The following is a 57,671-nucleotide window of genomic DNA, read 5'->3' as shown; positions in this document are numbered from 1 at the left end:
GAGCGTGCGGTGGGGGAGTCCGGCTCTGAGATCGCGATGGGATTTCCCAGGTCGCCACCGATGCGCAGATTTGGATCCAGGGGCACCGAGCCCAGGACGGACACCTCCTCGCCGGTCAGCGCGCTGATTCGCCGGGCGACCTTCTCGCCACCGCCCGATCCGAACACCTCCATCGTGGAACCGTCGGGCATGACCATGGCGCTCATGTTCTCAATGACACCGGCGACCTTCTGATTGGTCTGCAGACTGATGGTGCCGGCGCGCTCGGCGACATCCGCCGCGGCGACCTGGGGAGTGGTGACTATGAGCAGTTCGGCGTTGGGGATCAGCTGGGCGACGGTAATGGCTATATCGCCGGTGCCCGGGGGGAGGTCGAGGAGCAGCACGTCCAGGTCACCCCAGAAGACATCGGTGAGGAACTGCTGGATGGCCCGGTGGAGCATGGGGCCGCGCCAGACGACCGGGGCGTTTCCCTCGACGAAGTGGGCAATCGAGATCATCTTCACGCCGTGCGCCTGCGGTGGCATGATCATATCGTCGACCTGGTGCGGACGGGCGTCGGAACCCAGCATCGCGGGCACGGAATGGCCGTAGATGTCGGCGTCGAGAATACCAACGGAAAGCCCACGCGCAGCCAGCGCGGCCGCCAGGTTGACGGTCATGGAGGACTTGCCCACGCCGCCCTTTCCCGAGGCCACCGCATAGACACGGGTGGTCGAGCCGGGCTGGGCGAAGGGGATCACCGGCTCGGAGGTTTCTCCGCGCAGGCTCACCCGCAGATCGCGGCGCTGCTGATCGCTCATCACGTCGGTGTCCACGCGGACCGCACCCACGCCGGGGACGTCCCTGACCGCGGCCTCGGCGTTGGTGACGATGGTGGTTTTCATCGGGCAAGCCGCGATGGTCAGGTAGATCTCCACCTGAACATCGGAGCCGTCAACGGCCACTGACTTGACCATGCCGAGCTCTGTGATGGGCTTACCGATCTCTGGATCCTCTACGCGGGACAGCGCGCTGCGGACAGCGGATTCGGTTACTTGAGACATCACCTAAAGATAGTAGTCCGGCGCAGCCGGACGCCGTTATGTGGCCACGTCGCCCTGGGTGGGGTCGGTCAGGCGGGCGGCGGAGGCGTCGTCAAGCTTGGCTTCGATGCGCTCGAGCAGGCTGCGCAGATCCTCGAGCTCATGGCGCAGATAGTCGCGGGTGACGGTCTCACCGACGGACAGACGCACACTCGCCAGCTCCCTGGCGAGGAACTCCGTGTCGGCCTTGGTCTGCTCGGAGCGGCGGCGATCCTCGGTGAGGGTGACGCGGTCGCGGTCCTCCTGGCGGTTCTGCGCCAGCAGGATCAGTGGCGCCGCATAGGCGGCCTGGGTGGAAAAGGCCAGGTTGAGCAGGATGAAGGGGTAGGGATCCCAGTTCCAGGCGAAGCCTCCGACATTGAGCAGAATCCAGATGACCACCAGCACGGTCTGCCACATCAGGTACTGACCGGTGCCGAAGAAACGCGCGATGCCCTCCGCGAAGGCTCCCACCGAGTCGGCGTCGTATCTGAACCACTTGGGTGTCCGGCTGACCGGGGTGTCCAGATCGTTGCGGTTGTAATCAGCCATTCTTTACCTCCTTCTTTACGGTGCGTACCCCGGTTTCCCGCCAGTTCTCCGGCAGGAGGTGGTCCAGGAGATCATCCACGGCCACCGCACCGAGGAGATGACCGTTTCCGTCGAGGACCGGACCGCAGACGAGGTTGTAGGTGGCGAAGAACCGTGCGGCCGTCTCCTGATCATCATCGGCGTAGAGCGGCGGTAGATCGGGATCGAGAATACCCCCCACCAGTGAGGACGGCGGCTCGCGCAGAAGCTTCTGCAGGTGCACGCATCCCAGGTACTTACCCGTCGGGGTGGCGGTCGGTGGGCGCACGACGAAGATCAGCGAGGCGAGCGATGTCGGCAGATCGGGATTGCGGGCCATGGCCAGCGCCTCCGCCACGGTGGTCTGCGGATCGATGATCAGCGGCTCCGGGGTCATCAGGGCACCGACGGTGTCGGGGCTGAAACTCATCAGCCGGCGCACCGGGGCGGATTCCTCGGGATCCATCAGCTCCAGCAGGACGTCGGCCTTGGCCTCGGGTAGCTCGCCGAGAAGGTCCGCGGCATCGTCGGGGTCCATCTCCTCCAGCACATCGGCGGCGCGCTCTATGTCGAGGGTTTCGATCAGCTCCGCCTGCCGTTCCTCGGAGAGCTCCTGGAGGATGTCGGCGAGTTTCTCATCGTCGAGCTCGACGGTGACCTCGTTGCGCTGCTGAGTCGGAAGACCGTACAGCATCTTTGCGACGTCCGCGGGCCGCATGTCCTCAAAACCGGCGATGAGCTCGGCCGTGCGGTCGGACTCACCGACACCGGCGGCGGTCACGCCGTGGATATGTGACCAGGGCACCGTGTGCAGCACCGGCCGGCGGCCGAATTTCGGGCGTTGCCCGAACACGGCGACCCTGGACAGCACCCAGTCCCGGGACCGGGTCCGCTCGAGCTCGATGTCGGCGATCTCGACCGGTCGGCCATGGAGGTGATCGAAGTCCGGATCATCGGTCTGGACCTTGGAACCGATGAGGTCGTTCATCACCGTCAGCTCGCCGGCGCGCGTGCGGAAGGCGCGCAGCGACACGGAGCCGGAGATCAGCGTGATCTCGCGGGGCTCAATCGCCGCGATCCTCAGCATGGGTAGAAAGATGCGTCTTTTGTTGTTGACCAGTTCCACGACCAGACCCAGCGCGCGGGAATCATGACCGGCGGGGCGTATCTGCACCACCACATCACGAACCCGGCCGATGACATCGGTGTCGGGGCCGCGCACCACCATTCCGGATAGCCGGCCCGCGTAGACGCGAGAGATTCCACTCATGGCTGCCAATCTTAACGCGTGGGGTGGACACGCGAGGTCGCCGGTGCGGAGGAACCTTCCCACTGATTCAAACGTTGAATTGGTGTACAGGGGATTAAAATCGAGCCAAACCGAAGAAGGGGCACTTTTGACATGACGACGCCATCGCGTGCAGCAGGTCCGGAACGCAATCTCAACCGTAATACCAAGACACGTCCGGAAGGGTGGCCGGTGGGCAGCTTCCAGTCCTACGCAGAGGCGCAGTCGGCGGTGGACATGCTCAGCGACAGGGAGTTTCCTGTCTCCGAACTCACGATCGTGGGGGTTGACCTCATGGAGGTGGAGAAGGTCACCGGCAGGTTGACGTGGGGCCGTGTGATAGCCGGCGGAGCCGCTTCCGGTGCGTGGCTGGGCCTGTTCTTCGGTCTGCTGATGAGTTTCTTCTATGAATCCTGGGGTGCCGCACTCCTCGTGGGTGTGACCATGGGCGTAGTTTTCGGGATCATCACCACGGCGATTCCCTACGCGGCATCCAGGGGACGTCGCGATTTCACCTCGAGCACGCAGATCGTCGCCGGCCGCTATGATGTGCTGTGCACCGCCGACCGCGCACGGGAGGCGCGCGACCTCATCGCCCGCAGTGAGATGGGCCAGCGGACACCGGAGTAGCCGTGCCCGCGCGGGCTTGTCGGCCGCCGCTTCCGCTAAAGTGACCGACATGAAGGTTTCTCGGCGCGGAATAATGCTCACCGCTGCACTGACGACGATTGCCCTCGCGGTATCCGGCTGCAGCGCGCAGTTCGAACCCGAATCGGTGGCACCTGCGGAGAGCGTGGAGAATATCTACGTCTCCGTCCCACGCGGATCCACCGAGAATCTGGTTCTGGGCAAGCTCTACCAGCTGGCTCTGCGTTCCAGTGGGCGCACGACGATCGTGCAGCTCGTGGACGAGGACCCCGAGTCCCGATTCCGTGCACTCGATGAGGGACAGGCCGATCTGACCATCGGATGCGCGGGCGAGCTGCTTGAGCACTTCAACCCCTCGCGAGCAGCTGAACTGGAGCGCGAGTACCTCGCCGAGGGGACAATCGACCCAAACTCGGGGGAATGGCGGGAGGAGGTCTACGATGCGCTCGTGGCGTCACTGCCCGGGCATCTGGCGGCGACCGACCCCTCCAACGCAGTCGCCTGCGAGGGCTCCAACGCACTTCCGCAGAACATTGTCCCGATCTACCGCAAACCCGCACTGAACCGGGAGGAGCGCTCAATTCTCAACGTGGTCGGTGGAACCATCAACACCGCCGATCTGCAAATGCTGATGGGCGAGTACCGGGAGGGGGCCGGTGTGGTCGCCGGATACCTGGCGGGCAAGGGGCTCTAGCTGGAGTTGGCCGACAGGGGTATCCGAAGGATAGTAAAATGTGCTTACTGCTAGTTGATACCTACGCTTTTGCCAGGATGTGCCATGGTATTCGTTATGCGTAAATCACTTGTATCAATCGGAATCGCCCTCGCGCTGACGCTGGGCTCGGTCGCTCCCGCACACGCCTCCACGGAGAGCCTGTCCTCGGGATCCAGCGACGTCTTGTCATCCTCGGGATCCAGCGACGAGCTGTCATCCTCGGGCAGTTCGGAGGATGGGGATGACACCACCGCCATCATCATCGGTGTGGCCGCCGTGATCGCCGTCGGCGGTCTGATCGCGGGCGGGGTCAACTGGGCCGTCCAGCAGCGGATCATCCCGAACCCCCTGCCGGGCATCATTCCGAACCCGCCGGCACCCGCACCTGCTCCGGCACCCGCACCCGCACCTGCTCCGGCACCCGCACCCGCACCGGCACCCGCACCCGCACCTGCGCCGGCACCTGCTCCGGCACCCGCACCCGCACCCGCACCCTCCGCGGCCTCCTACAAGAACTGCACGGCTGTGTGGAACGCGATCGGCCGTCCGATCCGCAGCGGGGAGCCGGGCTATGCACGCCACCTCGACCGCGACGGTGATGGCATCGGTTGTGAGCGTCGCCCCTAGGAACCCGGGCCCCTGAAACCCACTGTCACAAAAACCCACCGGTCTCCCACGTGCACGTGGGAGACCGGTGGGTTAGTCGTTGCCCGCACATCCGCCTGCGGGCGACGCAGTGGCGTTTAGGCCTCGAATGCCTCGTCGATAAGCCTCTTCTCCTCGACGGCGTGAACCTTGGAGACACCGGTGGCGGTGGAGGACTGCGAGCGGCGGGAGATCCGGCGCATGGGCAGCATGTCCGGGATCAGATTGCGCAGGTGCTCGTTGTAGAACGGCCACGCACCCTGGTTCGCAGGCTCATCCTGGACGAAGAGGATCTCCTCGGCGTCCGGGTAGCCGTCGAAGGTGTTCTTCAGTCGGTTGAAGGGGATCGGGTGGAGCATCTCCACACGGACGATGGCGACGTCATCGCGACCATCCTTCTCCTTGCGCTTGGCCAGATCATAGTAGAGCTTGCCGGAGACGAGCATGATCTTCCTGACCTTGTCGGCATCGGTGACCGAGGGGTCGTTGATGACCGACTGGAAGCGCCTGACCTCGGTGAAGTCCTCGGGGGCGGAGGCGGCGGCCTTGTTGCGCAGCATCGACTTCGGGGTGAAGACGATCAGCGGACGCTTCATCTTGCCGAGGCCCTGACGACGCAGCAGATGGAAATAGTTCGCCGGGGTGGACGGCTGAGCGATGGTCATCGAACCCTCGGCGCACATCTGCAGGAAGCGCTCGATGCGTCCCGAGGAGTGGTCCGGGCCCTGGCCCTCGTAGCCGTGGGGGAGCAGCAGGATCACGGAGGAGAGCTGGCCCCACTTGGCCTCGCCGGAGGAGACGTACTCATCGATGATGGTCTGGGCACCATTGGCGAAGTCGCCGAACTGTGCCTCCCAGGCCACGACGGCGTCCGGGTTGCCCACGGAGTAGCCGTACTCGAAGCCCATTCCCGCATACTCGGTGAGCGCGGAGTTATACACCAGGAACTTGCCCTCGCCATGGGACTGCGCAAGATCATTGAGAGGATTGTATTCCTCCGAGGTCCTGGGGTCGATGGCAACGGCGTGCCGCTGGGTGAATGTTCCGCGACGGGTGTCCTCGCCGGCCAGGCGGACGAGCTTGCCCTCGTTGGCCAGTGAGCCGAAGGCGATGAGCTCGCCCCAGCCCCAGTCAATGCCGCCCTCCCTGACGGAGGAGGCGCGCTTCTTGGCCACCGGTGCGACGCGCTGGTGGTACTCGAAGCCCTCGGGCACCTTGGCGAAGGCCTGGCCGAGCTCGAGGAGTTCCTCGCGGGAGATGTTGGTGTCCAGGTCGCGGGTCAGCTCCTGGGAGCCGGTGATTCCCGCCTGAACCTCGGCGTTCTTCTTGCTGGCCTCCTTGACCTCGTTGAACACCGACTCCATCTGATCGTGGAAGTCGCGGACGACGGCCTCGGCGTCATTGCTGGAGAGGTCGCCGCGTCCGAGGAGGTCCTCGGTGTACTGCGCGCGCACGCCCTCCTTCTTGTTGATGATCTCGTACATCTTCGGCTGGGTCATCGAGGGATCATCGGCCTCGTTGTGTCCGCGGCGGCGGAAGCAGACCAGGTCGATGAAGACATCCTTGCCGAAGCGACGACGGTATTCGGTGGCCAGCTGGCCGACCCAGACCACGGCCTCGGGGTCATCACCGTTGACGTGGAAGACCGGGCAACCGAAGGCCTTGGCGTAATCGGTCGCGTAGTGCATGGAACGACTGGAGTCCGGCGTGGTGGTGAAGCCGATCTGGTTGTTGACCACGATGTGGATCGTGCCGCCGACGTCGTATCCGCGCAGCTTGGCCAGGTTGATGGTCTCCGGGACGATGCCCAGGCCCGCGAATGCCGCGTCACCGTGGAGCAGCAGCGGGACGACGGTGAAGCCGTCCTGGCCCTTGTCCAGGAGGTCCTGCTTTGCGCGGACGATGCCCTCCATGACCGGGTTGACGGCCTCGAGGTGGGAGGGGTTCGCGGTCAGGGTGACCTTGATCTCCCCGTCGCCGAACATCTGCAGGTGGGTGCCCGAGGATCCGAGGTGGTACTTGACATCGCCGGAGCCGCCGATCTGGCCCTGCTCCATTTGTCCCTCGAACTCGTTGAAGATCGTCGACAGCGGCTTGCCCACGATGTTGAACAGCACGTTCAGACGACCGCGGTGCGGCATGCCGATGACAACCTCGTCCAGGCCCTGTCCCGCCGCGGTGTCGATCGCGGAATCCATCAGTGGAATCAGCGACTCCGCGCCCTCCAGTGAGAAGCGCTTCTGGCCGACGTACTTGGTCTGCAGGAAGTTCTCGAAGGCCTCGGCGGCATTGAGCTTCTGCAGGATGTACTTCTGCTCGGCGGGGGTGGGCTTGGGCATGCCCGCCTCGAGGCGGTCCTGCAGCCAGGTGCGCTCATCGCGGTCGAGGATGTGGGTGTACTCGGAGCCGACCTTGAGGGTGTAGGCGGCGCGCAGCCGGGACAGCACCTCGCGCAGGGTCATGGTCTCCTTGCCACCGAAACCGCCGACATGGAAGGTGCGGTCCAGGTCCCACAGGGTCAGACCGTTGGTCTCGATGTCGAGATCGCGGTGATCGGGGACGGGCATGCCCGGCTGGACCCACTGCAGCGGGTTGGTGTCCGCGATCAGATGGCCGCGTGAACGGTAGGCCTCGATCAGCTGCATGACGCGGGTGTTCTTGTCCACTCCGGTGTTGGGCAGATCCTGCGCCCAGCGGATCGGGGTGTAGGGCACGTTCATGCACTCGAAGATGTCGTCCCAGAACTTGTCGTCGACAAGCAGTTGGGACATGGTGCGCAGGAACTCACCGGACTCCGCACCCTGGATCACGCGGTGATCATAGGTGGAGGTGATGGTGACCAGCTTGCCCACACCGAGTTCGGCGAGGCGGTCCTCGGAGGCGCCCTGGAATTCGGCGGGGTAGTCCATGGAACCGACACCGATGATGGTGCCCTGACCCTGGGTCAGCCTCGGGACGGAGTGGCGGGTGCCGATACCACCGGGGTTGGTCAGGGAGATGGTCACGCCCTGATAATCGTCCATGGTCAGCTTGCCCTTGCGGGAGCGGGTGACGATATCCTCGTAGGCGTCGATGAACTCCGCGAAGTTCATCCTCTCGGTCTCGTTGATGGCGGCGACCACGAGGGCACGTGAGCCATCCTTCTGCGGCAGGTCGATAGCCAGGCCGAGGTTGATGTGCTCCGGGACGACCAGCGAGGGCTTGCCGTTGGCAACCTCGTAGGAGTTGTTCATGGACGGATGGGCGATCGTGGCCTGGATCGCCGCATAGCCGATGATGTGGGTGAAGGAGATCTTTCCACCGCGGGTCCGCTTGAGCTGGTCGTTGACCATGGCCCGGTTCTCGAACATGAGCCGGGCGGGCATGTCGCGCACCGAGGTGGCGGTGGGGATCTCGAGGGAGAGATCCATGTTCTTCGCGATGGACTTGAAGATGCCCTTGAGCGGGGTTGTTCCCGCCTGCGGCAATTCCTGTTGCTTGGACAGCGCAGACTCCTTGACCTTTTTGCTTTCCACACGAGGGGCGGGCTTCTCCGGCTTGCTTGCCTGCACGGCGGGCTTGCTTGCTTGCACGGGGGGCTTGCTTGCCTGCGCCGCGGGCTTTGCGGCCGGAGCCTTTTTCCCTTCCGGGGTGGCAGCGGGGGTGGCGGAAGGCTCCCCCTGTGACTCGAAGAGATCTCTCCATTCCTTGTCCACGGACGCGGGGTCCTTCTGGAACTGCTGGAACATCTCGTCTACCAGCCACGCGTTCTGGCCGAAAGTACTAGCGCTGCTCACGGCAGGTGCTCGCCTCTTTTCCTTGCTTGTCTTCAACTAATTGCGACGCTTTTTGATCCGCTTATTGATCCACTGTAACGGTGGTTGTCGGCACAATGCCTAGCACCCCAGTTGTAGCACTTTTTGGCTCACAGTTCTCACAAAAATATCGTGTCAGCGAACTAAATGCCACATCCGGGAGTAGGTTCCCTCCCTACCCAGAAGTTCATCGTGGTTTCCGTCCTCAATGATACGTCCCGCCTCCACCACGATGATGCGGTCCGCGCGCTGTGCGGTGGCCAGACGGTGGGCCACGATGATCGAGGTCCGTCCGGCGGTGACCCGTTCGGATGCGTTGAGGATGATGGCCTCGGTGGCCGGGTCGAGGGTGGAGGTGGCTTCGTCCAGGAGCATGATCTCGGGTTCGATGAGCTCCGCCCGGGCCAGGGCGATCAGCTGCCGCTGGCCCGAGGACAGCCCGCGTCCGCGCTCGCCGACACGGTGGTTGAACCCACCGGCGATGGCCGCGATGGCGTCCAGGGCCCCGACGCGTCTCGCCGCGGATTCGATCTCGGCCGCCGTGGCGTCGGGCCGACCGTAGGCGATATTCTCCGCCACGCTTCCGCTGAACAGGTGCGCCTCCTGGGGGACATGGCCGATGCTGCGGCGCCACTGTGCCACCGGGAAATCCCGGATGTCCTTCCCCGAGGCACGGACCGCGCCCCGGGTGGGGTCGTAGAGTCGTTCGAAGAGTTTGACAATGGTGGACTTCCCGGCCCCCGTGGGGCCGACGACCGCCACTGTGGTGGCCGGTTCCACCGACAGCGTGACACCCGTGAGGATCTCGGTGTCCTGGTAGGAGAAGTGGGCGTCGTCAAGCATGAGGGTGCCCCGTGCTGCCTCGCGGGCCCCGGGGTCGGTGCCGGAGTCGGTGACACTGGGCCGGGTCGAGAGCAGTTCGGTGATGCGGCGCAGACCCACCGCCGCCTGCTGGTAGCTGTCGAAGATCTGGCTGAGCTGCTGGATGGGACCGAAGAGCAGGCCCAGGTACATCACGAAGGCAACGAGCACGCCCGGGGAGATGTCACCGCGGGTGACCTGCCAGGCGCCGACACCGAGGATGGCCGCCTGCGTGATCTCCGAGATCGCGCCGATGCCGGGGAAGTAGATGGACACGGCGGTCTGGGAGTTCACACGCAACCGGCGGTAGGTTTCGGCCTCGGCGGCGAAGGTCCGGTTCACCCGCTCCTCCATGCGGAACATCTGGGCCGTGCGCAGGCCGGCGACCGATTCCTGGAAGGTCGCGTTGACCTGGCTGATCTGTTCGCGGCTGTGGGTGTAGAGCCGTGAAGAGACGCGTCGGAACACGATGGTCAGCACGATGATCAGCGGAACCACGCCCATCGCGATGGCCGCCAGGCTCAGGTCCGTGACGGCGAGCATGGTGATGATACCGGTCAGGGTGCCCACGCTGACCACAGTCTGGGCGAGACCCGTCTGTAGGAAGGAACTGAGGTTGTCAATGTCGGTGGTCATGCGAGTCATGATCCGCCCGGACATCGTGCGCTCGAAATAGTCCATGCTCAGACGCAGGAGATGGACGAAGGAACGCAGTCGCAGGCCGAACAGCAGACGCTCTCCCGTGCGCGCGGTGATCACGGTGTTGATGATCGCCGCCAACCAGGACACGAGAACCACCACAGCCCCGACCGCGGCGATGATCCACAGTGTGGCGGTGTCGCGTTCGCGGACACCGTTGTCAATGGCCATGCGCATGAGGGTGGGGAAGATGAGATCGGCCACCACACCGACGACCAGAAGTGCGACCACCGCTGTGATCAGCCACCGCACCTGCCTGAAGAGGCCGCCTAGGCGGAACTCCTCGCTGGTGGTCTTCAGCCGGGCGGTATCCACACGCGGATCCTCGGTGGCGGGCGGAAGTGCCGCGACCTGCTCGAGTAGCTCGGGTGTGGCCGCCATGGACCTGCGCCCGGTGGTGATGTGATAGTGCGTCTCGGCCTCAACGGCCGGCCACAGCTGATCGGGCGTGGGGTCGGGCACGGTTGCCAGCGATTCGCCGGTCCGGAAGTTCAGTGCCATCAGCTCGGTGAAGCGCCGGTTCTCCCGCAGCGCGGTGAAGGTGTCGTAGGCGGTGACGGTGCCGTGCTCTACCAGGGCGATGCGGTCAGCGAGCTCGAGGGTGGAATGGCGGTGGGCGATGATCAGGATGGTGACATCGGCCAGCTCCTCGCGCAGGGCCCGGAAGATGGCGTCCTCGGTGGCGGCGTCGATGGCGGAGGTCGCGTCATCGAGGACGAGCACCCGCGGCCTGGCCAGGAATGCGCGGGCGAGCGCGATACGTTGGCGCTGTCCCCCGGAGAGGGTCAGTCCGCGTTCACCGACCACCTCGTCGTAGCCGTGCTCCAGCTTCCCGATGAACTCATCGGCCTGCGCCATCTCGGCCGCGTGCCTGATCTGCTCATCGCTGGCATCGGCGCCCATGGCGATGTTGTCGCGTATGGAGGCGGAGTAGAGGAAGGCATCATCAAAGACACAGACGATGTTCTCGCGCACCCGCTCGAGACTGGTATCGGGGTAGGGCACGCCACCGATGCTGATCTGTCCCGCATCCGGCTGATAGAAACCCCCGGCCAGCTGGACCGCCATCGTTTTTCCCGAGCCGGTGGGCCCGACGACAACGGTGGTCTCACCCGCCCCGACCTCCAGGTCGAAGCCGTTGAGGATGCCCCCGAACCGGACGTCGCTGAAGTTCAGTGACAGGGGCCGGTCGGGGATCACCGCGGGATCAGCGGGATCGTGGTGCTCGGGTTCGAGGTCGATCACCTCGAAGACGCGGTCGACCGAACTCAGCGCCAGCTGAATGCGCATGAGCATGCCAGACAGGGAACGGGCGACCGCGGAGAGGCTGGTCAGGTAGGTGGAGAAGGCGACAAAGGTACCCACGGTGATCTGCCCGGTCATGGCGAGATAGCCACCGCCGACGATGTTGATCACCAGTGCGATCTGCGGCAGCTGCTCCACCATGGGCAGGAAACGGGCGCTGAGCCGGGCGGTGCGCATGCGCTGCGCGAACAGCTCGCGGGCGGTTCCCTCCAGTCGATCTGCCTCCCGCTCCTCCTGGGCGAAGGCCTTGACAACGCGGATCCCGGTTACGGTCTCCTCGACGTGGCTTGCCAGATCCGCGCCCTTTTGCTGGGCGGCCCAGGTGGAGGCGAAGAGTGCGCGCCTGGAATAGGCCACGGTGGCGAGCAGCAGCGGAACCAGAATGATGGCGATGACGGTCAGCGGCGGGGAGATCATCAGCATGATCACCAGGGTGAGCACCAGCTTGATGATGTTGCCGATGATCATGGGCACCATCGCCAGCATGCTCTGCACCTGGTTGATGTCGCTGATCGACCGGCTGACCACCTGCCCGGTGCGGATCTCGTCCTGACCGGGGCCGTCGAGACGCTGCAGGGAGGCAAGGGTCTTGAGCCGGATGGTGTGCTGCACGCCGATGCTGAGTCTGCCTGCGGTGTACCTGCGCCCGAACTGGGCGAGGTAGCGGGCCAGCGCCACCAGGATCATCAGCGCGATCACGGCCCCGAGCACACTCATGGCGCCGGGGCGGAATCTTTCGATGAAGGAGGTGGTCAGGGTCTGCCCGCCCTGCCCGAGAGCGAGGTCGATGGCACCGCCGGTCAGGAGCGGGAGGGCGAGTTCAAAAAGCGTGGCGGCGATGGCGGCGAGCACGGTGACGGTGGTGAGGCCGGGGTGCTCCCAGGCGACGCCGATCAGTTGCCTAAGGCGGTTGGGTGAGTGTCGGGGCAAGGGTGGGCCTTTCCTGTTCGGTGGGGTGGGTGAGTCCTTTCTTCGACTTCGAGTGGACGTCAGTGTCTCAGAGGGGGCCGAGGGATTCGTAGGTGTTGCGCAGTGCGCGCCGGGCCAGCCTGCGGTTGGCCATCAGACCCAGCACCGCGCCAATACCCAGTGGCATGATTTTGCCCAACCAGGTGAAACGGAAACGCCGCAGGGCCATGCGCAGCAGGCGGCCGTTGACCTCAACGAGGCGTTTGGTGCTGAACCTGCTTATCGACGCCACCGCCGGCACCCCCCGCCGCCGCGCCCCCGGATCCACCAGGGCGGTGCCTGCGGCACCCAGGAGAACCACCAGGATCAGGGCCCTCCGGCGCTCGGGATCGCCGATGTCAACACCGCGCAGATGCGCCGAAGCGGCGGTGTACAGTGCCACGGCATCGAGAAAGACCGCTGATTCCGCACCGATCGCCAGTGCGCCTGTGAAGAATCCGATCCCCGGAACCGCCGCGGCCATGCCGACCCCGGCTCCCGTACCGGACACGGCCCTCATGAAATGCTTGTCAATCAGATTCTGGAGCTCGGCGGGGCTGGCCTCCGGATGCTTGCGACGCAGCCGCCGCACATAACCCTCGATCACGCCCGACTGGATCTGCACGGCCCTGTCCAGGGCGGCAACCAGCTGCCTGTTCGCTTCTCTGCTGCTCATGGGCGTGCCTCCTATGGTTTGGCGTATACCTCCGCGGCTGCAATCTGCTCGTCGGAGGGGCGGACGCCGGTGTAGAGCTCGAACTGCTCGGCGGCCTGGAGTGCGGCTACCTCGCCGCCGTCGATGATCTCCTTCCCCAGGGACCTGGCCGCCCTGATCAGCGGCGTCTCGACCGGGAAGGCAACACAATCGAAGATGACATCGGCGCGGGCGATTTCATCCTCGCCGAAAGATACAACATCGCTGTCGGGTCCATTCATTCCCAGGGGCGTGACATTGACCAGCAATCGGGCACTCTCCGGCACCTCCGCCGAGTACTCCCAACCGAAGCGGTTCGCCAGCGCGGCGCCCGTGGTGTGATTGCGTGCCACCACCGTTCCCTGCAGGCCGTAATCGGCGAGGGCCGCGACGACGGCGTTGGCCATCCCGCCGGACCCGCGCACCGCAACCGGCGTGGCGGCGTCAATCCGGTGAGCCTCAAGCAGGTGTTTCACGGCGGTGTAGTCGGTGTTGTAGCCCTTGAGTGTGCCATCGTCATTGACGATGGTGTTGACCGAACGGATGCGCCGTGCGCTGGGGTCCAGTTCGTCGATAAGCGGGATGACATCCTCCTTGTACGGCATGGACACCCCCGCGCCCCTGATGTTCAGGCCGCGGATGCCGGCGACGGCGGCCGTGATGTCGGCCGGTGCGACCGCTTTGTACAGGTAGTTCAACCCCAGTTCCTGATACAGCCAATTGTGGAAACGCACACCGTGATTCGATGGGCGGGCAGCAAGAGAAATGCACAGGATTGTGTCCCTGTCGACCTGGTTAACCATAGAAGCAAATTTACACACATGTTCCGGTTAAGTGTTGCGGACGTGACGCGATCATGATGTCATCTTGTGCATGACGCAGGTTGGGGGACCCGTCATCTACTCGCGGGGGATGAGCAGGTCCGATCATCAGAGACTGTCCAGCGCGGTGCGCCGGGGGACAATTGCCCGCATCGGTGCCGGGGTATACGTCGATGCCGGGGTGTACCGCGGCATGAACAAGAAGGAGCAGAACCGCCTTCGCATCATCGCGGTGGCCCGGGCACGAGGGATGCCCGTTGTCGGGAGGGCGGCGGCGTTCCTCCACGGATTTCCCTTCGAGTTCCGGATGGAGGCAATCCCGGTCGAGCTGGGGCGAAGGAAAGGGGCGGATAAAACCGGTGCGGTGCTCACCCGTGGCACGGCTCCCGAACTTCCCGGCCACTTCATCGATCGGGCATCCCCCTGGGGAGGGTTCCGGGTCTCCTCAGCGCTGCGGACCACCCTGGACATCGCCCGCTGGCATCCGCTGCCCGAGGCGGTGGGGATGATGGAGGACGGTATAAACCGCAGGCTGTTCACCCCGGCCGACCTGCGACGAGAGGCGGGACACATGAAGGGTGTGCACGCGATCGCCGCGATCGGTCAGGCGGTGGCGCTGAGCAACACCTGCTCCGAAAGCCCGCGGGAATCCCATCTCAAGGCGTGCCTGTTCCGGGCGGGACTGCCGGCGCCGCTGCAACAGGTGGAAATCCGCAATGAAATGCGCGACGCCATCGCCCGTGTCGACTTCCTCTTCGAGCACATCAGCATGGTCATCGAATATGACGGCCAGGGAAAACGCCATGGCCAGGATGGATGGAGCCCGGAGCTTGCCCTGCGCCACGAAATCCAGCGCCACGAGAGGCTGTCGCGGGAGGGCCTTCTCGTTTTCCGCGTTGATTCCACGAACTATCTCGACGGTTCTGCTGTGCGCAAGATCAAGGAAATTCACGAAAGTGCCTCACGCCTGTATCGTCCCTTCCCCGCAACGCGCTATTCAGCCAAGGGGCGGGCGTGGTGACGGGTGGGCGTCGAGAAGCACGGTGTCCGGGCGGCTGAGTGTGGATGGGTGGGGTGAACTCTGGAACCGGGCCCGGATTGGTGCTGGTGGCTGAAACTTTGACCCGGTTGTCCACATCCTGTCAGTGGTCGGTGTGCCTTCTGTGTGCGGGCAGGGGGTTGGGCGTCGAGAAGCACGGTGTCCGGGCGGTGTGGGGGCCTGAGTGTGGATGGGTGGGGTGAACTCTGGAACCGGGCCCGGATTGGTGCTGGTGGCTGAAACTCTGACCCGGTTGTCCACATCCTGTCAGTGGTCGGTGTGCCTTCTGTGTGCGGGCAGGGGGTTGAGTGACCCTTCCCGCAATCGTTGCCCGGCCCGGCGATCCGGCCTAGCCTGGAATCCATGAATGGTTCGGCGTGGACTCCGGGGGACTCGAGGGGACCCGCTAACAGTGCGTCGGGCTCGGTGCTTGCGGATGAGATGGTGGTGCCGACGTCGATAGGCTTTGTTCGCGGCGTGCGCGGCCCGGGCCTGCGCACCTGGCGGGGAATCCCCTTCGGCCGTCGCACCGGCGGCAAGTATCGCTTCCGCGCGCCGCGACCGGTGAAGAAGTGGCAGGGCATCCGGGAGTGCTCGGTGTTCGGCGACCCCGCGGTCCAACCGACCTACTCCTGGACGGACAAGGTGCGGGGTTCGGAGGACTGCCTGAACCTGGACATCGTGCGCCCCGACTCAGATGAACAGTTGCCTGTCGTGGTGTACCTGCACGGCGGTTCCTACATCATGGGTTCCTCCCATGAGAAGGCGCTGCGGGGGTACAACCTGGTCAGGACCATGGACGTGGTGTACGTCTCGGTCAATTTCCGGCTGGGTGCGCTGGGTTACCTCGATCTGCGTTCACTTGGCGGGGACTGTGTTGCCAATCCCGCCCTTCATGATCAGCTGCTGGCGCTGCGCTGGGTCCACGACAATATCGAGAACTTCGGTGGCGATCCCTCCAACGTGACCCTGATGGGGGAGTCGGCGGGGGCCGCGGCGGTGATTTCCCTGATGTGCGTACCCGCCGCACAGGGGCTTTTTCATCGCGCGGTGGCGCAGTCCACCCCGGTCGCCTCGGTGCATTCCCACACGCAGTCCAAGCTGTGGGCTCGGGAGCTGGTGTATCGCATGGCACTGCCCAGGGAGACGACGCTGGACGAGCTCCGCCAGGAATCCGCAGATGATCTGGTGCGCGCGGGTCAGTCCATGATGTGGCGCACGGGGGAGCTTCTGCAGCTGAACTCCTGCTACGGCCCGACGGTCGACGGGACGCTGCTGCCCGATCATCCGCTGACGATGTTTGAGCAGGGGAAGCAGGCGCGGGTGCCACTGATCATCGGTACCAATTCTGATGAGACATCCTTTTCCAAGGCCTTCTACCTGCGCAACTCCGCCAGGAAGCGGGCCGCGCTGCGCATGCTCCAGGTCTTTGATCCGGAGAACGCCGAAGGTGTCCTCGCCGCTTACGATGATGCCGAGAACCGTTCGGATTTCGCCGAGCTGCTGGCCGATGCGTTGTTCTGGGCGCCCTCGGTCCGGCTCGCCCAGGCCCATTCCCTCCACGAGCCGACCTGGATGTACCGCTTCGACTACGCCCCGGATTCGATGAGGCGGATCGGTCTCGGTGCGATCCATTCCTTCGAGCTCAATGCGGTCTTCGGCGACCATGATTCCTCGCGGAGCATGAACCTGAGCAAGATAGGGGGCGGTGCGGACAACCTGTCCGAGATCACGGATCTGGTCCAGCATCATTGGCGCGAGTTCATTCATGGGGGTCGCCCGGGTGCAGAATGGCGTGCGTACCGGTCGCGCACCGATGATGAGCCGGGCTTCGGGACGTTTGTCATCGACAACCACAGCCGCATGGTCTGGGATCCGAAGCAGGCGAAGCGACGCGCCTGGGAGAACTACGACATGCTCGAGTGGGGGACCGGTCGCCCCGACCTCGCCAGTGAACTCGACTTCCTGGAGAAGGAAGATGACACGGTCCCGGAGATGCGCTTGATGAGCCGGATGCAGACGTTCGGCAGTCGGGGATGAGTGTCTTCGCGCAGCTTCTCGCGCAGTATCCGCGGTTCGCCGACACCCTGGTTCCGCGAGCCGATTCGCAGCCGATCGACCTGGAGACCCTCAGCGAACCCTCCACGGTGATTGCCGCAATCGGCGCGGGGCAGCGGATCTTTCAGCTGCGCCAGCCCAAGCATGCGGGCCAGTTGTGGTTCTACAGTCTGTGCAATGCGCTCGTTGCCCCCTCGGTGACCGTGATGGTCGAGTTCGATGAAGTCCCCAGCCTTGATATCGGGGAGGGTATGCTGCACCGGGTAGATGACTTCTGGTTCGGCTTCTCCACCACCGCCCGCCGTTCTCCCGGCGACTACCGGGGCAGCGGGATGGCGTTCGGGGCGTCGATGAGCGGGGTGGTGGACACGTTGTGCGCGCTCACCGATCTGCGCCCGGCCCCGCTGTGGGCGGTGGCCGCCGACTGCCTGGCGATGGCCGCGGTGCAGGCAGGGGAGGAGGCCTTCGAGGAGGATCTCGCGGCCACCGTGGCAACCGAGCTTGTCGACGGCCTGAACACCCGCCACACGGCGCCGGCCGTGCGCTTCGACGCCTCCGGGCACCTGCGGCGCGCCAGCTGTTGCATGATTTTCCACTCGCCCAGTGCGGGGATGTGTCTGTCCTGTCCGGCGAAGGTGTGAATCGCCCGGCACCGCGCGGGATGCGGCGCTAGGCTGGTCGACAGTGTCCGCGGGGCAGTCCCCGGCACAACCCCAGAGGAAGGTCTTCACCGAACATGAGCTTTTTCGAGGACATCGCAGCCGCTCTCGACAATGACGGTATCGAGTCGCGCGTCAATGGCGACACAATGTTCGTTCCGATCACTTCTGACCTGGAGATCCAGTTCGTCGAGATCGATTCCCTCCTACCCGCGGCAAATGTCTACATCGCCGCCGCGAACGTTGATGAAGATGATGAGGACTTCGAGGCCGTTCTGGTCTCGGTGGTGTTCTCCGTCGAAGATGCGGTGGCAGCCGTGGCGAAGCACGTGGCCACCGACCAGGTGGTCACGGTGCTGCGCGACCTGCTCGAGGGCACCGATGAGCGCATCGAGGACCTTGAGTTCTACCAGGATGGCATCAACGCCAACCTCGTTCGCGCAGCGGTCGCCCAGAATTCCGAGCTGCAGGTCCTGGTCGAGGTAGAGAACGGTGTACCCACGGCCGCCGTCAGTTTCGTTGCCGTCGGCGAATCCTTCGAGGATCTGGTGGATCAGGCCATCGAGGAACTCTGGGAGTCCGACGGGGATGCGGTGCTGTCCGAGGAGGATCGCCAGCGCATGTTCGCGAACCTGACCTCGGAACTCGAGTTCGCCACCGAGGAGGTGCTCGATCTGGGAACCTTCACCGATTTTGATCTGCTGTTCGATGTCCTTTCACTTGCCGACGACCAGGCCGAGGACTGGGAGGAGCAGCTCGTCCCCTTCGATGATGAGGAGTTTGACGAGCCGGATGTCTACGACCTATACGTCGATGATTCCGACGATGATGACGATGACGATGATTCCGACGATGAGGGCGACTACATAGACGGCGACGAGGACGGCGAGGGCGCGGAGTAGACCGCCGAGGGATCAGGCCGCCCTGGCCCGCCCCTGAAACAGCGACGCGGGCGAGGGGACGGGGAGAAAGTGGGAATCGACGAGCCAGCAGAATGTCGGTGTCGCTTCATCCCTGAGCTCGTGGACGGAGGTGATGTTCTGTCCCGTGAGAAGTGCGCGCACCCATCCCTCGGCGAGGGGCGCGGAGACGCGGTAGCCATCGGCATTGCTCAGTCTGACGGTGATCAGGTACGCGGGCTCGCCTTCGCCGCCGGAGGCCGTGAGCAGATCCCGGGTCTCCCTGCCCACGCAGTGGCGTGACAGGGTGAGGGAGAGCGGATCCGTTCCCGGAAGTGGTGGAAGCTGGATCCTCGGTGGACGCCAGGTGGGTATGGGTCGGGCGAGGGAACGCGGGTGGCGCATCATGGATCCCACGTCCGAGAGCACAGTGGGGAAGACCTCATGGAGATGCTCGGCGTAGTCGGTGCTGCTGGGTTGGGGCCTGAAGGGGTTTCGGTGGGTGATCATGGTGCACACGGTAGAACGCGGGGTGGACACACAGGTGTGCAGTATGGAAAATTTGTTCGAATAATGCGGTGAGGTGCTGGTCAGGTGGATTTAAACCCCGCGTGCGTCTAGCCTTGAATGCGAAATGGTGAATAGACAACAAAATGCCAGCGGTGCAGCCGCTGCGGTGGGTGGGACGGTCGCCGGGGGCGTCGTCAGGCAGAGGGTGCCCGAACAGATCTGGGTTCTTGTCGCCGCGGCCTTCATCATCGCGCTGGGATACGGACTGATCGCGCCGATCCTCCCGCAGTTCGTGGTGACCTTCGACGTCAGTCTGGCCGCGGCGAGCGCCGTCGTCTCGGTGTTCGCCGGGACGAGACTGCTGTTCGCGCCGGTGTCCGGGCGGCTGATCGATCGGATCGGGTCGCGGAAGGTATATCTGACCGGCCTGGCCACCGTGGCGGTGACCACGGGCCTGGTCGCCCTCGCCCAGGACTACTGGCAGGTGCTGCTGCTGCGGGCGCTCGCGGGGGTGGGATCGACGATGTTCACTGTCTCCGCAATGGGGCTGATCGTGAGGATGGCCCCCGCCGAGATCCGTGGCCGCTGCTCCTCGGTCTATGCCTCCGCCTTCCTTTTCGGCAGCATCATCGGACCCGTCCTCGGTGCGGCGATGTCCGCCCTCGGGATGCGCCCTCCCTTCGCCATCTACGGTGCCTCGGTCGCGCTGGCCGCGCTCGTGGTGTGGTGGCGGATGCCCAGAACCGACGCCCCGCTGAGCACCGGGACGACGCGGCAGGTCGAACCCCTGCACTTCCGTGAGACCATCCGCGATTCCGCCTACCGCAGTGCTCTGGTGGGGGCCTTTGCCAACGGATGGTCGAACTTCGGGGTCAGGGTGGCCACGCTGCCCCTGTTCGTCGCCGCGGTCTTTGATAACGGTGGCGCGGCCGCGGGCTTCGCCATGGCGGCCTTCGCCGCTGGCAATGCCATCTGCCTGCAACTCTCGGGCACGCTCTCGGACACCCACGGGCGCAAACCGCTGATTATCAGCGGTCTGGTGATCAATTCGGTGTTCACCGCGTCCCTGGGATTTGCTGATCAGTTCTGGCTGCTCATCGCACTCTCGGCCATGGCCGGCGTGGGCGCCGGCCTGATGAATCCCAGCCAGCAGGCCGTGCTCGGCGACGTCATCGGAAGCGGTCGGCCCGGCGGCCGCATCCTGGCCAATTTTCAGATGGCGCAGGACTTCGGGGCGATCACCGGACCCATCCTGGTCGGAATGATCGCACAGTCGCTGGGATTCCACTACGGCTTCCTCCTATGCGGCGCCATCGGCCTGTGCGCCGCCGCCTACTGGTTCCTCGGGCGGGAGACCCTGCCCTCGGCGCAGCAGCAGGGCACCGCATGAGTACACCCGCGCCGATCCCGGAACCCAGGGCGTGGAGGGCACTCGGTGCCCTGAGCGTGGGTCTGTTTCTCACGCTGCTGGATCAGTCGCTGGTGGCGGTCGCGCTCCCCAGCATCCGGGAGGATCTCGGCGCCAGCCTCAACCAGGCGGTGTGGGTCTCCGCGATCTATCTCCTGACCTTCGCGGTCCCGCTGCTGATCACCGGCCGCCTGGGCGACAGGTACGGCCAGCGCAGCATCTACCTGCTCGGCATGTCCATCTTCACCGCTGCCGCCCTGGCGTGTGTGCTCGCCCCGTCGATCGAGTGGCTGATCGTTGCCCGCGCGGTGCAGGGATTGGGCGGTTCCCTGTTGAACCCCCAGCCGCTGAGTATCATCCACCGCATCTTCGCGCACAGCAGACGGGGAGCGGCAACCGGTGTGTGGAGCGCGGTCGCCTCCTCCGCAGGTCTCTTCGGCCCCGTCATCGGGGGATTTCTGGTGGGGGGACTGGGATGGCGGGCGGTGTTCTTTGTCTACGTTCCCCTCGGGGTGCTGTCGCTGGTCATGGTCGCCCGCTACATCCCGCACCTTCCCCCTGGGACCGGGCGCATCGACTATCTCTCCGGACTGGTCAGCCTGATCGCGGTCCTCGGTATCGTCTCGGCTCTTCAGCAGGGCCCTGAACTGGGGTGGAATGCGGTGGTGTGGCTGAGTCTCGGGATCGGCATCGCCGCCTTCACCCTGTTCATCCGGATGCAGCGGACGTCGGGTGCCCCGCTGGTTCCCTTGAGACTTTTCAACACCCGCAACTTCTCCCTCGGCATCATCGCGGTGTTCGGGCTCGGCTTCACTGTCTATTCCATCAACCTCCCGATCATGCTCTATCTCCAGGTGGGACAGGGAGTCCCCGTGGAACAGGCGGGACTGATGCTGGTTCCGATGGGGGTGCTCTCGGTGATCATCTCGCCGCTCATCGGCCGACTCACCGACCGTGTCGCCCCAGGGCTGATCTCCAGGATCGGCTTCGCCTCGATGCTCGCGGCGGTGACGGTATTCGGCGTCCTGATGCACCTGGGGGCCGAACCCGGCTGGCTGATGATCGCCATTCTTCTGCTGGGCGTGGCCAACGCGGCATGCTGGGCCCCGAATTCCACGATCTCGCTGCGAGACGTGCCCGCCGATCTCGTCGGGTCCGCATCCGGTGTCTACAACACCTCCCGCCAGGTCGGCGCGGTGCTGGGTGCGGCCTCACTGGGGGCCGTGATGCAGATGGGACCGGCCGGCCACTCCTATGGCGCGAGCATGGGCAATGCCATCCTTCTCACCCTGGTTCCCCTGGTTGCGGGATGGGTCGCGGTCTCCCGCTTCCGTGCGCAGTGACCGGCCCCCGCAACCTACCGCAGCCAACCGCAACCTACCGTGCCGACAGCGCCGCCCGCGCCTGGACGGCAGCCCGGACCAGGATCCCAAGCGCCGCGTTCGTCTCCTCCCAGCCACGCGTTTTCAATCCGCAGTCCGGATTGACCCACAACTGCCGCGGGTCGACGGATTCCAGGGCGGCGTCGAGCAGTCCGCGCACCTCCTCGAGGGAGGGCACACGCGGGGAATGGATGTCCCACACGCCCGGGCCGACGCCGAGTTGGAAGCCGGAGGATCTCAGGGCGCTCAGAACTGTCATATCCGAGCGTGCGGCCTCGATGGTGGTGACATCGGCATCGAGGTCGATGATTGATTCAATGAGTTCATTGAACTGCGAGTAGCACATGTGGGTGTGTATCTGGACCCCGCTGGGGGCGCCGGCGGTGGCCAGACGGAAGGCCCCGACCGCCCACTCGGTGTAGGCCGGACGATCGGCCAGACGGAGGGGAAGCAGCTCGCGGATGGCGGGTTCATCGACCTGGATGATCTTCGCCCCGGCGGCGATGAGATCCGCGATCTCATCGCGCAGTGCCAGGGCGATCTGGTCGGCGGTGACCGACAGCGGCTGGTCATCGCGGACAAAGGACCACGCGAGCATGGTCACGGGACCGGTGAGCATGCCCTTGACGGGCCGGTCGCTCAGCGACTGGGCATAGGTGAACCAGCGCACCGTCATCGGCTCGGGTCTGGTGACATCGCCGTAGAGGATGGGCGGACGCACGCAGCGCGAGCCGTAGCTCTGCACCCAGCCGTACTCGGTGGTGTGGTAGCCGTCGAGAAGCTCCGCGAAGTACTGCACCATGTCATTGCGCTCCGGCTCCCCGTGGACGAGCACATCCAGGCCCAGCGCCTCCTGGCGCGCGATGACCTCCGCGATCTCCGCCTCCATCGCCGCTTCATAGGTGGCGGCCGAGATCTCACCGCGTCGCAGCCGGGTGCGCGCCGCCCGAATCTCCCTGGTCTGCGGGAAGGAGCCGATGGTGGTGGTCGGCAACGGAGGCAGGCCGAGGGCCTGTTCCTGAGCGTGACGACGCGCGACGAAGTCCTCGCGTACGCGATCCTTCGCGGTAACGGCTCGGGTGTCCCCGTGGGTGCGGGAGGAGGTCGACCGTGCGGCGAGTGCGGAGGAGGCGGCGTCGAAAAGCTCCTGGTCCGTATCGCCCGCGAGGGCGCGGGCGAGCGCCGCGACCTCGGTGATCTTCTCCTGGCCGAATGCGAGCCAGCTCCGCAGCTCATCGTCGAGCGTGGTTTCAGGGTCCAGGCTGTAGGGGACGTGGAGCAGGGAACAGGAGGTGCTGACCGCGACCGGGCCGCGTGCGGCGAGACCGCGCAGGGTGGCAAGGGCGACGCAGAGGTCGGTGCGCCAGACGTTGCGGCCATCGACGATCCCCGCGACCAGCAGTTCCTCACCTGTCCACGCCTCCAGGGCGGTCCTGCCCGCGGTGACCAGATCCACTCCGATTGCGTCGAGGCCGATTCCGCAGAGGGTGCGCAGCGCCTGGTCGCCGGCACCGAAATAGGTGCTCACCATCAGCCGTACCGGCGCCTGCGCCAGCTTGAGGTAGCCCGAGCGCACGCGGTCGAGGACAGCCTCGGGAACGTCCGTGACCAGGGAGGGCTCGTCGAACTGCACCCATCCGGTCGGCAGTTTCGGCAGGAGTTCGGCGTAGGTGTCGAAGAGCGCCTCCAGATGGTCGAGGGGATCCGAGCCGTCGGTGGTGCGCGCCAGGGAAAGATAGGTCAGCGGTCCGACCAGCACGGCACGCACCGGGACCCCGCGGCGAAGCTGTTCCTGCAGATCCCCGAGCAGTGCGGCATCGTCCAGGGTGAACCGCGTATCCGCGTCCAGTTCCGGGACCAGGTAGTGGTAGTTGGTGTCGAACCATTTGGTCATGGCGCTCGCCGGCAGCTCATCGGTGCCGCGGGCCGTGGCGAAGTAGCGGTCGATGTGGGCGGGAAGACCGTCACCCCCATGGTCGGGAATGGTCCGGACGCGCCGGGGCAGGACCCCGAGAAGCGCGGAGGCATCGAGCATGGAGTCGTAGTAGCTGCGGCCACCGCTCGGAACCGAATCGATGCCGGAGGCAAGCAGCGTGTCCGCGTACTCATCTCCGAGGCGCGTCGCGGTCTCGCTGAGTTCATCGCCGGTGCGTTCACCGGACCAGTAACCCTCGAGGGCGAATTTCAGTTCACGGTGCGGGCCGATTCGCGGCACGCCCGTAATGGTGGAGGAAAACTGAGAAGTCACTTGGTTGAAGTCCTTCTGATTGTGAGCCGAACGTGCGATCCCGGCTAGGAGGCACGACAACCGGCACCACCCCGGCGTCCGGGTATGCGGGAACACCGGGTGTGCATTGAAGGACTGCCCCGGTTTTCCTCGTTACCGCCCAGTGGTGATTCCACTGCCGTCGAGGTGGTCATGCCTACCGCGTGTACCGCGTTCCTCTTCATCCGGGGCTCCAGGGAGAGGGTGAAAGGCAGACCGATTGCGTACTCAAGGCAACACTGGACAAAGCGGTCTGTCAAGGAAACGGGGGGAGTTAGATTCACGGTGGGGGTATCGGGGCCACCGGGGATTCACCGGGGAGCCATGGCTATCGGGGCCACCGGGGATTCACCGGGGAGCCATGGCTGGTGGACTCCGTATCGGGATCCGGGGGTGCGGGAAAGGATCCACCTTTCCGGTGCCGTCGCGGGTCTGGAAGCGCGGCGGAGTCACACTGCGGCCCCTATTGTTTTGATTAGAGAACAAACGGGAGGGATAAGCGTGCGCACCCTGCCCCGAAACTCAGCCCACTGTCCGGAGGTCGACCGCGGGTCTCCGGTGATAATGATCACGCTCGAGAGGATCACTTCCGGTCGCCTCATTGTGATCGACCCCTTCATGATGGCCGGCCCCGGCTGCGTTCCTCAGATGCCCTCCGGCGCCTGAACGGTGTCGGCCACCGTGGCCGACATCGGGCACCTCAGGTTCGGGTACCTCAGTGTGCTGGCCCGGTTCATCTCGCTTCACGACGCCACCGCCACCCGCGACCTCGACACCGACGTGGACGTCGACGTGGACGTCGACGGGGGAGCGGTGATGGTGTGCGGTGCCGGAGCTGTCGACCGCCTCCTCCCCGCACGCCCGGACTGGCGCTACCTGTCCCGCGATCAGGGCCACGCCTGGCTCGATGACACCCATCACCCCGTGAGACCGTGTCGCGGACTTTGAGGGTCACCCTCCCTGCTTGCCCGTTCGAACGATGCCTTCTTCTGCCTGAGCGGCTGGGGTGACGGAGGGTACTCCGGGTGGTGGGGTTTCGGTGCGGACGGAGGGGTGAGTCGGGTGCACTTTGATTTCGAGGTCTTCGGCGGGGCGCGCTGAATGCCGGGTGTGCTCCAAATTGGGGTGACCCGGGCTCCCCGGCGGAGTAGTCTTGTTTTTTGATCGGGCAGGTTCGGACATTTTGGAGGGTTCTCGTGGAGGATACCGCTGCTGGAAAAGAGCCTGAGGCCAAGAAGCTCCTGGAAATGGTGGAGGACCAGCGGCGGATGGGCGTCGAGGCAGATGCCGTCCTCCGGCTGGGCATGATGCTCATGGGCGCGGGCACCGGGGGATACCGGGTGATGCGCGCGATGAAGCGCGCCGCCAGGTCCCTGGGGTTCGATGACCTCGACGTCATCGTCTCGGTCAACACCATCACCTGCACCTTCCACCGCGGCGAGCGTTTCCGCACCGTGGTGGCCAATCAGCACAACCCCGCCGTCGACGCCTCCCGGATCGAGGCGATCGAGCACTTCACCCACAGCATCGATCGGCCGATGACCGCCGAGGAGCTCAATGCCTACCTCGACCGCATCGAGGAGAACGTGCGCAAGCGGTGGTCCTGGTGGATTCTCGCGCTGGCCGCCGGTCTCGCCTGTGCCGGATTCGCGCTGCTCAACCACTATTCCGCGACGGAGGCCGCCGTGGTCGCGGTTTCCGCGGCGTCGGGCCAGACGCTCCGCTTCATCCTCGGTCACCGCCACCTCAACCAACTGGGCACCGTCGCCATGGCCGGTCTCGCCGCATGCCTGTCCTACTACGGGATCTCGGTGGCGCTGTCGGCGATGGGCGTGGTGGATCCCGGATCCCTGTCCGCCGGCTACGTCGCGGCCGCTTTGTTCCTCATCCCGGGATTCCCGCTGTTCTCCGCGATTCTGGATCTGAGTCGTTTTGACATCACCGCGGGCCTGTCGAGGCTGACCTACGCCTGCCTGGTGATCGCCACGGCGACGATGTCGGTGGGCACCGTGTCGTGGATCACCGGCCTGAATCCGCTGCCACCGGGCCCGGGGGAGGCAGACGTCGCGTGGTTCATCACCGCTGCGCTGGGAACCGCGATGGGCATCGGCGGATTCGCCTTCCTCTTCAATTCCTCCAGGCGGATGGTCACCATCGCGGTGCTCATCGGCACCGTGGCCAATGTCCTGCGCCTGGGGCTGCTGGCACTGGGGTTGCCGCAGCAGTTCTCGGTGTTTGTCGGGGCCCTGGCGGTGGGTCTGCTCGGCGCGGCGATGGCCAAACCCGCCCGTCTGCCGCGGATCACCATGACGGTTCCGGCCGCCGTGATCATGATCCCGGGGACCGCGATGTACCGCACCGTGTACTACCTCAACACCGGTGACATGGATGTGGCCATATCCAACGCGGTGACCGCGGTGCTCAGTGTTATCGCCATCGGCGCCGGCCTGGTGGTCGCGCGCATGCTCACCGACCGCGACTGGGCCTTCGGCCGGTTGATCGATTTCGATCACAGACCCGGTGCGGCGGGCGTGGCGGCCGCCGGTCGGGGTGGCCTTCACCTTCCGTTTCCGGGGAGGCGGGCACCACCGGGCATGGGTAGGCTGGTCGTTCACAGGGCATTACCGAGACCACCGACCGCATCCGGGCTCCGGCCGGGAATCAATCCTTTCGAGGAGAACACCATGAGTAGCTATCTTCTTGGTCCACCGACCGTCGGGTCCGAGATCCTCGAGGCCGAACCCGTACCACTCGTCGTCGCCAGGTTCCCCGACCATCCCTTCGCCGAAATGTCCGCGGCCTTCGACTCCACCTTCGCGGCGCTCTTCCCGGCGCTCGCGGCCCGGCAGATCACCCCCGTGGGCCCTGCCGTTGCCGTGTATCACTCCATTCCCGGTGACACCCTGACATTCGAGGTCGGCATTCCGGTGGACGGACCCTTGACCGGGGAGGTGCACACCGAGGGTGGGGTGATTCTGTGCAACTCCACGTTGCCGGCCGGTCCCGTTGCCCGGACTAGCTATTTCGGCGGCTACGGGGGACTGGGGGAGGCGTGGTCACGATTCATCACATCCCTCGACGACGTCAGGCAGGCGATGCCCTACTGGGAGGTCTATGTCACCGAGCCCACCCCCGACGCGGACCCCGCAACCCTGCGCACCGACCTCTACACGGCGGTCACGCCGGAGCGGTAGCCCTGATCACCCGGCCGCTGCCTGACGACGCCCACCACCCCGACCACCCACCCTGGATGGTCGGGTTTCTACCATATGTGGCCCGAATTACCAAACAGTGTGGTTGAAACCCCTTTACAGCTCCATGTCACCTTCCTACAATTGGTTCTTGGGTCCCGGGAGTGGGGCACGGGTTCCACGGATCAAGTCCATTCACATACAGCCCCACATTGTGAATCCACAGGAGGCCAATCATGGCAACACCCGTTCGTTTCGATCCTTTCGCTGAGCTCCGCGCCATCCAGCAGCGTTTCCTCGGAGACGATTTCTTTACCGACAGCGCCCGCGCCGCATCACTTCCGACCACGGATGTGTACACGGAGGACGATAAGCGCCTTGTCGTCGAGGCGCACCTACCGAATTTCTCCGATGATGACATCGAAATCCAGGTGGATGACGGCGCCCTGGTGATCAGGGCCCAGCGGAAGAACACCGAACCAGACGATGACCGCAAGTACCTGGTGCGGGAATCCTCATCGAGTTTCTACCGTCGGATCCAGCTGCCCGAGCGCAGCGATGAAGCCGGTATCACCGCCGACTTCGACAAGGGCGTGCTGAAGGTGACGGTACCCTTCCAGGAGATCGCCGCCCCGAAGAAGATCGAGATCAACGGCGGACACTCCGCATCGACACCGGCAGTCGAGGAGAACAAGGCCAGCCAGTAGCCGCCGGACCAAGCCCCCGCCAGTTTCCCCACGTCGGCGGGGGCTCCGTGTATTCCTATTTCCTCGGCTTTCGGGAGCGGTCGCGGTAATCCGTTGATCAGTGGATTGCAACAGCGGGAGATTTCGCCCCTGAGATGCGGGCCGTTTCCGTCGTCCATCACGGCACGATCCGAGAGGTCCTGCTCCGGCCGCAATCAGAAACCTGACCCCGGTTTCTCAAACACCCAACATCCCAACTCTCCGGTACTGAAAAGGCAACTCCTGCCCTTGCAAAGCATGTACTACGAGCTCGGAGAGGCAAGGGCGCTGGCAATCGCGTCGGAGGAAGGCTCCGATCGTGGCTCAATCCGGAGGATCGCCACATCTCCCGGAAGCAATCGAGCCACCTTTGAGAAAAAATACCACCAGATTCTGCGCCCACACCTCCACAGATGAATAGGACCACCGTTTCGAACACGCGACCAGAAGCGGCACTCACCCGCGCCGCCGACCAGACCGTTGAGCCGGGGCTCGGTGGCAAGCGTGTCCGTCACCTCTCCGGGTCTACTCGGAGGCCACCAGGAGGCCATCAGTGCCGATCCGAGACATCCGCAGGCGGTGTGGGAACTGAAAAGTGCGGGCGCGGTATCGGGGCTGATCGGTGTGGTTCAGCATGCCGGGATCTCACCGACGCGGGCTGATAGCGGGGCGACACGGGCTTTCCTGCCCCGGTGGAGGGCGGCAGGAAGCCCGTGACGATTCAACTCGTGCGCCCCAGGTGGGATGCTACTCTCCGCTCCCCATGGGAGTGCGTTCATAGGCGGCAAGAAGCAGACGTTCTGCGCGGACCAGGTAAGTGTCCAATACGCTGGCGGCTTCTTCAGTCTCACCTGATTCGACAAGCTCCAGTACTTCGCGGTTGAGGTCGAGGAATGGAGCGTGCAGGTACTCGGGGTCGTCGACAAGCCCGAATACGAGTCGCATTTCTGCGGAAAGAAAGGTAAAGATCCTGGTCAATCGCGGACTATCTGCCAGCGCGATGATGGCGTCGTGAAAGGCGATGTTGGTGGTACCCACCATTTTCCAATCATCCTCTGACCTGGCTTTTTCCGCCCTCTCCACTGCCGAACGCATGTCGGCGACCGCAGGGTGTTTGGGAAAGGCCTGCCTTATCGCCTGGCACTCGATCATGCGTCGGACACGGTACAGGTCGATGATTGAGGTCAGGGTCGGGGTGGTCACATAGGCACCGCTGTAGGGGACCTGGGTGATGAGGCCCTCGTGGCTGAGCATGCGAAATGCTTCGCGCAGAGTGTTACGTGAAACTCCGAGCTGGTCGGCCAGTTCCGCCTCGCGAAGCCGCGCCCCAGGGGTCAGAGTGCCGTCGATGATCCTATTTCGCAGATGCGTCATCGTTTCATCGGCGAGCGGCACTGGAATCGGCCCTTTGGCCTGCGGTCTGTCACTGGGAAGAGCCCGGGAATCCATCTGATCAGCATAGCGCTGACCCCACGAATCGGTGCCAAATGCCTCGGTGATTTCGCCAGGTCTGTTCAGTCAAAAGTTCTATTTGTTCAACAAAAATCCGGGATTGTTCAAGTAGAGTCTTTTTTTGCTGAGGATATCCGACTATGCTCCAAATCACCCCGCAGTGCGGGACCCCGCAAAGTAACGCTGAAAGGAACTGACATGAGCAAACAGCTACACGGCGAACTGGACGGGGCGCAGGCTATGACCTCGGCACCCAAGCAGGATGCGAAAAGTTTCACCAAGGCCCGCAGGGCTTCATTGATCGGTGCGATCTTCATGATGGCGACTTCGGCCATCGGTCCCGGATTTATCACGCAAACGGCAACCTTCACTCAAACCATGGGTGCTGCGTTCGCCTTCGGCATTCTGGCGTCGATCGTGATCGATTTCGTGGTCCAGGCCAATGTCTGGCAGATCATCACGGTTTCAGGCAAGCGAGCAGCGGAACTGGCCAACGCAGCAGTACCGTTCAGCGGTTACGTTCTTTCGGTGCTCGTGATCATCGGTGGGTTGGTGTTCAATATCGGCAATATCGCAGGCGCCGGACTTGGATTGAATGCCATGCTGGGCCTCAACCCGAAGATCGGCGGACTTATCAGCGCAGTTCTCGCCATCGCGATCTTCCTATCTCACCGTGCCGGTCTTCTAATGGACAGAGTGATGATCATCCTTGGTCTGCTCATGATCGGCCTCACCATAATCGTTGCGATCATCGCCAACCCGCCCGTGGGTACCGCACTGCACCAGACGTTCCTGCCTGACACCATCGACTTCGCGATGATCACCACCATCGTCGGTGGCACCGTCGGTGGATACATCACCTACGCGGGTGCCCACAAACTACTTGATTCCAATACCGCGGGACCCGAGCATGTCAAGCAGGTTACCAAGTCAGCGTTCATGGGAATCGGTGTTACCGGGATCATGCGCTATATCCTCTTCCTGGCCTTCCTCGGTGTGACCACAAGCGGTGTCACCCTCGACGTCGCGGGCAACCCCGCCGGTGATGCCTTTCACGCAGCTGCAGGCGAGTGGGGAATGCGTGCTTTCGGTCTGGTCCTGTGGGCAGCAGGTATCTCCAGTGTGATCGGAGCGGCTTTCACCTCGGTGTCATTCATGACGGTCTTCAGCTCCAAACTCGACCAGCGTCGCCGGGGCCTGGTGACGGTGGTGTTCATCATCGTCGGTCTCTCCGCCTACCTGGTGGTCGGCACGGCGCCGGCGGCACTGCTCGTATTCGCAGGTGGATTCAACGGACTGATCCTGCCCATCGGCTTTACAGTGTTTATGTACATCGCCTGGTTCCGCAAGGACCTCCTGCACGGTCATCAGGTTCCTTATTGGCTGCTCGGCCTCGGTTCACTGGTAACGGTTCTCACCTGGTACATGGGTGTTGTCTCCTTCGTGAAGATCTTCGCCTTCCTCGGTGTGTGATCGACGAACAGGACTGACAAGATGGCGACAAACCGACAAACGGAGGAAAAGAGAATGTACATTGACCTCAACAGTGATCTCGGCGAAAACTACGGCGCCTGGCGCATGGGCGATGACAAAGCCATGCTCGGCATTGTTACCAGCGCAAATGTCGCTTGTGGTTTTCATGCGGGTGATCCCCGTTCGGTGTTGGAAACCCTGAAAGAGGCGGCAGAATGTGGAGTGACTGTCGGCGCCCACGTCGCCTATCCTGACCTCTCCGGTTTCGGGCGTCGTGAGATGAATCTCTCCGCTTCCGAGCTCGAAGCAGATGTCATCTATCAGATCGGCGCATTGGCGGCGTTAGCGAAGGCCGCGGGTACGACGGTCAGCTACGTCAAACCTCATGGCGCCCTGTACAACACCATTGCCCGTGATGAACGTCAGGCGGCTGCGGTGATACGCGCATTGCAAGTGGTAAATCCCGAGCTCCCACTAGTTTGTCTCGCGGCTTCGCAACTTATAGAACAAGCACGAGACGCGGGACTGCGCCCGGTTGCCGAGGCATTCGCCGATCGCGCCTATGAGCCCAGTGGTCTGCTGGTGTCGCGCCGTGAAGCCGGTGCGGTACTCCACGATCCCGCCGAGGTGGCGGCGCGGATGCTGACACTGGTGAAGGAGGGCACAGTCACCGCGCGCGACGGCAGTGAGGTTCGACTCGATGCGGAATCCATATGCGTGCACGGGGACAGTGATGGCGCTGTACAGATGGCGATCGCGGTTCGCGAGCATCTGGTCGGTGCCGGAGTGTCCCTTCGATCCTTTGTGGGGCAGCGATGAGCCCGCAGGTGCAGTTGCGCGCCGTCGGAAGTGACGCAGTCCTGCTCGATTGTGGTGATTTGGACAGCGCGCTGGAGGTACTCGCTGCGCTGACCGTGGCCAGGCAGGACGGCCGACTTGAGGTGGCAGAATTGGTTCCTGCCGCAGAAACGGTCATGATTCGTGGCGGTGAGGCCCGTGATCCGCGCGCTTTGTCCGACAAGCTGCCGGAGGTCCTTGCCAAAGGGGAGCGCGTGAGCTCAGGCGCAGCTGACACAGCTGCGACGGTGGTCCCCGTTCTCTATGACGGCGGCGACCTGGCAGAAGTCGCAGGTCTGCTGAACATGAGTATTGATCAGGTCATTGCCCGTCACACCGGCACCGACTATACGGTTGCCTTCACTGGTTTTGCCCCGGGTTTCGCCTACCTGTCCGGCGGCGACCCGGCACTCAACGTGCCACGGCGCTCAACCCCGCGTCCGCGTATCGACGCCGGATCAGTCGGCCTGGCGGGTTCCTTCTCCGGCGTCTATCCGCGCCGGAGCCCGGGCGGATGGCAGCTCATTGGCCGCACGACCAGCGCCATGTGGGATCTGAGCCGGGAGCAACCGGCACTTCTCACCCCTGGATCGAAGGTGCGCTTTGTCGTGGAGAGGGAAAGGGTGGATCTGGGTGCGGAAGCGAGACCACGGTCCCAGGAAGCAGCAGTCCTGCCAGAAGTTGCGGGGCGGCCAGTTCTCAAGGTCACCGAACCTGGCCTGCAGACTCTGATCCAGGATCATGGCCGACCGGGATTCGCAGAAATGGGTGTCAGCGCCGCTGGCGGTGCGGATCCCCGCGCACTCGACGGTGCCAACGCACTGGTAGGAAATTCGAGCGGCGCTGCAGTCCTTGAGCTGGGCATGGGCGCGTTCACTGCCGAGGCGATTGCCACGACCACCCTCGCCATCACAGGCGCACCGCGAGCAGGTCTGATTAGGGGCGGAGCAGACACCCGTGAGGTCCCCTACGCTACCGCCTTTGAGCTGGAAGCAGGAGAATCGATAACACTTGAGGAGCCGAGCCGGGGGCGCCGCAGCGTCCTGGCGATCAAGGGCGGAGTGGCAACAGAGCTTGTTCTCGGCAGTGCCTCACGCGATACCCTGGCCGGACTCGGCCCCGCCCCACTGGAACCCGGTGATAACGTCCTTGCCGGTGAGATGGGCGTCGAAAAGCCCGCTTCTTATGTGCCCACACGCGGAAAGCTTCCGGTGCCCGGTCAAACCACCGTGCTCCGTGTCATTGCCGGACCGCGTGATGATTGGTTCGCACGCCCCGATGCCACCGGTTCGGAACGACTCTGGCGCCAGGACTGGACCGTCTCGCCCAGCAGTGATCGCGTGGGGGTGCGCCTGGCCGGTGTGCCGTTGGTGCGGGCGGAGGAGTACTCGTCGCGTGAACTGCCCAGCGAGGCCATGGCCACCGGCTCCCTCCAGGTCCCACCTGATGGCCAGCCGGTGATCTTCCTCGCCGACCACCCGCTAACCGGCGGATACCCGGTCATCGGTGTCGTGTGTGAGGAGGACATCGAGCTCGCGGCACAGCTGCCCAGCGATGCAAAGGTCCGTTTCATTCCCCATACGCCGGTGTCCGGTGGTACCGGACACATCGGATGCGAAGAAAGCCCAAGAGTGCACACTGCCGAAAGCGAGAAGCTGATGAATCCACCGAAAACCATCACCACCGTTCTGATCGCCAACCGCGGTGAGATCGGTGTGCGCGTTGCACGTGCCGCACGTGAGGCGGGGCTGCGTTCCGTGGCTGTGTACGCCGACGCGGATATCGATGCCCTGCATGTGCGGGCCGCTGATGACGCCTACGCGCTGCACGGGGAGACCCCCGGTGATACCTACCTCAACATTGACAAGCTCCTCGAAGTTGCGCGTGTGTCCGGCGCCGATGCCGTTCACCCAGGTTACGGTTTCCTTTCAGAAAGCTCCGAGTTCGCCCGCGCCGTGATTGCGGCGGGGCTGATCTGGATCGGCCCGAACCCTGACACCATTGATCTTCTCGGCGACAAGGCACGTGCCCGCGCCCTGGCTGCAGATGTTGGAGCGCCTCTCGTCCCGGGTACCAACGAGCCCGTACGTGATGCAGAGGAGATCGAGAACTTCGCAGATACCCACGGTTTGCCCATCGCGATCAAGGCGGTGCACGGTGGTGGTGGTCGCGGTATCCGCATGGTTCATCGCCGTGAGGACATCGCTGACGCCTTTGAGTCTGCGGTCCGCGAAGCTGTCACCGCCTTCGGGCAGGGGGACTGCCTGGTCGAACGCTTCCTCGAGCACCCCCGCCATATTGAGGCACAGGTACTGGGAGACAGCCAGGGACGTATCGCTGTGCTCGGCACACGCGACTGTTCGCTGCAGCGACGCAATCAGAAGCTCGTGGAGGAGGCACCCGCACCCTACATCTCCGATGAAATTCGTGAGCGCATTCACCAGGCTGCGGCGGACATTTGTGGCGCAGCCGGCTATGTCGGGGCTGCGACCGTGGAGTTTCTGCTCGGTTCGGACAACACCCTGTCATTCCTCGAGGTGAATACCCGACTCCAGGTTGAGCACCCGGTCACTGAGGAAGTCACCGGCATTGATCTGGTTCAGGAGCAGTTCACGATAGCCGCCGGCCTGCCCATGACCGTACCCGAGGAGGTGCCGCAGTATGGCCACGCCATCGAGTTCCGCATCAACGCGGAGGATCCGGCACTTGGTTACCTCCCGACGCCCGGACTACTTGAGCGTTTCGACGCCCCGAGTGGCCAGGGCGTGCGCCTCGATGCCGGCTACGAGGCAGGACAAACCATTCCGGGGACCTTTGATTCGCTTATCGCCAAACTGGTGATCTGGGGTAGAGACCGCGAGCAGGCGCTGGCGCGGGCCAGACGAGCGCTTGGGGAGTTCCACATTGAGGGCGTCGCCACGGTTCTTCCCTTCGATCGTTTCGTCGTCGGGGACCCGGCCTTCACCGCAACAGGGGGAGCGGGCTTTGCGGTGCACACCCGCTGGATCGAGGAGGAGTGCTCTGCTGATTTCCCGGTGCCGGCGGAGATCTCCGTCGGCCAGTCCGCGATCACGCGCCTGCCGATCGAAATTGACGGACGTCGCGCCACCATCGGACTACCGCTGGCGTTACTCTCACAGCTCACTCCGGTAGGCAATGTCGGTACCGCGTCTGAACTGGCTTCCTCGTCTGACCCTGTGTCCACTGGACCAGGCGCAGTGCTTGCACCCTTCGCGGGAACACTACGTACCTGGAAGGTGGAGGACGGGACAGTAGTGGAGGAGGGAGACACCGTTGCGGTTCTCGAGGCCATGAAGATGGAGGTGCCGGTAAAGGCGCCACGCGGTGGAACACTGCGTCACGGGCTTGCCAGCGGGGAGAATGCGACAGCAGGTCAGAGCATCGGTGAGGTGGAGAAATGATGATCAAGGCAACGACGAACCAGTTGGAACAGGCGCGCTCGGCACGGGCCTCCTACCGCGCGGGTGTGATGGAACCGACTAGTGGTATTGCGCATGGGCTGGTCCAGGCCAACCTCATTGCTGTGCCACGGGATTGGGCTTATGACGTGCTGCTCTACTCGCAGCGTAACGACAAACCCTGCCCGGTCCTGGAAGTGCTCGATGCCGGGGCGGTCGAGCCGAAGATGGCCCCCGGAGCGGACCTGCGCACCGATATTCCCGCTTACCGCATCTGGCGCGATGGTGAACTGGTGGAGGAGACGACGGATGCTTCACAGGCATGGGTCGAACATCCTGATCTTGTATCCTTCCTCATCGGGTGCAGCTTCACCTTCGAGGCAGGGCTGGTCGATGCGGGAATTGAGATCCGGCACCAGGTACTCGGCCGCAATGTGCCGATGTACCGCACCAACAGGGCTTGCGAACCTGCGGGACGTCTGACCGGCGAGCTGGTGGTATCCATGCGACCGATTCCAGCTGACCGGGTTGCCGACGCCGTGCGCATCTCCGCACGCTACCCGGCCGTCCACGGAGCTCCGGTTCACATAGGCGATCCTGTAGGTCTGGGGATTGGGGACATTTTCGCACCCGATTTCGGAGACCCACCGGAGCTACGCGACGGCGACGTACCCGTCTTCTGGGCCTGCGGCGTCACCCCGCAGGCGGCGATCATGGCCTCGCGACCACCGTTCGCGCTCACACACGCGCCGGGGCACATGTTTATCACCGACGTTCCCGATGCGCAGTACATTGCGTAAGGCGCCCGTGTAGCGTGGTTCCTGTTAATGGAGTCCGGAAAGCTGCATCTCTGACACACCCTGTGCGTGCAGGTAGGTCAGTGTTTTTGCGATCCTCCTTCGGAGAGAATGGAAAGAACTTTTCTGAGTGCTGGAAGCTGTGGTTGTTTGCTCAGCCCCGGCCAGGATCACTGGAGCCTTGAGTAAACATTGTCTGCAACTGCGGAAATTTTGGCCGCATAGCTGTCGCGCTGACCGTGTTGGGAGCCCTTGATCCCATCCGAGGATTGAAGTTTGGCGATAGGTGCATGGACATCTTGCGAGGTGGCTGGCATCGAGTACATGTGGGGCACGATTCCGAGGAGAAACTCTTCCTCTGGCTGTCCTAAGCTCGTGGCGATTCTCCGAGCTTCGTCGGCGAATCGCCCGCGGAAACGCTCAAAGGCACCGATGAGCTGCTCTTGCCCGCTGCTCTTCTTCTTCACATACTCCAGGGTCGTGTACCCCAAATACTTCAACTGTTTGCCATTGTGTCCTTGAAGTCGTAGGGATCGAGATTTCTCATCGACATTCGAAGAGTATGTACGCCAGGCATTCAGATTGCCTTCTGACATCTCGCTGTAATCAACGGTCCAGCTCTCAAACCATCGCGCCAGGTTTCCAAAGGCGTGGTAGCTAAATAGATCAGTGGAAGTCGGTGTGACAAAAGCGTCGCAGCCAAGCAAAACGGTGCGATTGAATGGGCCAAGGCTGGGACCCACGTCAAAGAAAATGTAGTCATATCGGCCTTCGTCTTCCATCGCTGTCGCGAGCTGGCCAGCCCAATGCACTCGGCGGAATGCCGCCGTCTGCTTACTCAACGCCGTTTGCCATGCCTCACTCATTACGTCCTCGATCTGAGACAGACTCGGATGACCGGGAAGAACGTCGACGCCAAAGCGATCCGAATGAACCGGAGTGATTTCGGTATCAATTGTCGGCTCACCTTCACGAAGAGGAATAAACAGCTTGTAGATAGAGTGCGATAACGACTCCTTCGTAGAATCAGCTGGATCCACTCGGGAGTCATAGATTGCTGCGGTCTGTTCCTCGGTGAGCATCAACTGAGTGGCGTTGCACTGTGGATCGCAGTCGACATAGAGCACGCGGTGGCCACGATCCGCGAAATCGCTCGCGATATTGGTTGACAGAGTCGTCTTACCAACGCCGCCCTTATTGTTGAAGAAGCTTAGTGTCTTAATCTGATTCATCGTGTTCCTGGAAGATTGACTCGTGGGCGGTGTGACCGCAAATAGCTACTTTGGCCAGGGAACTTGTACCTGGTCGTGGGAAAAGAGACTGTATGAATTATGCCCTATCACGACAACAGTTGCTCGTGAGCGCAACCTCGGGCAGAAACAACTTCCTAGCTGTGCTTGGTCTGAGTCAGATACTCGAACAGCGATTGCTCAACAGGGCTTTCAAGATCCAGGTCCATCGTCACGACGGACAGTCCTTTTCCGGCAACATTTTTCATGGTCTCTTCCCGCTGGTTTTCTGAGAGGGCCTTACCAAGATAGTAAAACTCCCTTCCCTCTGAGTCGTCCTTTTTGACCAAAAGGTGTAGGGCTGCTTCGTTGTTGATAATGGGCTGCAGTTCTTTGCTGTCAAACCGTCGACCGCTTTTTGAGAACCATCGCATGGTCTTAGGGGTAATGAGCTCATCCTCGTACTTCGTGCTTTCCGAAACACTCTCGTCTTTGTGATATGTCACAAAGATCGGCAGCGTGGCGGTGGATCTGTCGAGCTTGTAGCCATACATGGTGCTCTCATGGTTACTAGGCCAGTTGAGGAGTCGACAGACTTCCCTGCGTGAGTACATTGCTCCTGATTTCATCTCGCCGGACCAAAACCCCCGCTCTCGGGATAGGAAAAGTCCCGTTTCGATGATGTCATCAACGTGGTTGCTGAACACTTCTGCTTGGGTGCGATCTGGTTGAGGCTCAGCAAAATACAGATCGTGGAACTGGGGGCTTAGTTTGATTACCTCTCCGTCGCTGATCGCAATGGGTCTGCCACCGAACTTCTTCCTCTGCGCATCCATATAAAACTCCAATGAAAGAATGCGTTCGACTGATCTGATCGTGAGTTCATCGGCATTGGTGTTTTTAGAGCTGAGTAGCTGAGCGAACTCTGCTCGCGCGATCGTGCCGCGTTGAATGAGGGCTTGGAGCAGAAGTAGTTCGTGTGGACGTTTCCCGGGGAGCAGCTCTGTGGAAAGAAAACCCAATACCTCCAACTCCGCTGGACGTGGGGCGTGATCGACGAACTTGAGCCCGTGGAGCAAATGCCAATAGCTACGAGGCTGACTCCCTCTCGAGTATTGGGTACTAATGAGGACCGGGTCAACCGTGTCGAAACGGGCGAAATCGAAGAGTTGCGGCAGGCGCCCGAGGCGATTGATTAGGGCCTGGATATCTTTCTTGAATATTTGCTTGCCAACGAGCTTCGCCTCCTTGAGTGACTGAAGAACTAACTCCTGGGCGATCGGATCAAAGTTGACGCTAGAGACTTCGGCTATTGTTCGTGTCGAGTTGTGGTCGAGGAGGTTTTTGCGGATCGATTCCTTATTTCGCGAGTTGTCTCCGAAGAGAGCAACTGGGATGAGGTAGCTATTTTTGTAGTTGCCGATGAAATCGATGACTCGGAGATGATCTTTGCCAGGAGCTTTACGTAGGCCACGACCAAGCTGCTGAGTGAAAATAATGCTTGATTGAGTGCTTCTCAGCATGACGACCTGGTTGACGGGCGGGATATCGATGCCTTCGTTGAAAATGTCCACGGTCAAGATGTAGTCAATGGCGCCTTCTTCAAGTTCCTGAATTACGGCTTCTCGAAGTGCCGCTGAATCCTCTCCAGTAAGAACTTTTGTTCGGAGTCTCCGGCCATTGAGGTACTGCTCGTTGAAAATAGTGGATAGCTCGTGCGCCTCGTCCTTCCTGCTGCAGAACATCAGCCCCTTAACTCCGGTTGGATGCCCATATCGGCGCAGCATCTCGAGGACGTATTTCGCTCTCTCGTGAGACACAAGTTTTGCAAGCTCTGAGACGTCATCAATGACCTCATTCTCTGCATTGACGAAATCGGTGACACCATAGTAGTGAAATGGAACGAGCATCTTCTCTTCCAAAGCTCGTTGGAGGCGGATCTCGTATGGCACGTTGTAATCGAAAAGCTCAAAGATATTGAATCCGTCAGTTCGCTCAGGCGTAGCGGTGAGACCGAGTAGAAAAGAGGGGGCGAAGTAATCAATTATTTTTTTGTAGCTTTCCGCCCCAGCACGATGAACTTCATCGATGATGATGTAATCGAAGCGTTCTCGGCTAATGCTATGAAGGGTTTCATCTCTCGACAGCGATTGAACAGTGGAGAAAACGTAGTTCCGATCTAGCTCTCGGAGAGGTCCTACCAACTTGCCAAAGGAGTCAGAAGGCTCTTCCAGCACACGTTGAAACTCCGAAATAGCTTTGTTGAGGATCTGTTCGCGGTGAACAACGAACAGTAGTCGCTGCGGCTGCGCGGCCCGCACCGCAAGCGCTGCGAGAATAGTTTTGCCCGTACCTGTAGCTGAAATAACTACAGCCTTGCTCTCACCGAGATCCTGCAGATCCTGAAGAGCTTCAAGGGCTTCAGCTTGCATCGAATTGGGTGTGATGGTGCGCGAAGTTCCCTTCACGTCGAGTTGATCACCACCCGCGACAAGTCGCGGGTGCGACTTCCGGTTGGCCTCATAATCGGCGATCCATCCCTCAGTGAGGAGGTGGGAACGGCTCTTTTGGCGCCTAACCGCATCGTCTAATTGGAATGCGATGTCGCCTTCAGGAAATGCAGAAAAGCGAAGATTCCATTCCTGATTCACCAGAAGGGCATTGTCGGTGAGATTCGAGCTGCCGACAATTGCAGTGACCCCCTCAACTCGGTGAAAAATATAGCCCTTGGCGTGAAACCCGCGGTCGCCATCATCGTGGACATAGGTGGTGACGTTGTCTAATAAAAGCAACTCACGAAAAGCTCGGGGATCGTTGAAGTCAAGGTAGTTCGAGGTGATGATTTCACCGGTTCCCTCGAACTCAACGAGAGCCTCCTTGATTAATGCGATCCCTCGGCTGCTGATAAATGCGACTGAGAAGACAAAACTCTCAGCTTTGGCCAATTCCTCCCGAATGGCTCTGAGCATCTTGTGATCTTCGGAGTTCGAGATGAGAAGTGGATTCAGAATCTGATCTGACGCGACCGTATTATCTAGGAATCCGAACTCGATGTCGCGCCTGATTGAGGAATCAGCTTGCCTCATTGTCCCAACTTTTTCACGATGAGTTCGACGGCAGGTATATCGGCAGGAGCCCAGTTCAAAGAGGCCATCTCGCTCGGAGTCACCCAGCGGATCTCTTCATGTTCGGTCAGCATTGGTTCTCCACTCACAAGGGTGCAAAAATAGGTCGACAGAACCACAGTGCCGAAGTCATAATCGTGTTCCGTCGTCGTGACAAACTCACCGACTTCGGCTTCACAAAGGAGCTCTTCTCGGAGTTCCCTAGCGAGTGATTCCTCGGGGGTCTCACCAGATTCGATCTTGCCGCCAGGAAACTCCCAAAAACCAGCGAGGGCTTTTCCAGAACCGCGGCGAGCTGCGAGAATCTTGCTTCCCTTGGTGATCACAGCCCCGGTTACGTTAATCCGCTTTTTCAACTCGTGCTCCCTCGACTTCTGGACACTAGACCTGGCTAGTTTACCCTGTCGGCCCTTGTCAGAATTCCCACCCCTAACTCCCTACATCCCAACAGAATCACCAGTGTTGGACCCGATTTTGGTTCTTTGGGTAGCCGCATGGGCGTTTTCAACCTAAGCGCCACGCCCTCCCTTTCAGTGCCATTCTCCGCTGGAGGCAGCCCTGGATTCTCCCGCCAAGGATCCTTGTGTCAAAGCGGTCTCATGGACTACTCTTCCTCACCGGCGGCACAATGGCAGGGCTGGTGCGGTGCGGCGGCGGTGCGGATCATCGTAGGGGAGTGTTTCAATCACATCATCGATTCCGGAACCCATGCGCAGCTGACCTCCCGCGCCTCGCACCTGGCCGCGTTGTGTGGGGCGTGGTGGCCCAGTGACGGCGCAGCTGCGGCCTCGGGATTATTCTTTAGAACATGGCCACCCCAGACCCCCTGACCTTTCCCGATGTCGCCCTCGTCATTGAGGGCGGAGGGATGCGAAACGCCTATACGGCCGCGGTGATCGACAAGCTGATTGAGAACAGGATCCACTTCGGGTGGGTCGGCGGGGTCTCAGCCGGTTCCTCACACACCGTCAACTACCTGTCCGCCGATCGGCACCGCACGGTGGCCAGCTTCGTCGACTTCGCCTCGGATCGGCGTTATGTGGGGGTTCGCCCGCTGCTGCGCGGCCAGGGGTACTTCAACGCCAGGTACATCTACGAGATCGCGCCGGGGCCCGACCAGCCCTACCCCTTCGACTTTGAGACCTTCCGCCGTGATCCCACGCCCTTCGAGATCTCGGCGATGCGTGCCGATACCGGTGAGACCGTGTACTGGGGCAGGGACGACGCCCCCGATCTTCTCTCCCTGATGCAGCGGGTGCGGGCCTCATCCACGATGCCCGGTTTCATGCCGATCCCGGTGATCGACGGCGTCCCCTACGTCGACGGCGCGGTGGGGGAGACCGGTGGGTTGATGCTAAAGCCGGCCATTGACGCCGGATTCTCCCGTTTCCTCGTCCTGGCCTCCCGGCCGCGCGACTACTGGCGGGCCCCGATCTCACGGCCACGGGTGCTCAGTGCAGTGCTCAAGCGCTACCCGGAGGTCGCGCGCGCCACGATCGCGCGACCCGCGCTCTACAACGAGACAAAGCAGCGCATCCTCGATCTTGAAACCTCCGGTCGGGCCTACATCTTCTTCTCCGAGGACATGGCCATCGCCAACACGGAGAGCAACCTTGCCAGGCTGCAGGCCACCTTCAAGGACGGTCAACGCCAGACCGAGAGGGACTGGCCCGCGATCATGGAGTTCCTCCACCAGGCCAGGATCTGACCCCGCCCGCACCCCCAGGGTGACGCTCACCTGGGATGCCGCACCACCACGACCGTCCTGCGCGCCCGCCGCCCGGGCAGCTCATCGCGGGCCAGCAGCGCCAGCACCTCGGCCGAACCGGTGGCGTCGAGGTGTTCGGTCGGTTCGTCGAGAAGCAGGATGGGAGAGTCGGTCAGCAGCGCCCGGGCAAGCAGCAGTCGGCGTCGCTGTCCCCCGGAGAGACTGCCTGATCCGGAGGCCAGCACGGTGCTTAGACCCTCGGGCAGACCCCGGACCCACTCGGCGAGTCCGACGGCCCCGAGCACACCGGTCATCTCCGCATCGCTGGCTCCGGGTGCGCCGATGGCCAGGTTGTCGCGCACGGTGGTGGCGAAGATGTGGGCGTCCTCGGGGCTGAAGGTGATGCCGTTGCCGAGGACGGCGGGGTCGATGCCGCCGATCCGCACCGAGCCCGCACGCGCCGGCAGCAGCCCGGCGAGGGTGAGCAGCAGGGTCGTCTTGCCGCTGCCGGAGGGCGCGACGATCTCGTGCCTGGCGCCGAAGGGCAGGAAGAGATCGCAGACACCGAGCTCGCGGTCCCGGCCGTAGACCAGTCCACGTGCATCGATGTCGGGGGAATCCGGGCAGTCCAGCAGCCGCGGGCCGGGTTCGTCGGCATCGCCACTGAGTGAACCCAGGCGTCCGGCGGCGCCGGAGGCCCTGGTCACCGCGATGGCGGCGTCGGGAAGCAGCGAGATGGACTCGAACGCGGCCAGGGAGAGCAGCACCAGCACCGCCAGCCACTGCGGGGAATGGGCGGGGGAGCCATCGGCAACGAACAGCGAGGCGGCCACGGCCAGCACCCCGATGACGGTGAAGCCGTGGATCCACAGGGAACCCGCTGCACCGATCGCGCCGGCACCGGAGCCGGACTCCTCCGCAGCGGCGTAGTCCCGGGCACGGCCATCGGCTGTGGAAAGAGCCGTATCCATGTCCCCGCGAACCCGCAGTGCGGCGCTGTCGGAGAGTACCCGGTCCACTGCTGCGGTGTAGGCCTCGACGGCCGTGGCGCGCCGGGCCTCGGCGGTCCGGACGCCCCTGGCCGCGAGCGCGGGGGGAACCGTGGCCGCCAGGATCAGGCCGGTGAGCAGGATCCCGGCCACCGGCAGGCTGAGCGAGGCGGTGAATCCCACGGCGATGATAGCGGTCAGGCCGGCCACACCGGCGGGGACCACCGCACGCACGATCACATCGGAGACGGAGTCGATGTCGGTGCCCAGACGGGTGAGCAGGGCACCTCGTCCCATCCCGAGGGCCCTGGCGGGGGATGAGGCAAGGGCCGCATAGGCGTTGCTGCGTGCCCGCCCCGCGGTTTTCAGGGCGAGGTCGTGGGAGACCAGCCGCTCAATGTAGCGGAAGGCCGCCCGCGAGATCCCGAGGGCCCGTACGGCGGTGACGGCGACGGTCAGATCCATCACCGGCGGCATCTCCCAGGCGCGGGTGATCAGCCATGCGGAGACCACGGTCAGGGTGATCGAGGCGAGCATGGTCAGGCTTCCCGCGAGGACCGGGACCACGAGCTCGCGGGCCCGTAGCCCGCTCAACGGACGTGCGGTGCGCAGGAGCCGGAGTTCGGAGAACAGGCTCATGCGACCTCCACCACCGCGTCGGCGAACTCGCGCACCAGCGGATCGTGGGAGACCAGCAGGACCGTTGCCCCGCGGTCGGCCTCAGCGCGCAGCCGTGAGAGCATGGTGCGGGCGCTGTCGGCGTCGAGGTGTGCGGTGGGTTCGTCGAGAAGCAGCAGGTCGGCGCTGCGCTGCAACTCGGAGGCGAGGGCCACCCCTTGCCGCTGCCCGAGGGAGAGGGCAGCGGTGTCGCCGACGGTGGCTGCGTCGAGCACCGGTCGCTGTGGCAGGAAGGCACAGCGCTCCCACAGGCTGCTGCCGCGCAGGACCCCGTCTTCCCCGTGCACCTCCACCCGGCCGTGAACACCGTCTGTGGCGATCCCGAGAACGGTGAGCAGGGCGGTGGATTTGCCGCTGCCGTTGGGACCCCAGAGGACGGTGACCCGGCCGGGGCGGGCGGTGAAACTGAGATCGCGGGGGTGCGGGCCGTCGCGGCCATCGACGCTGACATGCTCGGCGACCACGGTCAGTGCTCCGCCCACCGGCGCAGAGCCGGGGGAGTCGGCGGGCGGTGAGGGGGCGGCGAGCAGGCTCAGGATCTCATCGGTGGCCGCCAGCCCGTCCTGGGCATCGTGGAAGCGGGCGCCGACCGCGCGGATCGGGTTGTAGACCTCCGGGATGATGATCAGTACCGTCAACCCGACCGCGAGGGTGAGATCGCCGGCGAGAAGTCGGAAGCCGATGCCCACCGCGACGAGGGCGACCGAGAGGGTGGCCAAGAACTCCAGGACGAAACTGGAGAGGAAGGCGATCCTGAGCACCCCGAGGGTCGAGGAGGCGTAGCGCCCGGACAGCCGCTGCACCTCGGCGACCATGTCCCGCTGGCGGTGGAAGATGCGCAGCGTGGGCAGGCCGGCTATGAGATCGAGGAGCTGATCCGACATTGCGGAGAGATCCCTCAGGCGCTGCTCGGTGCGACCGGCCGTCAGTGTGCCCACCAACCACATGAACACCGGAATCAGCGGCAGGGTCACCACGGCGATGAGCATGGACCCGGGATCGAGGAACCAGACCACGCCGAGCATGAACGGTGTGGCGATCACCGTCGCGGCCAGGGCCGGGAGGTAGCCGGTGAGGTAGGGTCCTAGTCCGTCCAGGCCCTCGCTCAGACGGGTCCGCCAGGCTGCCTGATCCACGGTGCGCGGATCGCTGTGGGCCAGGGTCCGCAGTGTTCTCCGGCGCAGATCGATGATCACCCGCGCTGCGGCGCGATCGGCGTAGCGGGTCTCCGCCCAGGCCAGTGCGCCGCGCAGTGCGGTGGCCAGAAGCAGAGCGAGAAGGTGCCGCGGTGGATCCTGCGGGTTCTCGATCACCCCCGCGGTCATCGTTCCGATGAGCACACCGATGACCACGGTGGTCACGGTCTTGGCGGCGGTGAGCAGCGCAATGAGCAGGATCCACCGGCGCACCGGCGCGGACAGCGCGAGCAGACGCGGATCGACCGGTCCCCTCCGGCTCACGCGGGTGCCCCGGCCGGCCCGGTGTCCCCCGTCGGCACCGTCGGCTCGGCGGTGATCCTCCTGCGGAACACCCAGTAGGTCCAGCCCTGGTACGCGATGACCGCCGGCGTCATGAATGCCGCCACCCAGGTCAGAATTCGCAGCGTGTAGGGGCTGGATGAGGCATTCCAGATGTCCAGGGAGGTCCCGTCGACCAGCGTGGTCGGCATGACCTCGGGGAAGAGCGCGGTGAAGATCAGGGCGACCGTGGCAAGCACGGCGACCGAGGTCGCGGCGAAGCTCAGGCCGTCGTGGTCAAAGCGCAGGAGTGCGCCTCCGGCGATGACGCCGATGATCACCACTCCCACCAGCACCCAGGACCACGATTCGCCGAAGGAGACCGCGGTCCAGATCACGTAGGGAACACCGCTGAGGACACTGAGCGTGACGACGGGCAGCAGTGCGCGCCCGGCGTGCGCACGCACCTCACCGGCCGTCTTCAGGCGGATGAAGACCAATCCGTGCAGGGCGAAGAGCGCGGTGAACGCGACGGCGCCGAGCAGGGCGTAGGGGTTGAACAGCCCGCCCAGGGCCGCGGCGGCGTCGATGCTGTGGTCCGCGCGGACGGGCATGCCGCGCAGAACGTTGGAGAAGATCAACCCCCACAGCAGTGCAGGTGTCCAGGAACCGACGATGATCGCGCGGTCGGACCAGGCCAGCCACCGCGGATCATCGACCTTCTTGCGCCATTCCAGCCCGACCACCCGCACGATCAGGGCGACGAGCAGCAGGAAGAGGGGAAGATACATCCCGGAGAACAGCGTTGCGTACCACTCCGGAAAGGCCGCGAACATCGCCCCGGCGGCGGTGATCAGCCAGACCTCGTTTCCGTCCCAGACAGGCCCGATCGTCTTGATGATCGCGTTCTTCTCGGCTCTGTTCCTGCCGATGAGCGGTGCGAGGATGCCCACGCCGAAATCAAAACCCTCGAGCAGGAAGTATCCGGCGAACAGGATCGCAACGAGAATGAACCAGATGGTGTTCAGATCCAACATGCCTACAGTGTCCTCTCCGTGAACCTGATGGGTTCCACGGCCGCCGGCAGATCCGAGCCGACGGGAGTGGCCGGACCCGTGCCGGTGAGTTCACTGGGCCCGGACTCCTCGGGTGGGCCCAGCAGCACGGCACGCCTGATCAACCAGAACCACACCACGAAGAGCGCGAGATAGAGCAGCGTGAATCCGATCAGGGTCACCCACACCTGCCAGGGCGCGTGATCGGAGACCCCCATGTCCACGGTCAACCGGATCAGATCGGTGCGGGAATCGCCCACCGAATCCGGGTTCGGGTGCACCACCCAGGGCTGACGGCCCATCTCGGTGAAGATCCATCCTGCGGAGTTGGCCAGGAAGGGGAAGGGAATCGCCGCGAGGCTGCCGTAGGCGAACCATGTCGCGATCCTGCCCCCTGGCGTCCTCTTGCCCCGCAGCAGCAGCCAGGCGATGGCCGCTATGGCCAGTGAACCCAGCATCAGACCGATCATCGCGCGGAAGGACCAGTAGGTGACAAAGAGGTTGGGGGCGTAGTTGCCTGGCCCGTAGAGTGCCTCGGCCTTCTCCTGCAGATCGAGCACACCCTCCAGGGTGACGCCGGTGAACTTTCCCTGCGCGAGGAAGGGCAGGACCCAGGGAACCTCGAGGAGGTGGATCACCGACTCGCAGTTGTTGTGGGTGCCGATTGTCAGGATGGAGAAGGCGGGGTCGGTCTGGGTGTGGCACAGTGACTCCGCCGAGGCCATCTTCATCGGCTGCTGGACGAACATCAGTTTCGCCTGGATATCGCCGGTGATAAAAAGCGCGACCGAGGAGATCACGGTGGTCCACCAGCCGACCCACAGTGCCGGCCGATGCATGGAGTGCCGTGGTTGATCACCGGATCTGGCCGCGCGGATCAGCCACCAACCGGAGATGCCGAGGACGAAGGTGCCCGCGGTGAGGAAGGATCCGGCCACGGCGTGCGGGAAGGCCGCCAGCGCGGTGGGGTTGCCCAGCAGAGCCATGACATCGGTGAGTTCGGCGCGACCGGTGTCCGGGTTGAACTCCGCGCCCACCGGGTGCTGCATGAAGGAGTTGGCCACGATGATGAAGTAGGCTGAGATGTTCGTTGCGATGGCCACGATCCAGATCGACGCGGTGTGCAGCCATCCGGGAATCCTGCCCCAGCCGAAGATCCACAGCCCGAGGAACACCGATTCCATGAAGAAGGCGATCAGCCCCTCCAGTGCCAGCGGGCCCCCGAACACATCTCCGACCATGCGGGAGTACTCCGACCAGTTCATCCCGAACTGAAATTCCTGGACGATACCGGTGGCCACGCCCATGGCGAAGTTGATCAGAAAGACGGTGCCGAAGAACCGGGTGGCGCGGTACCAGTGCTCCTTACCCGTGACCTGCCAGAAGGTCTGCATCAGGGCCACCAGTGGAGCGAGCCCGATGGTCAACGGAACGAAAATGAAGTGGTAGACGGTGGTGATACCGAACTGCCATCTCGCTATGTCCACTACATCCATGAAAAAGCACGTCCCCTCATCGATTGAGCAGTGCGACGCATACCTTCACGCGGTAGTCGTCGTCTCCGAGGAGGTCGCGCGCACCGCGACTATGGTTCCCTGTCTACTCCTCTTCAGCCCCGAAATGGGTTGCGCCAGGCGACACCGGGGATGGTGCACGGGCCGGGATGGGGACCCGTTCGATGAAGGAGTTGTTTTCCACTGTGTACTAAAACCGTACCCCGGCCGTCCGGAATTGGGCAGGGGGCGGCGCCGCCCCTCCCCGGGGGTCAACGGGACCGGAGGCCGCGGTTCAGTCGGTTTTCGGATCCAGCTCCTGATAGTTCAGGGGGGCGATCGCCTGGGGTCGACCGGTGGCGAAGTACAGCACGCTCATCAGCACCAGGAATCCAACACCGACGATCAGCGCCAGGTGGAAATCCTCGTACCAGACCATGATTCCGAAGGTGAAGATGATGAAGGCGATGGCGAAGTACTGGCCATAGGGGAAGAAGGGGACGGGGAACTTCAGGGAGGCGACCTCGGCTGCGTCCATGTTGCGGCGGGATGCCACCTGTGCGAGCAGGATCATCAACCACACGTAGACGGTGGCGAAGGTGGCAAGTGATGCGACGATCTCGAAGATCCTGTCTGGAAGAACGGCGTTGAGCACCACGCCGGCGATGAGAACGATGATCATGATCACCGTGGTCATGATCGGCACACCATTGCGTGAAACCGCGCCCATGACCTTGGGTGCGAGATTCTCCCTGGCCAGGCCGGTGAGAACACGCCCTGCCCCGAAGAGGTCGGCGTTGATCGCGGACAGGGCCGCGGTGATCACCACGACGTTGAGCAGGGCTGCGGCCCAGTTCACGCCGAGGGTGTCGAAGATCTGCACGAAGGGTGATTCCTCGCCGGTGATCTCCCGCCAGGGGTTGAGCATGAGGATCACCAGGATCGCGCCCACGTAGAACAGCAGGATGCGCAGCGGGACGGTGTTGACCGCCCTGGGCACGGAGGTGTCGGGATCCTCCGCCTCGGAACCCGCGACGCCGATGATCTCGGTGCCACCGAAGGCGAAGAGGACGAGGATGAAGGCGGCGATCATGCCGCCGACACCGTTGGGGAAGAAGCCACCGTCATTCCAGAGGTTGGACACACCGGCGACCTCGGGGGCGCTGCCGAGTCCGAAGGCGAGGATGGCGGCTCCGCCGATGATCATCGCGACCACCGCGGTGACCTTGATGATGGTGAACACGAACTCCAGCTCACCGAACCAGCGCACGCTGGCGATGTTCGCCCCGCCCACGACCAGCAGGGTGGCCGCGACCCAGATCCACTGCGCGGTGTCCGGGAACCAGAACTTCATGTAGATGCCGATGGCGGTGAGATCGGCCAGACACACGATCAGCATCTCGAAGGCGAACATCCAACCGGTGATGTATCCCGACCAGCCGCCCAGATGGGCGCGGGTGTAGATGCCGAAGGAGCCGCGCACCGGGTGGTGCACGGACATCTCGCCGAGAGCGCGGAGCATGAAGTAGACCACGGCGCCTCCGAGGAGGTACACCAGCAGCACCGAGGGGCCGGCGGCCTGAATGGCACCCGCCGACCCGTAGAACAGGCCGGTGCCGATCGCCGAACCCAGCGCGATGAAATGGATGTGGCGGGCGTTGAGTCCCTTCGCGCGTGCGGGGCGGGTGGCAACTTCAGGGGAGGCATTCATCGGGACGCGACTCTCCATTCCTCGTTCGGCACCCCGTTGGGCGCCGATGGTGAATAATCCGCAGATGACATTACTCCCGACAACGACCGGCCCGTGCACCAGGCGGGAGGGTACGCAATCTCCCATTGCGGCCCTGAGGTGGCCGTGGTCACCTCAGGGGCCATGGTCGGGGCGTCGACAGGCGGTATTTCGGACCCGGTGGGTATTTTTGCCGCCGGTGGCGTCCCCGGACGCAGATGTGCAAGTGGATTCAGGCCAGCGCTTGGCGTATCTTGGAGAAACAATGAGAAATACCGATAACGTCACCGGCGGCGTAGAACAGCCGGACAACGTCATTTCGTCGGAATCTCAGGAAACACCGCAGGGTGACTCAGCATCAGCTGACTTCGTCTCTCAGGAGAACAACGAAGAGATCACCAGGGTTGCGGAAGCTTCTGAGGACGCCGACTCCGTCACCGAGACGGACAACGCGAGCAATGTAATCAATGAGAATGTGAATGAGGACTCCTCGGAGGACGCAGCCCAGTCTGCTTCCGAGTCATCCTCTACGGAAGCCCCCACCGGCTTCGATGCACTCGGACTGCCGCAGCAGGTCATCAACGCTGTGCGCAAGGTTGGTTTCGAAACTCCCTCCCCCATCCAGGAACAGACCATCCCCGTCCTCATGGAGGGACAGGATGTGGTCGGTCTGGCACAGACCGGTACCGGCAAGACCGCCGCCTTCGCGCTGCCGATCCTTGCGCGTATCGACGCCTCCGTGCGCAGCCCGCAGGCCCTGGTACTGGCGCCCACCCGTGAGCTTGCGCTCCAGGTCGCCGATTCCTTCCAGTCCTTCGCCGACCACCTCGGCGGACTCAACGTCCTGCCGATCTACGGTGGACAGGCCTACGGCATCCAGCTCTCCGGCCTGCGTCGCGGTGCCCACATCGTCGTGGGAACCCCGGGCCGAATCATCGATCACCTGGAGAAGGGCTCGCTGGACATCTCCGGCCTGCGTTTCCTCGTGCTCGATGAGGCCGACGAGATGCTCAACATGGGCTTCCAGGAGGATGTCGAGCGCATCCTCGCCGACACCCCCGAGGACAAGCAGGTCGCACTGTTCTCCGCGACCATGCCCAACGGCATCCGCCGTCTGAGCAAGCAGTACCTGAACAACCCGCAGGAGATCTCGGTCAAGTCCGAGACCCGCACCGCAACCAACATCACCCAGCGCTTCCTCTCGGTGGCGCACCGCAACAAGATGGATGCCCTGACCCGCATCCTCGAGGTCACTGAATTCGAGGCGATGATCCTCTTCGTGCGTACCAAGCACGAGACCGAGGAGGTGGCGGAGAAGCTGCGCGCCCGCGGATTCTCTGCGGCGGCCATCAACGGAGACATCGCCCAGGCACAGCGTGAGCGCACCGTCGATCAGCTCAAGGACGGCCGCCTGGACATCCTCGTCGCCACCGACGTCGCAGCCCGTGGCCTCGATGTCGAGCGCATCAGCCATGTGCTCAACTTCGACATTCCCAACGACACCGAATCCTACGTCCACCGCATCGGCCGCACCGGCCGTGCCGGCCGTACCGGCGAGGCGATCCTGTTCGTCACCCCGCGTGAGCGTCGGATGCTGCGTTCCATCGAGCGTGCCACCAACGCCCCGCTTGTTGAGATGGACCTGCCCTCTGTCGACGAGGTCAATGAGTTCCGCAAGGTCAAGTTCGCCGATGCGATCACCGAGTCCCTTGAGAACTCCCAGATCGACCTCTTCCGCAGCATGGTCAAGGAATACTCCGAGAAGAACGACGTTCCGCTGGAGGACATCGCGGCCGCCCTGGCCACCCAGGCGCAGTCCGGCGACGAGTTCCTGCTCAAGGAGCTTCCCCCGGAGCGCCGTGACCGCGGGGACCGCCGTGACCGACGCGACCGTGACTTCGACGACCGTGGACGCGGTCGGGATCGTGGTGATCGTGGTGGACGCTTCGAGCGTAACGATGAGAACCTGGCCACCTACCGCATCGCGGTGGGCAAGCGGCAGCATGTGCGCCCCGGTGCCATCGTCGGCGCCCTGGCCAACGAGGGCGGCCTGAACTCCAAGGATTTCGGACGCATCACCATCGCGGCCGATCACACTCTGGTGGAGCTGCCCAAGGATCTCCCCCAGAGCGTTCTGGACAACCTCTCCGGGACCCGTATCTCCGGTCAGCTCATCAACATCGAGCGCGATTCCGGTGGACGGCCCCCGCGCCGATTCGAGCGCGACGACCGCGGCGGATACCGTGGCGGACGTGATGATCGCGGTGGACGTGGCGGGGACCGCGGCGGATACCGTGGCGGACGTGATGATCGCGGTGGACGTGGCGGGGACCGCGGCGGATACCGCGGTGGCCGTGATGATCGCGGTGGACGCGGTGGATACCGCGGCGGACGCGACTAGCGACTAGGGTTTAGGGACCTCACCTCCGGGTGGGGTCCCTCTTTCTTTTCCAGGCAGTTTCTCCCGATATTGAAAGGTGATCCTCATGGCCAAGGAACCGGCGATGCGCCCCTCGGACACCCCCGTCTCCGAGGTTCTCGATAGGGTCACCGGGCCCAGACGGGGCGAGGCCGATGAGCTCGTGGAACTGCATGCACGGATCAGTGGCGAGCGCCCGGTGGTGTGGGCGAACCGAATCATCGGTTTCGGCAGCGCCGGGTACCGCTACGAAAGTGGGCACGGCGGTATCGCCCCTTTGCTCGCATTCGCGACATCGAAGACCCGGCACACCATCTATCTCACCGAGGGGTTCGAACAGCGATGGCCGGAACTCCTTGAGCGACTTGGGCCGCATTCGAGTGGGAAGTCCTGCCTGTACGTGGGAAGGCTGGCGAAGGTGGACACCGGGGTTCTCGCCGAGCTGCTGAGCCTGTCGCTGGCGTTGTCCGCAGGGGATTAGGGGATCCGGCCGCTGGGGAGGTGGTTCGGGTTAGCGGCCACCGCACTTCGCAGAGCCCCGAGCCCCGCTCCACATTCGGGAAACCTCCACCCACAAGAAACCGCCCCGCGGGAGGTATGCGCGGGGCGGTGGGGGCGACGGGTGAAACCTATAAGAGCATGAGCACGGCGATGATCACCCAGAGCAACGCCCAGATTCCGCCGAACATGGACAGCTGGGCCTTTGCCTTCGCCCAGTCCGCGACCTCGAAGGTCTTTCCCTCAAGCTCGTCGGCCTCGAGCAGTCCGAGGGCGCCCATGAGCTTCTTCTGCCGCGGAATGATCACAAAGAACAGTAGTGCCCAGGCGATGACGGCCAGTGCGATCGAGGCGTGGAAGACCCCCTGGCGGAAGTAGCTGGTATCGAGGAACATGATGGCCAGGCCGAGGAGCGGGACCAAAAGGGAGAGAACACCGTATGTCTGGGTGATCTTGAAGAGGGTCTTGGCCGCGCCCGCCGCCTGCGTGTCGCCGTTGTGGGCCTCCACGGCGCGGACATGGAAGGAGGAGGTGGCCACGGTTACCGGGCCAAGGAAGAGAATAGCTGCGATGACATGCAGCATGATCATGATGGTGGTCACTGCTCGTGTGGACCTTTCAATTATGGGTGGGCAAGACGAGATGCTTATATTCCACCCTAACCAGGTCAGAATACTTTCGCGAACCCGCACTGTCGTCTACCGCTTTTGATGTCTTCGGATGGCAACGGAAGTTGGTAGCCATGTGCAACCTTGGTCATACGCGCCACGTACCAGCAGCGTGCGCCTCTGTCCGGGGGCAGCCACCGGCCGGGGAGCTGATCGGATTTCTGTTGATTCTGCTCCCTGGAGACCAGGACGAGATTCTCCGGATCGTTGGCAAAGCGAATCCGCTCCGCGGTGGTCCACGAGTGCGCACCCAGGTCCCATGCCGCGCTGAGGGGTAGAATGTGATCGACCTCGCCGGCCCCGTGGTCAAATGGCTTTCCGGTGTAGGGATCGAGTTCCCCGGCCCGGGCGACAACCTGCTCCCGCACACCCGGCTGCCAACCGCCGAACTGCCCCTGTCTGTCGTAGCCGAGCACCCGGACACGTTGGGAGACCTCGTCGACGGGGTGGAGCGGGTGATGGTTGCCCGGATCCAGGTACGGGGCCACGGTGACGGCGAACAACAGGATGGTGGCGGCGCCCAGCAGCCGCAGGAAGATCCTCACATTCTGGTTAGACTCGGCAACCCCACCCGTGGTTCCCGCAGAGGTTTCCGGCGCGGAGGCCTCCTACGCCTGTCCGCTGATGGTCAGATAGACCAGGGCGATGTTCAGCGAGATGATGATCGCACAGAAGAACCAGGCCGTCGCGGTGAGAATCCGGTTGTTCACCCACTTGCCCATGATCGAAGTCATTGACGTCAGGCGGACGAGGGGGATCAGGGCGAAGGGGATACCGATGCTCAGAACCACCTGACTGAGCACCAGTGCCCAGGTGGGCTCGGTGCCGCTGGCCAGAATCGCCAGCGCGGGCAGAATGGTGATGAAACGGCGCAGCAGTATCGGGATGCGAACCTTGAGCAGGTCCCGCATGACCATGTCACCCGCATAGCAACCCACCGATGTCGATGCCAGACCGGAGGCGAGAAGACCGACCGCGAACATACCGCCGATCACAGGGCCGAGTGCGGCTTCAACTGCGGCGTGGGCGCCCTCGATGGAATCGGTGCCGGCGACACCGCGCAGAGCCTCGGCGGCCAGACACAGCATGCCGATGTTGACGGTGCCCGCCAGGACGAGCGCTCCACCGACATCCCAGCGAGTGGCCCTGAGGTGCAGGCGCATGCCCGCGTCGTCGCGGGTGTTGAACCTGCGGTCACGGACCAGCCCGGAGTGCAGGTAGACGGCGTGGGGCATCACCGTGGCACCGAGCATCGATGCGGCGAGAATGACCGTGTGGGTGCCCTGGAAGCGGGGAACGATCCCCTCGACCATCTCACCGATGCTGAGCCCGGTGACGAAGACCCCGGCGAGGAAGCCGACGGTGATCACCACCAGGAAGGCCACGATGACGGCCTCGAAGGTCCGTTGGGTGCGCTGGCCCTGCAGCGCCAGCATCACCAGTGACACGAAGCCGACGATGACACCGCCGAGCACCAGGGGAGTGCCGAACAGCAGATTCAATGCGATCGCACCGCCGATCACCTCCGCGATATCGGTTGCGGCGGTGATGATCTCAGCCTGGCCCCAGAAGGCCAGACGTGCGGGGCGGCCACCGCGACGAAAGCGGTCGAAGCGATCGGAGATGCACGCGGTGAGGCTCTTCTGGGTGACCATTCCGAGTTTGGCGGAGAGGTACTGGACGACCATGGCCATGACGTTGGCCAGGACGAGCACCCAGAGCAGGAGATAGCCGTACTCCGCGCCCGCGGAAAGGTTCGCCGCGACGTTGCCTGGATCGACGTAGGCGATCGCCGCGACGAACGCGGGTCCCAGGAGTTTGAACAGACGCGGGCGCCCGGTGCTCCGCGGGGATGGACCGTCAGGTGCACCTTCATTAGTACCGCTCTGCGGTGCTCCCGTTGCATCAGGTGACAGCGATGACATCAAGACTTCCCATTCCCAAGTGGTTCAATGTGTTGAACTTTAAGCATAGGAGTGGTTGAAAATCGGCGCAACGGGCGGGTCCGTCCCCGGAGTACCTCGGTTAGGGCAGATCCACCTGCCTTGCAACCTCCGAGAACTCCGTATCCTCCTTCTCAACTGCGATTTTGGAGAGGCGGGCCGCGGTTTCGAATTCGCGGGTGATCTCCTCGGAGGGTGCAGGTGTGAGCAGACTAACCACAACCATGGCGATGGTGGCGCTCAGAACGCCGGGGACGATCTCGTAGAGCCAGTCGCCCAGGGGTGACATACCCCATGCGATGGAGACGACGGCACCGGTGACCATGCCGGCGATCGCGCCGGCGGAGTTCAGCCGCTTCCAGTAGAGCATCGCGATGATGATGGGTCCGAAGGCGGAGCCGAAACCGGCCCAGGCGAAGCCGACGAGGTTCAGGATCGAGTCCGAGGGACTGACGGCCATCGCCGCGGCGATGATGGACAGGACGATCACCGCGAGTCGGGAGAGGTTGAGCAGGGCCTTCTCACTGAGTCCATCCCTTTTGACGATTTTGAGCAGGTCCTCCACCAGGGAGGATGCGGTGACCAGGAGCTGGGAACTCATTGTGGACATGATCGCGGCGAGCACCGCGGTGAGGATCAGGCCGGCGATCAGCGGGTGGAACAGGGTGCGGGCGAGATCCAGGAATATCGACTCGTAGGACCTGGTGTCGGTGATGGAGAACTGCGGGTTCTGAGCAAAGAACACCGTGGATATCAGGGCGGTGAAGGTCGCCCCGATCAGGCAGAGCAGCATCCAGGATATGCCGATGCGACGACCCTGCTTCGCCTCCGTGGGTGAGCGCAGTGCCATGAACCGAACGACGATGTGCGGCTGTCCGAAGTAGCCGAAACCCCACGCCAGGTTGCCGATGATCGCGGCGACGGATACCCCGGAGATCAGGGAGAAATAGGTGGGGTTTCCCACACCGTCGGTGTAGGGACCGTAGTCGTGGGTGCTGGCGAAGGACCAGATGTCACTGGGGTTGGCCAGCGTGAAGTAGGCCACCAGCGGAACGATGATCAGGGAGAAGAACATGAGCGATCCCTGCACGACGTCGGTGTATGACACCGCGAGGAAGCCACCGATGAATGTGTAGAGCACCGTCACTCCGGCGACGACCAGCATACCGGTCAGGTAGTCGCCCCCGAAGGTGGATTCCCAGTACACGCCGCCGGCGACCATACCGGAGGAGATATAGAAGGTGAAGAAGAAGATGATGATCAGAGCGGAGATCACCCGGAGAGCGCGGGACCTGTCGCGCAGACGGTTCTCGAAGAAGGAGGGCAGCGTGATCGAGTTCTTGGAGACCTCGGTGTAGGAGCGCAGCCGCGGTGCGGTCCACATCCAGTTCGCCCAGGCTCCGATGGTCAGTCCGATGGCGATCCACAGCTCCGACATGCCGGAGACGTACAGCGCGCCGGGCAGGCCCATGAGCAGCCATCCGGACATATCCGATGCGCCCGCCGACATGGCGGCCACGAAGGGATTCAACCCCCGTCCCGCGAGCATGTAGTCGTCGTATTTGGTTGTTTTCAGGTAGCTCCAGTATCCGATGAGGATCATGACAGCCATGTAGATGACAATTGCTATGACGAACCAGGTGGAATCGCTCATGGTTCTCCTTGGGTCGAGGACGGATGACTTCTTTACCATGTGTGATGGAAAGAGTGGACTCCAACACTAATGTATCCGGAGGAAAATTAACTCCATACTTCGGGAGTTTCTGCAGCTTTTTCACAGTCCGGCCACCGACGGGTGGGGTTATCCACAGTTTTCGCACACGGATACGAGGAAATCCGACGCAACTGGTAGAACTGAACACATGACTTCTCACCTGCTGCATGGCCTCTGGATCAAGGACCGTGGCCTACAACTATGGATTGAGCAGGTTGAGGGGCACAGGATCGTCCTCCCCGACACGGTTCCCGCAGGTACCTTTCCCGCGCAGGTTGATCAGATTCTGGCCGACCGCACGTTCCGCCCCCGGATGAACGTCCATCTGCGCACCCCCAAGGGACGGCATGTAGAACTGCCCATCCCAACGGCGGCATTCACCCCCGAGGAATCGGTGGGTATTCTCGCCCAGCTCAGTTTTCTCCTCCACGACGTTTCCGGGGCCGGAAGAGATCAGCTGTCCACCATCTCCCCGGATCTGCGGTGGCTCATCCAGATGTACCGCGGCCTCGTGCAGTTCGTCCGTGCCGGCCGTGTCACCCTGCGCACCATCATGTTCGACGGGGAATGGTGGCCCCAGTGGCAGCTCGCGGCCAGCCTGTCCGAGCGCGCCTGGTTGGCTGAAATGAACCGGGCCGCACCGCTGATTCTGCTGAAGAACGGGGGCCGCGACCTGGCCGAGGTGATGGCCAATGAACTTCCGCACTGGATCGCCAATCATCTGCTGGAGGAGTTCCGCGACGAGGTAGTGCCCTATTCCAGGCACGAGTTCATCGACGCACTGCTGCACAACCGTTCG

41 protein-coding genes and 1 pseudogene (2 of these 42 only partly in view) are annotated in these 57,671 nt (G+C 63.4%); 20 read left to right on the top strand and 22 right to left on the bottom strand.

From position 1 onward, the window contains the following. The 3 genes in view from B7E02_RS09875 to B7E02_RS09865 are tightly spaced (at most 36 nt apart) and all read right to left on the bottom strand, a layout consistent with a single transcriptional unit that may run on beyond the window. Positions 1-1,046: the 5' portion of an Mrp/NBP35 family ATP-binding protein gene (locus B7E02_RS09875; protein WP_080795571.1), read on the bottom strand. 85 nt of this gene lie to the left of the window's left edge; the window shows 1,046 of its 1,131 coding nt (coding positions 1-1,046); it begins with the start codon at positions 1,044-1,046; its stop codon lies off the left edge, out of view. A gap of 36 nt (positions 1,047-1,082) precedes the next feature. Continuing rightward, entirely contained in the window at positions 1,083-1,616 is a 534-nt protein-coding gene (locus B7E02_RS09870) for a DUF1003 domain-containing protein (RefSeq protein ID WP_080795569.1), read from the bottom strand. Then, positions 1,609-2,904, bottom strand: coding sequence for a magnesium transporter MgtE N-terminal domain-containing protein (locus tag B7E02_RS09865; protein WP_080795565.1), 1,296 nt, complete (start codon positions 2,902-2,904; stop codon positions 1,609-1,611). The genes B7E02_RS09870 and B7E02_RS09865 overlap by 8 nt, the downstream gene beginning before the upstream one ends. Positions 2,905-3,036: 132 nt before the next feature. Between B7E02_RS09865 and B7E02_RS09860 the strand changes: the two genes are divergently transcribed. The 3 genes from B7E02_RS09860 (at position 3,037) to B7E02_RS09850 (ending at position 4,912) form a co-directional block, all read left to right on the top strand. Beyond that, entirely contained in the window at positions 3,037-3,552 is a 516-nt protein-coding gene (locus tag B7E02_RS09860) for a YflT domain-containing protein (protein ID WP_080795563.1), read from the top strand. Positions 3,553-3,601: 49 nt separating this feature from the next. Beyond that, the gene (locus B7E02_RS09855) at positions 3,602-4,264 is read left to right on the top strand and encodes a type 2 periplasmic-binding domain-containing protein (protein WP_143336727.1); all 663 of its coding nucleotides are present in this window, start codon (positions 3,602-3,604) and stop codon (positions 4,262-4,264) included. Positions 4,265-4,360: 96 nt separating this feature from the next. Next, entirely contained in the window at positions 4,361-4,912 is a 552-nt protein-coding gene (locus tag B7E02_RS09850; protein WP_080796888.1) for an excalibur calcium-binding domain-containing protein, read from the top strand. Positions 4,913-5,028: 116 nt separating this feature from the next. Here the strand turns inward: B7E02_RS09850 and B7E02_RS09845 are convergent, their stop codons facing one another. The 4 genes from B7E02_RS09845 to B7E02_RS09830 form a co-directional block, all read right to left on the bottom strand. Further along, complete coding sequence (locus B7E02_RS09845; protein WP_080795553.1) at positions 5,029-8,706, bottom strand: multifunctional oxoglutarate decarboxylase/oxoglutarate dehydrogenase thiamine pyrophosphate-binding subunit/dihydrolipoyllysine-residue succinyltransferase subunit; 3,678 nt, start codon at positions 8,704-8,706, stop codon at positions 5,029-5,031. Positions 8,707-8,859: 153 nt separating this feature from the next. Beyond that, positions 8,860-12,519 (bottom strand): ABC transporter ATP-binding protein, encoded by a 3,660-nt coding sequence (locus B7E02_RS09840; protein WP_080795551.1) that lies wholly within the window; start codon positions 12,517-12,519, stop codon positions 8,860-8,862. A 67-nt stretch (positions 12,520-12,586) separates the two neighbouring features. Next, positions 12,587-13,213, bottom strand: coding sequence for a hypothetical protein (locus tag B7E02_RS09835; RefSeq protein WP_080795550.1), 627 nt, complete (start codon positions 13,211-13,213; stop codon positions 12,587-12,589). 11 nt (positions 13,214-13,224) lie between these two features. Then, positions 13,225-14,034 carry a shikimate 5-dehydrogenase gene (locus B7E02_RS09830; RefSeq protein ID WP_080795549.1) on the bottom strand — a complete coding sequence of 270 codons (810 nt, stop codon included), beginning with the start codon at positions 14,032-14,034 and terminating at the stop codon, positions 13,225-13,227. Between the two features lie 109 nt (positions 14,035-14,143). On the opposite strand from B7E02_RS09830, the gene B7E02_RS09825 reads away from it, so the two are divergent. From B7E02_RS09825 to B7E02_RS09810, 4 genes are all read left to right on the top strand, one after another. Beyond that, on the top strand, positions 14,144-15,073 hold the full coding sequence (locus B7E02_RS09825; protein WP_143336726.1) for a cysteine hydrolase: 930 nt from the start codon (positions 14,144-14,146) through the stop codon (positions 15,071-15,073). Positions 15,074-15,454: 381 nt separating this feature from the next. Then, positions 15,455-17,131, top strand: coding sequence for a carboxylesterase/lipase family protein (locus B7E02_RS09820; protein WP_080795543.1), 1,677 nt, complete (start codon positions 15,455-15,457; stop codon positions 17,129-17,131). Continuing rightward, positions 17,128-17,790 (top strand): (2Fe-2S)-binding protein, encoded by a 663-nt coding sequence (locus tag B7E02_RS09815; RefSeq protein ID WP_080795540.1) that lies wholly within the window; start codon positions 17,128-17,130, stop codon positions 17,788-17,790. Before B7E02_RS09820 ends, B7E02_RS09815 begins: the two co-directional genes overlap by 4 nt. Before the next feature lie 95 nt (positions 17,791-17,885). Continuing rightward, the gene (locus tag B7E02_RS09810) at positions 17,886-18,710 is read left to right on the top strand and encodes a hypothetical protein (RefSeq protein ID WP_080795537.1); all 825 of its coding nucleotides are present in this window, start codon (positions 17,886-17,888) and stop codon (positions 18,708-18,710) included. A 12-nt stretch (positions 18,711-18,722) separates the two neighbouring features. On the opposite strand, the gene B7E02_RS09805 is transcribed toward B7E02_RS09810, so the two are convergent. After that, positions 18,723-19,217 (bottom strand): hypothetical protein, encoded by a 495-nt coding sequence (locus B7E02_RS09805; protein ID WP_080795535.1) that lies wholly within the window; start codon positions 19,215-19,217, stop codon positions 18,723-18,725. Positions 19,218-19,341: 124 nt separating this feature from the next. Here B7E02_RS09805 and B7E02_RS09800 point away from each other — a divergent pair, with 124 nt between their 5' ends. Further along, on the top strand, positions 19,342-20,607 hold the full coding sequence (locus tag B7E02_RS09800) for an MFS transporter (RefSeq protein WP_080795532.1): 1,266 nt from the start codon (positions 19,342-19,344) through the stop codon (positions 20,605-20,607). Further along, entirely contained in the window at positions 20,604-21,968 is a 1,365-nt protein-coding gene (locus tag B7E02_RS09795) for a DHA2 family efflux MFS transporter permease subunit (RefSeq protein WP_080795530.1), read from the top strand. Before B7E02_RS09800 ends, B7E02_RS09795 begins: the two co-directional genes overlap by 4 nt. Before the next feature lie 34 nt (positions 21,969-22,002). On the opposite strand, the gene metE is transcribed toward B7E02_RS09795, so the two are convergent. Then, complete coding sequence (metE, locus tag B7E02_RS09790; RefSeq protein ID WP_080795527.1) at positions 22,003-24,255, bottom strand: 5-methyltetrahydropteroyltriglutamate--homocysteine S-methyltransferase; 2,253 nt, start codon at positions 24,253-24,255, stop codon at positions 22,003-22,005. Between the two features lie 687 nt (positions 24,256-24,942). Between metE and B7E02_RS09785 the strand changes: the two genes are divergently transcribed. The 3 genes and pseudogenes from B7E02_RS09785 (at position 24,943) to B7E02_RS09775 (ending at position 28,171) form a co-directional block, all read left to right on the top strand. After that, positions 24,943-25,221, top strand: coding sequence for a hypothetical protein (locus B7E02_RS09785; RefSeq protein ID WP_080795524.1), 279 nt, complete (start codon positions 24,943-24,945; stop codon positions 25,219-25,221). Between the two features lie 320 nt (positions 25,222-25,541). After that, a pseudogene (locus tag B7E02_RS09780) lies at positions 25,542-26,783 on the top strand (threonine/serine exporter family protein); the annotation flags it as partial. 917 nt (positions 26,784-27,700) lie between these two features. Further along, positions 27,701-28,171, top strand: coding sequence for an Hsp20/alpha crystallin family protein (locus tag B7E02_RS09775; protein ID WP_080795522.1), 471 nt, complete (start codon positions 27,701-27,703; stop codon positions 28,169-28,171). A 765-nt stretch (positions 28,172-28,936) separates the two neighbouring features. On the opposite strand, the gene B7E02_RS09770 is transcribed toward B7E02_RS09775, so the two are convergent. Next, positions 28,937-29,638: a GntR family transcriptional regulator gene (locus tag B7E02_RS09770; RefSeq protein ID WP_080795520.1), complete on the bottom strand. Its 702-nt coding sequence runs from the start codon at positions 29,636-29,638 to the stop codon at positions 28,937-28,939. Positions 29,639-29,839: 201 nt separating this feature from the next. Here B7E02_RS09770 and B7E02_RS09765 point away from each other — a divergent pair, with 201 nt between their 5' ends. From B7E02_RS09765 to B7E02_RS09750, 4 genes are read left to right on the top strand one after another with little or no spacing between them, the layout of a single operon-like run. Then, on the top strand, positions 29,840-31,114 hold the full coding sequence (locus tag B7E02_RS09765) for an NRAMP family divalent metal transporter (RefSeq protein WP_218672387.1): 1,275 nt from the start codon (positions 29,840-29,842) through the stop codon (positions 31,112-31,114). 54 nt (positions 31,115-31,168) lie between these two features. Next, entirely contained in the window at positions 31,169-31,933 is a 765-nt protein-coding gene (locus tag B7E02_RS09760) for a LamB/YcsF family protein (protein WP_080795517.1), read from the top strand. Next, on the top strand, positions 31,930-35,373 hold the full coding sequence (locus B7E02_RS09755; RefSeq protein WP_080795514.1) for an ATP-binding protein: 3,444 nt from the start codon (positions 31,930-31,932) through the stop codon (positions 35,371-35,373). The genes B7E02_RS09760 and B7E02_RS09755 overlap by 4 nt, the downstream gene beginning before the upstream one ends. Further along, positions 35,373-36,170, top strand: a complete 798-nt coding sequence (locus B7E02_RS09750; protein ID WP_218672396.1) for a putative hydro-lyase — start codon at positions 35,373-35,375, stop codon at positions 36,168-36,170. The genes B7E02_RS09755 and B7E02_RS09750 overlap by 1 nt, the downstream gene beginning before the upstream one ends. A gap of 167 nt (positions 36,171-36,337) precedes the next feature. Here the strand turns inward: B7E02_RS09750 and B7E02_RS09745 are convergent, their stop codons facing one another. The 3 genes from B7E02_RS09745 to B7E02_RS09735 all read right to left on the bottom strand — a co-directional run bounded on the left by B7E02_RS09745 (position 36,338) and on the right by B7E02_RS09735 (position 40,877). Next, positions 36,338-37,390: an AAA family ATPase gene (locus B7E02_RS09745; RefSeq protein ID WP_080796885.1), complete on the bottom strand. Its 1,053-nt coding sequence runs from the start codon at positions 37,388-37,390 to the stop codon at positions 36,338-36,340. A gap of 164 nt (positions 37,391-37,554) precedes the next feature. After that, positions 37,555-40,482, bottom strand: a complete 2,928-nt coding sequence (locus tag B7E02_RS09740; protein ID WP_080795510.1) for a DUF3427 domain-containing protein — start codon at positions 40,480-40,482, stop codon at positions 37,555-37,557. After that, the gene (locus tag B7E02_RS09735; protein WP_080795507.1) at positions 40,479-40,877 is read right to left on the bottom strand and encodes a (deoxy)nucleoside triphosphate pyrophosphohydrolase; all 399 of its coding nucleotides are present in this window, start codon (positions 40,875-40,877) and stop codon (positions 40,479-40,481) included. The genes B7E02_RS09740 and B7E02_RS09735 overlap by 4 nt, the downstream gene beginning before the upstream one ends. Positions 40,878-41,329: 452 nt before the next feature. Between B7E02_RS09735 and B7E02_RS09730 the strand changes: the two genes are divergently transcribed. After that, entirely contained in the window at positions 41,330-42,229 is a 900-nt protein-coding gene (locus tag B7E02_RS09730) for a patatin-like phospholipase family protein (RefSeq protein WP_080795504.1), read from the top strand. A 26-nt stretch (positions 42,230-42,255) separates the two neighbouring features. On the opposite strand, the gene cydC is transcribed toward B7E02_RS09730, so the two are convergent. The 5 genes from cydC to B7E02_RS09705 all read right to left on the bottom strand — a co-directional run bounded on the left by cydC (position 42,256) and on the right by B7E02_RS09705 (position 49,612). Beyond that, the gene (cydC, locus tag B7E02_RS09725; RefSeq protein ID WP_080795502.1) at positions 42,256-43,857 is read right to left on the bottom strand and encodes a thiol reductant ABC exporter subunit CydC; all 1,602 of its coding nucleotides are present in this window, start codon (positions 43,855-43,857) and stop codon (positions 42,256-42,258) included. Next, positions 43,854-45,356: an ABC transporter ATP-binding protein/permease gene (locus B7E02_RS09720; protein ID WP_179129705.1), complete on the bottom strand. Its 1,503-nt coding sequence runs from the start codon at positions 45,354-45,356 to the stop codon at positions 43,854-43,856. The genes cydC and B7E02_RS09720 overlap by 4 nt, the downstream gene beginning before the upstream one ends. After that, the gene (gene cydB, locus B7E02_RS09715) at positions 45,353-46,387 is read right to left on the bottom strand and encodes a cytochrome d ubiquinol oxidase subunit II (RefSeq protein WP_080796883.1); all 1,035 of its coding nucleotides are present in this window, start codon (positions 46,385-46,387) and stop codon (positions 45,353-45,355) included. The genes B7E02_RS09720 and cydB overlap by 4 nt, the downstream gene beginning before the upstream one ends. A gap of 5 nt (positions 46,388-46,392) precedes the next feature. After that, on the bottom strand, positions 46,393-47,904 hold the full coding sequence (locus tag B7E02_RS09710; RefSeq protein WP_080795499.1) for a cytochrome ubiquinol oxidase subunit I: 1,512 nt from the start codon (positions 47,902-47,904) through the stop codon (positions 46,393-46,395). 292 nt (positions 47,905-48,196) lie between these two features. Continuing rightward, complete coding sequence (locus B7E02_RS09705; protein ID WP_080795496.1) at positions 48,197-49,612, bottom strand: amino acid permease; 1,416 nt, start codon at positions 49,610-49,612, stop codon at positions 48,197-48,199. Positions 49,613-49,895: 283 nt separating this feature from the next. On the opposite strand from B7E02_RS09705, the gene B7E02_RS09700 reads away from it, so the two are divergent. Both B7E02_RS09700 and B7E02_RS09695 read left to right on the top strand, forming a co-directional pair. Then, a complete protein-coding gene (locus tag B7E02_RS09700; RefSeq protein WP_080795493.1) occupies positions 49,896-52,031 on the top strand; it encodes a DEAD/DEAH box helicase in 2,136 nt (711 codons plus the stop codon). A gap of 85 nt (positions 52,032-52,116) precedes the next feature. Further along, complete coding sequence (locus tag B7E02_RS09695) at positions 52,117-52,530, top strand: DUF1801 domain-containing protein (RefSeq protein WP_245802242.1); 414 nt, start codon at positions 52,117-52,119, stop codon at positions 52,528-52,530. 148 nt (positions 52,531-52,678) lie between these two features. On the opposite strand, the gene B7E02_RS09690 is transcribed toward B7E02_RS09695, so the two are convergent. From B7E02_RS09690 to putP, 4 genes are all read right to left on the bottom strand, one after another. Then, positions 52,679-53,137, bottom strand: a complete 459-nt coding sequence (locus B7E02_RS09690; protein WP_425429805.1) for a DUF2269 domain-containing protein — start codon at positions 53,135-53,137, stop codon at positions 52,679-52,681. Positions 53,138-53,214: 77 nt separating this feature from the next. Continuing rightward, a complete protein-coding gene (locus B7E02_RS09685) occupies positions 53,215-53,760 on the bottom strand; it encodes an HNH endonuclease family protein (RefSeq protein WP_080795487.1) in 546 nt (181 codons plus the stop codon). Positions 53,761-53,823: 63 nt separating this feature from the next. Then, complete coding sequence (locus tag B7E02_RS09680; protein WP_080795484.1) at positions 53,824-55,140, bottom strand: Nramp family divalent metal transporter; 1,317 nt, start codon at positions 55,138-55,140, stop codon at positions 53,824-53,826. Between the two features lie 100 nt (positions 55,141-55,240). Beyond that, a complete protein-coding gene (gene putP, locus B7E02_RS09675; protein ID WP_080795481.1) occupies positions 55,241-56,812 on the bottom strand; it encodes a sodium/proline symporter PutP in 1,572 nt (523 codons plus the stop codon). Positions 56,813-57,020: 208 nt separating this feature from the next. Between putP and B7E02_RS09670 the strand changes: the two genes are divergently transcribed. Beyond that, a protein-coding gene (locus B7E02_RS09670; protein ID WP_080795478.1) for a DEAD/DEAH box helicase crosses the window boundary here: on the top strand, positions 57,021-57,671 show its start. 2,454 nt of this gene lie beyond the right edge of the window; only the first 651 of its 3,105 coding nucleotides appear in the window; it begins with the start codon at positions 57,021-57,023; its stop codon lies beyond the right edge, outside the window.

It is taken from the genome of Corynebacterium pacaense (genome assembly GCF_900169525.1).
Taxonomy (GTDB): domain Bacteria; phylum Actinomycetota; class Actinomycetes; order Mycobacteriales; family Mycobacteriaceae; genus Corynebacterium; species Corynebacterium pacaense.
The sequence above is the reverse complement of the archived record's forward strand: the minus strand, read 5'-3'. Positions and strand labels throughout refer to the sequence as shown.

Excerpts from the sequence above, each read along its gene's own strand:
- B7E02_RS09870 (WP_080795569.1), bottom strand. The coding sequence starts at position 1,616 with ATGGCTGATTACAACCGCAACGATCTGGACACCCCGGTCAGCCGGACA.
- B7E02_RS09865 (WP_080795565.1), bottom strand. The coding sequence starts at position 2,904 with ATGAGTGGAATCTCTCGCGTCTACGCGGGCCGGCTATCCGGAATGGTG.
- B7E02_RS09860 (WP_080795563.1), top strand. The coding sequence starts at position 3,037 with ATGACGACGCCATCGCGTGCAGCAGGTCCGGAACGCAATCTCAACCGT.
- B7E02_RS09855 (WP_143336727.1), top strand. The coding sequence starts at position 3,602 with ATGAAGGTTTCTCGGCGCGGAATAATGCTCACCGCTGCACTGACGACG.
- B7E02_RS09850 (WP_080796888.1), top strand. The coding sequence starts at position 4,361 with ATGCGTAAATCACTTGTATCAATCGGAATCGCCCTCGCGCTGACGCTG.
- B7E02_RS09835 (WP_080795550.1), bottom strand. The coding sequence starts at position 13,213 with ATGAGCAGCAGAGAAGCGAACAGGCAGCTGGTTGCCGCCCTGGACAGG.
- B7E02_RS09830 (WP_080795549.1), bottom strand. The coding sequence starts at position 14,034 with ATGGTTAACCAGGTCGACAGGGACACAATCCTGTGCATTTCTCTTGCT.
- B7E02_RS09825 (WP_143336726.1), top strand. The coding sequence starts at position 14,144 with ATGAGCAGGTCCGATCATCAGAGACTGTCCAGCGCGGTGCGCCGGGGG.
- B7E02_RS09820 (WP_080795543.1), top strand. The coding sequence starts at position 15,455 with ATGAATGGTTCGGCGTGGACTCCGGGGGACTCGAGGGGACCCGCTAAC.
- B7E02_RS09815 (WP_080795540.1), top strand. The coding sequence starts at position 17,128 with ATGAGTGTCTTCGCGCAGCTTCTCGCGCAGTATCCGCGGTTCGCCGAC.
- B7E02_RS09810 (WP_080795537.1), top strand. The coding sequence starts at position 17,886 with ATGAGCTTTTTCGAGGACATCGCAGCCGCTCTCGACAATGACGGTATC.
- B7E02_RS09805 (WP_080795535.1), bottom strand. The coding sequence starts at position 19,217 with ATGATCACCCACCGAAACCCCTTCAGGCCCCAACCCAGCAGCACCGAC.
- B7E02_RS09800 (WP_080795532.1), top strand. The coding sequence starts at position 19,342 with ATGGTGAATAGACAACAAAATGCCAGCGGTGCAGCCGCTGCGGTGGGT.
- B7E02_RS09795 (WP_080795530.1), top strand. The coding sequence starts at position 20,604 with ATGAGTACACCCGCGCCGATCCCGGAACCCAGGGCGTGGAGGGCACTC.
- B7E02_RS09775 (WP_080795522.1), top strand. The coding sequence starts at position 27,701 with ATGGCAACACCCGTTCGTTTCGATCCTTTCGCTGAGCTCCGCGCCATC.
- B7E02_RS09770 (WP_080795520.1), bottom strand. The coding sequence starts at position 29,638 with ATGGATTCCCGGGCTCTTCCCAGTGACAGACCGCAGGCCAAAGGGCCG.
- B7E02_RS09765 (WP_218672387.1), top strand. The coding sequence starts at position 29,840 with ATGAGCAAACAGCTACACGGCGAACTGGACGGGGCGCAGGCTATGACC.
- B7E02_RS09760 (WP_080795517.1), top strand. The coding sequence starts at position 31,169 with ATGTACATTGACCTCAACAGTGATCTCGGCGAAAACTACGGCGCCTGG.
- B7E02_RS09755 (WP_080795514.1), top strand. The coding sequence starts at position 31,930 with ATGAGCCCGCAGGTGCAGTTGCGCGCCGTCGGAAGTGACGCAGTCCTG.
- B7E02_RS09750 (WP_218672396.1), top strand. The coding sequence starts at position 35,373 with ATGATCAAGGCAACGACGAACCAGTTGGAACAGGCGCGCTCGGCACGG.
- B7E02_RS09740 (WP_080795510.1), bottom strand. The coding sequence starts at position 40,482 with ATGAGGCAAGCTGATTCCTCAATCAGGCGCGACATCGAGTTCGGATTC.
- B7E02_RS09730 (WP_080795504.1), top strand. The coding sequence starts at position 41,330 with ATGGCCACCCCAGACCCCCTGACCTTTCCCGATGTCGCCCTCGTCATT.
- cydC (WP_080795502.1), bottom strand. The coding sequence starts at position 43,857 with ATGAGCCTGTTCTCCGAACTCCGGCTCCTGCGCACCGCACGTCCGTTG.
- B7E02_RS09710 (WP_080795499.1), bottom strand. The coding sequence starts at position 47,904 with ATGGATGTAGTGGACATAGCGAGATGGCAGTTCGGTATCACCACCGTC.
- B7E02_RS09705 (WP_080795496.1), bottom strand. The coding sequence starts at position 49,612 with ATGAATGCCTCCCCTGAAGTTGCCACCCGCCCCGCACGCGCGAAGGGA.
- B7E02_RS09700 (WP_080795493.1), top strand. The coding sequence starts at position 49,896 with ATGAGAAATACCGATAACGTCACCGGCGGCGTAGAACAGCCGGACAAC.
- B7E02_RS09695 (WP_245802242.1), top strand. The coding sequence starts at position 52,117 with ATGGCCAAGGAACCGGCGATGCGCCCCTCGGACACCCCCGTCTCCGAG.
- B7E02_RS09690 (WP_425429805.1), bottom strand. The coding sequence starts at position 53,137 with ATGATCATGCTGCATGTCATCGCAGCTATTCTCTTCCTTGGCCCGGTA.
- B7E02_RS09680 (WP_080795484.1), bottom strand. The coding sequence starts at position 55,140 with ATGTCATCGCTGTCACCTGATGCAACGGGAGCACCGCAGAGCGGTACT.
- putP (WP_080795481.1), bottom strand. The coding sequence starts at position 56,812 with ATGAGCGATTCCACCTGGTTCGTCATAGCAATTGTCATCTACATGGCT.